At 51.1% G+C, this 57,414-nt stretch carries 57 protein-coding genes, 1 tRNA gene and 2 rRNA genes (2 of these 60 only partly in view); 30 read left to right on the top strand and 30 right to left on the bottom strand.

Features of this window, described 5'->3' with window-relative positions:
* The 6 genes in view from J0M34_09385 to J0M34_09360 are tightly spaced (at most 3 nt apart) and all read left to right on the top strand, a layout consistent with a single transcriptional unit that may run on beyond the window.
* A protein-coding gene (locus J0M34_09385; protein ID MBN8544460.1) for a glycine--tRNA ligase subunit alpha crosses the window boundary here: on the top strand, positions 1-339 show its 3' portion. 537 nt of this gene lie to the left of the window's left edge; 339 of the gene's 876 nt are visible here — the last part of the coding sequence; its start codon lies beyond the left edge, outside the window; the stop codon is at positions 337-339.
* Complete coding sequence (locus J0M34_09380) at positions 339-839, top strand: GNAT family N-acetyltransferase (GenBank protein ID MBN8544459.1); 501 nt, start codon at positions 339-341, stop codon at positions 837-839. Before J0M34_09385 ends, J0M34_09380 begins: the two co-directional genes overlap by 1 nt.
* Positions 836-1,345: a DUF2059 domain-containing protein gene (locus J0M34_09375; GenBank protein MBN8544458.1), complete on the top strand. Its 510-nt coding sequence runs from the start codon at positions 836-838 to the stop codon at positions 1,343-1,345. Before J0M34_09380 ends, J0M34_09375 begins: the two co-directional genes overlap by 4 nt.
* Before the next feature lie 3 nt (positions 1,346-1,348).
* Positions 1,349-1,759: an aspartate 1-decarboxylase gene (locus J0M34_09370; GenBank protein ID MBN8544457.1), complete on the top strand. Its 411-nt coding sequence runs from the start codon at positions 1,349-1,351 to the stop codon at positions 1,757-1,759.
* Entirely contained in the window at positions 1,759-3,717 is a 1,959-nt protein-coding gene (locus J0M34_09365) for a glycine--tRNA ligase subunit beta (protein ID MBN8544456.1), read from the top strand. Before J0M34_09370 ends, J0M34_09365 begins: the two co-directional genes overlap by 1 nt.
* A gap of 2 nt (positions 3,718-3,719) precedes the next feature.
* The gene (locus J0M34_09360) at positions 3,720-6,416 is read left to right on the top strand and encodes a pyruvate, phosphate dikinase (GenBank protein MBN8544455.1); all 2,697 of its coding nucleotides are present in this window, start codon (positions 3,720-3,722) and stop codon (positions 6,414-6,416) included.
* Here J0M34_09360 and J0M34_09355 read toward each other — a convergent pair whose 3' ends face one another.
* From J0M34_09355 to J0M34_09345, 3 genes are read right to left on the bottom strand one after another with little or no spacing between them, the layout of a single operon-like run.
* Positions 6,417-6,794, bottom strand: a complete 378-nt coding sequence (locus J0M34_09355) for a hypothetical protein (protein ID MBN8544454.1) — start codon at positions 6,792-6,794, stop codon at positions 6,417-6,419.
* Positions 6,795-6,796: 2 nt separating this feature from the next.
* A complete protein-coding gene (rnhA, locus tag J0M34_09350; protein MBN8544453.1) occupies positions 6,797-7,228 on the bottom strand; it encodes a ribonuclease HI in 432 nt (143 codons plus the stop codon).
* Entirely contained in the window at positions 7,225-8,202 is a 978-nt protein-coding gene (locus J0M34_09345; protein ID MBN8544452.1) for a homoserine kinase, read from the bottom strand. The genes rnhA and J0M34_09345 overlap by 4 nt, the downstream gene beginning before the upstream one ends.
* A 260-nt stretch (positions 8,203-8,462) precedes the next feature.
* On the opposite strand from J0M34_09345, the gene J0M34_09340 reads away from it, so the two are divergent.
* Positions 8,463-9,083, top strand: a complete 621-nt coding sequence (locus tag J0M34_09340; GenBank protein MBN8544451.1) for a polymer-forming cytoskeletal protein — start codon at positions 8,463-8,465, stop codon at positions 9,081-9,083.
* 49 nt (positions 9,084-9,132) lie between these two features.
* On the opposite strand, the gene nth is transcribed toward J0M34_09340, so the two are convergent.
* The gene (gene nth, locus J0M34_09335) at positions 9,133-9,837 is read right to left on the bottom strand and encodes an endonuclease III (GenBank protein MBN8544450.1); all 705 of its coding nucleotides are present in this window, start codon (positions 9,835-9,837) and stop codon (positions 9,133-9,135) included.
* 68 nt (positions 9,838-9,905) lie between these two features.
* Between nth and J0M34_09330 the strand changes: the two genes are divergently transcribed.
* Positions 9,906-10,421 (top strand): hypothetical protein, encoded by a 516-nt coding sequence (locus J0M34_09330; protein MBN8544449.1) that lies wholly within the window; start codon positions 9,906-9,908, stop codon positions 10,419-10,421.
* A 152-nt stretch (positions 10,422-10,573) separates the two neighbouring features.
* Positions 10,574-10,999, top strand: coding sequence for a peptidoglycan-binding protein (locus tag J0M34_09325; protein ID MBN8544448.1), 426 nt, complete (start codon positions 10,574-10,576; stop codon positions 10,997-10,999).
* On the opposite strand, the gene J0M34_09320 is transcribed toward J0M34_09325, so the two are convergent.
* Positions 10,996-11,970, bottom strand: a complete 975-nt coding sequence (locus J0M34_09320) for a hypothetical protein (GenBank protein ID MBN8544447.1) — start codon at positions 11,968-11,970, stop codon at positions 10,996-10,998. The genes J0M34_09325 and J0M34_09320 overlap by 4 nt on opposite strands.
* A 229-nt stretch (positions 11,971-12,199) precedes the next feature.
* On the opposite strand from J0M34_09320, the gene J0M34_09315 reads away from it, so the two are divergent.
* Positions 12,200-12,676 carry a hypothetical protein gene (locus tag J0M34_09315; protein MBN8544446.1) on the top strand — a complete coding sequence of 159 codons (477 nt, stop codon included), beginning with the start codon at positions 12,200-12,202 and terminating at the stop codon, positions 12,674-12,676.
* Between the two features lie 11 nt (positions 12,677-12,687).
* Here the strand turns inward: J0M34_09315 and J0M34_09310 are convergent, their stop codons facing one another.
* The 3 genes from J0M34_09310 to J0M34_09300 form a co-directional block, all read right to left on the bottom strand.
* On the bottom strand, positions 12,688-13,047 hold the full coding sequence (locus J0M34_09310; protein MBN8544445.1) for a PIN domain-containing protein: 360 nt from the start codon (positions 13,045-13,047) through the stop codon (positions 12,688-12,690).
* Complete coding sequence (locus tag J0M34_09305) at positions 13,044-13,505, bottom strand: hypothetical protein (GenBank protein MBN8544444.1); 462 nt, start codon at positions 13,503-13,505, stop codon at positions 13,044-13,046. Before J0M34_09305 ends, J0M34_09310 begins: the two co-directional genes overlap by 4 nt.
* Positions 13,506-13,898: 393 nt before the next feature.
* Positions 13,899-14,627, bottom strand: coding sequence for an asparaginase (locus J0M34_09300; GenBank protein ID MBN8544443.1), 729 nt, complete (start codon positions 14,625-14,627; stop codon positions 13,899-13,901).
* Between the two features lie 129 nt (positions 14,628-14,756).
* On the opposite strand from J0M34_09300, the gene J0M34_09295 reads away from it, so the two are divergent.
* On the top strand, positions 14,757-16,652 hold the full coding sequence (locus J0M34_09295; protein ID MBN8544442.1) for a lipase family protein: 1,896 nt from the start codon (positions 14,757-14,759) through the stop codon (positions 16,650-16,652).
* A 94-nt stretch (positions 16,653-16,746) separates the two neighbouring features.
* Here the strand turns inward: J0M34_09295 and J0M34_09290 are convergent, their stop codons facing one another.
* The 3 genes from J0M34_09290 to J0M34_09280 form a co-directional block, all read right to left on the bottom strand.
* Positions 16,747-17,034, bottom strand: a complete 288-nt coding sequence (locus J0M34_09290) for a hypothetical protein (GenBank protein ID MBN8544441.1) — start codon at positions 17,032-17,034, stop codon at positions 16,747-16,749.
* Between the two features lie 360 nt (positions 17,035-17,394).
* A 5S ribosomal RNA gene (gene rrf, locus J0M34_09285) occupies positions 17,395-17,510 on the bottom strand.
* 129 nt (positions 17,511-17,639) lie between these two features.
* Positions 17,640-20,717, bottom strand: a 23S ribosomal RNA gene (locus J0M34_09280).
* A gap of 630 nt (positions 20,718-21,347) precedes the next feature.
* Between J0M34_09280 and J0M34_09275 the strand changes: the two genes are divergently transcribed.
* Positions 21,348-21,587, top strand: a complete 240-nt coding sequence (locus tag J0M34_09275; protein MBN8544440.1) for a hypothetical protein — start codon at positions 21,348-21,350, stop codon at positions 21,585-21,587.
* Between the two features lie 4 nt (positions 21,588-21,591).
* Here J0M34_09275 and J0M34_09270 read toward each other — a convergent pair whose 3' ends face one another.
* From J0M34_09270 to J0M34_09260, 3 genes are read right to left on the bottom strand one after another with little or no spacing between them, the layout of a single operon-like run.
* On the bottom strand, positions 21,592-22,179 hold the full coding sequence (locus J0M34_09270) for an exopolysaccharide biosynthesis protein (protein MBN8544439.1): 588 nt from the start codon (positions 22,177-22,179) through the stop codon (positions 21,592-21,594).
* 5 nt (positions 22,180-22,184) lie between these two features.
* Complete coding sequence (locus J0M34_09265; GenBank protein ID MBN8544438.1) at positions 22,185-23,126, bottom strand: TerC family protein; 942 nt, start codon at positions 23,124-23,126, stop codon at positions 22,185-22,187.
* A gap of 59 nt (positions 23,127-23,185) precedes the next feature.
* Complete coding sequence (locus J0M34_09260) at positions 23,186-23,674, bottom strand: hypothetical protein (protein ID MBN8544437.1); 489 nt, start codon at positions 23,672-23,674, stop codon at positions 23,186-23,188.
* Between the two features lie 176 nt (positions 23,675-23,850).
* On the opposite strand from J0M34_09260, the gene clpS reads away from it, so the two are divergent.
* From clpS to J0M34_09240, 4 genes are read left to right on the top strand one after another with little or no spacing between them, the layout of a single operon-like run.
* Positions 23,851-24,192 carry an ATP-dependent Clp protease adapter ClpS gene (gene clpS / locus J0M34_09255; protein ID MBN8544436.1) on the top strand — a complete coding sequence of 114 codons (342 nt, stop codon included), beginning with the start codon at positions 23,851-23,853 and terminating at the stop codon, positions 24,190-24,192.
* A 21-nt stretch (positions 24,193-24,213) separates the two neighbouring features.
* On the top strand, positions 24,214-26,559 hold the full coding sequence (gene clpA / locus J0M34_09250; protein MBN8544435.1) for an ATP-dependent Clp protease ATP-binding subunit ClpA: 2,346 nt from the start codon (positions 24,214-24,216) through the stop codon (positions 26,557-26,559).
* A 33-nt stretch (positions 26,560-26,592) separates the two neighbouring features.
* A complete protein-coding gene (locus J0M34_09245; GenBank protein ID MBN8544434.1) occupies positions 26,593-27,102 on the top strand; it encodes a hypothetical protein in 510 nt (169 codons plus the stop codon).
* Between the two features lie 35 nt (positions 27,103-27,137).
* The gene (locus tag J0M34_09240; GenBank protein MBN8544433.1) at positions 27,138-27,878 is read left to right on the top strand and encodes a trypsin-like peptidase domain-containing protein; all 741 of its coding nucleotides are present in this window, start codon (positions 27,138-27,140) and stop codon (positions 27,876-27,878) included.
* Positions 27,879-27,987: 109 nt separating this feature from the next.
* On the opposite strand, the gene J0M34_09235 is transcribed toward J0M34_09240, so the two are convergent.
* Positions 27,988-28,863, bottom strand: coding sequence for an OmpA family protein (locus J0M34_09235; GenBank protein MBN8544432.1), 876 nt, complete (start codon positions 28,861-28,863; stop codon positions 27,988-27,990).
* Positions 28,864-28,866: 3 nt separating this feature from the next.
* A complete protein-coding gene (motA, locus tag J0M34_09230; protein ID MBN8544431.1) occupies positions 28,867-29,733 on the bottom strand; it encodes a flagellar motor stator protein MotA in 867 nt (288 codons plus the stop codon).
* Between the two features lie 135 nt (positions 29,734-29,868).
* On the opposite strand from motA, the gene J0M34_09225 reads away from it, so the two are divergent.
* The gene (locus tag J0M34_09225) at positions 29,869-30,657 is read left to right on the top strand and encodes a prepilin-type N-terminal cleavage/methylation domain-containing protein (GenBank protein ID MBN8544430.1); all 789 of its coding nucleotides are present in this window, start codon (positions 29,869-29,871) and stop codon (positions 30,655-30,657) included.
* Here J0M34_09225 and J0M34_09220 read toward each other — a convergent pair.
* From J0M34_09220 to J0M34_09200, 5 genes are all read right to left on the bottom strand, one after another.
* Positions 30,654-31,952: an N-succinylarginine dihydrolase gene (locus tag J0M34_09220; GenBank protein ID MBN8544429.1), complete on the bottom strand. Its 1,299-nt coding sequence runs from the start codon at positions 31,950-31,952 to the stop codon at positions 30,654-30,656. The two genes, J0M34_09225 and J0M34_09220, sit on opposite strands and share 4 nt — an antisense overlap.
* Entirely contained in the window at positions 31,952-33,406 is a 1,455-nt protein-coding gene (astD, locus tag J0M34_09215) for a succinylglutamate-semialdehyde dehydrogenase (protein ID MBN8544428.1), read from the bottom strand. Before astD ends, J0M34_09220 begins: the two co-directional genes overlap by 1 nt.
* 7 nt (positions 33,407-33,413) lie before the next feature.
* Entirely contained in the window at positions 33,414-34,433 is a 1,020-nt protein-coding gene (locus J0M34_09210) for an arginine N-succinyltransferase (protein MBN8544427.1), read from the bottom strand.
* Positions 34,434-34,534: 101 nt separating this feature from the next.
* Positions 34,535-35,749 carry a hydrolase gene (locus tag J0M34_09205; GenBank protein ID MBN8544426.1) on the bottom strand — a complete coding sequence of 405 codons (1,215 nt, stop codon included), beginning with the start codon at positions 35,747-35,749 and terminating at the stop codon, positions 34,535-34,537.
* A 2-nt stretch (positions 35,750-35,751) separates the two neighbouring features.
* Positions 35,752-37,023: an aspartate aminotransferase family protein gene (locus J0M34_09200; GenBank protein MBN8544425.1), complete on the bottom strand. Its 1,272-nt coding sequence runs from the start codon at positions 37,021-37,023 to the stop codon at positions 35,752-35,754.
* 96 nt (positions 37,024-37,119) lie between these two features.
* Between J0M34_09200 and J0M34_09195 the strand changes: the two genes are divergently transcribed.
* Positions 37,120-37,404, top strand: coding sequence for an acylphosphatase (locus J0M34_09195; GenBank protein MBN8544424.1), 285 nt, complete (start codon positions 37,120-37,122; stop codon positions 37,402-37,404).
* Between the two features lies 1 nt (position 37,405).
* On the opposite strand, the gene lipB is transcribed toward J0M34_09195, so the two are convergent.
* The gene (gene lipB / locus J0M34_09190; GenBank protein ID MBN8544423.1) at positions 37,406-38,038 is read right to left on the bottom strand and encodes a lipoyl(octanoyl) transferase LipB; all 633 of its coding nucleotides are present in this window, start codon (positions 38,036-38,038) and stop codon (positions 37,406-37,408) included.
* A gap of 152 nt (positions 38,039-38,190) precedes the next feature.
* On the opposite strand from lipB, the gene J0M34_09185 reads away from it, so the two are divergent.
* From J0M34_09185 to msrA, 5 genes are all read left to right on the top strand, one after another.
* The gene (locus tag J0M34_09185; GenBank protein MBN8544422.1) at positions 38,191-39,849 is read left to right on the top strand and encodes a calcium-binding protein; all 1,659 of its coding nucleotides are present in this window, start codon (positions 38,191-38,193) and stop codon (positions 39,847-39,849) included.
* 50 nt (positions 39,850-39,899) lie between these two features.
* Entirely contained in the window at positions 39,900-40,349 is a 450-nt protein-coding gene (locus J0M34_09180; GenBank protein MBN8544421.1) for a hypothetical protein, read from the top strand.
* Between the two features lie 69 nt (positions 40,350-40,418).
* Positions 40,419-40,503: transfer RNA gene (locus J0M34_09175), tRNA-Leu, on the top strand.
* Positions 40,504-40,627: 124 nt separating this feature from the next.
* Positions 40,628-42,031 (top strand): magnesium transporter, encoded by a 1,404-nt coding sequence (gene mgtE, locus J0M34_09170; protein ID MBN8544420.1) that lies wholly within the window; start codon positions 40,628-40,630, stop codon positions 42,029-42,031.
* Positions 42,032-42,108: 77 nt separating this feature from the next.
* Complete coding sequence (msrA, locus tag J0M34_09165; GenBank protein MBN8544419.1) at positions 42,109-42,660, top strand: peptide-methionine (S)-S-oxide reductase MsrA; 552 nt, start codon at positions 42,109-42,111, stop codon at positions 42,658-42,660.
* 3 nt (positions 42,661-42,663) lie between these two features.
* Here the strand turns inward: msrA and J0M34_09160 are convergent, their stop codons facing one another.
* Genes J0M34_09160 through guaB form a run of 4 tightly spaced genes read right to left on the bottom strand, consistent with a single transcriptional unit; the run spans position 42,664 to position 47,180 of the window.
* Positions 42,664-43,167, bottom strand: a complete 504-nt coding sequence (locus tag J0M34_09160) for a polymer-forming cytoskeletal protein (protein MBN8544418.1) — start codon at positions 43,165-43,167, stop codon at positions 42,664-42,666.
* Positions 43,148-44,332 (bottom strand): peptidoglycan DD-metalloendopeptidase family protein, encoded by a 1,185-nt coding sequence (locus J0M34_09155; protein MBN8544417.1) that lies wholly within the window; start codon positions 44,330-44,332, stop codon positions 43,148-43,150. Before J0M34_09155 ends, J0M34_09160 begins: the two co-directional genes overlap by 20 nt.
* Before the next feature lie 56 nt (positions 44,333-44,388).
* Complete coding sequence (locus J0M34_09150; protein MBN8544416.1) at positions 44,389-45,708, bottom strand: RsmB/NOP family class I SAM-dependent RNA methyltransferase; 1,320 nt, start codon at positions 45,706-45,708, stop codon at positions 44,389-44,391.
* Positions 45,709-45,710: 2 nt separating this feature from the next.
* Positions 45,711-47,180 (bottom strand): IMP dehydrogenase, encoded by a 1,470-nt coding sequence (gene guaB, locus J0M34_09145; protein MBN8544415.1) that lies wholly within the window; start codon positions 47,178-47,180, stop codon positions 45,711-45,713.
* 125 nt (positions 47,181-47,305) lie between these two features.
* Here guaB and J0M34_09140 point away from each other — a divergent pair, with 125 nt between their 5' ends.
* The gene (locus J0M34_09140) at positions 47,306-47,581 is read left to right on the top strand and encodes a hypothetical protein (GenBank protein MBN8544414.1); all 276 of its coding nucleotides are present in this window, start codon (positions 47,306-47,308) and stop codon (positions 47,579-47,581) included.
* Here J0M34_09140 and J0M34_09135 read toward each other — a convergent pair.
* From J0M34_09135 to J0M34_09120, 4 genes are all read right to left on the bottom strand, one after another.
* Positions 47,578-48,258, bottom strand: a complete 681-nt coding sequence (locus J0M34_09135; protein ID MBN8544413.1) for an RlmE family RNA methyltransferase — start codon at positions 48,256-48,258, stop codon at positions 47,578-47,580. The two genes, J0M34_09140 and J0M34_09135, sit on opposite strands and share 4 nt — an antisense overlap.
* Positions 48,259-48,340: 82 nt before the next feature.
* Positions 48,341-49,414, bottom strand: a complete 1,074-nt coding sequence (locus tag J0M34_09130; protein ID MBN8544412.1) for a Ppx/GppA family phosphatase — start codon at positions 49,412-49,414, stop codon at positions 48,341-48,343.
* A gap of 125 nt (positions 49,415-49,539) precedes the next feature.
* Positions 49,540-50,271 carry a hypothetical protein gene (locus tag J0M34_09125; protein ID MBN8544411.1) on the bottom strand — a complete coding sequence of 244 codons (732 nt, stop codon included), beginning with the start codon at positions 50,269-50,271 and terminating at the stop codon, positions 49,540-49,542.
* Between the two features lie 94 nt (positions 50,272-50,365).
* Complete coding sequence (locus J0M34_09120) at positions 50,366-51,397, bottom strand: hypothetical protein (GenBank protein ID MBN8544410.1); 1,032 nt, start codon at positions 51,395-51,397, stop codon at positions 50,366-50,368.
* Between the two features lie 295 nt (positions 51,398-51,692).
* Between J0M34_09120 and J0M34_09115 the strand changes: the two genes are divergently transcribed.
* The 6 genes from J0M34_09115 to J0M34_09090 form a co-directional block, all read left to right on the top strand.
* Entirely contained in the window at positions 51,693-52,931 is a 1,239-nt protein-coding gene (locus tag J0M34_09115; protein ID MBN8544409.1) for a pentapeptide repeat-containing protein, read from the top strand.
* Between the two features lie 72 nt (positions 52,932-53,003).
* Positions 53,004-53,642, top strand: coding sequence for a GTP cyclohydrolase I FolE (gene folE / locus J0M34_09110; protein ID MBN8544408.1), 639 nt, complete (start codon positions 53,004-53,006; stop codon positions 53,640-53,642).
* 1 nt (position 53,643) lies between these two features.
* Positions 53,644-54,435, top strand: a complete 792-nt coding sequence (locus J0M34_09105; protein MBN8544407.1) for a hypothetical protein — start codon at positions 53,644-53,646, stop codon at positions 54,433-54,435.
* Complete coding sequence (gene maf / locus J0M34_09100) at positions 54,435-55,037, top strand: septum formation protein Maf (GenBank protein MBN8544406.1); 603 nt, start codon at positions 54,435-54,437, stop codon at positions 55,035-55,037. The genes J0M34_09105 and maf overlap by 1 nt, the downstream gene beginning before the upstream one ends.
* Positions 55,034-55,870 (top strand): 6-carboxytetrahydropterin synthase, encoded by an 837-nt coding sequence (locus J0M34_09095; GenBank protein MBN8544405.1) that lies wholly within the window; start codon positions 55,034-55,036, stop codon positions 55,868-55,870. Before maf ends, J0M34_09095 begins: the two co-directional genes overlap by 4 nt.
* A gap of 85 nt (positions 55,871-55,955) precedes the next feature.
* On the top strand, positions 55,956-57,414 hold the 5' portion of the coding sequence (locus J0M34_09090; GenBank protein MBN8544404.1) for a GAF domain-containing protein. It continues 173 nt past the right edge of the window; the window shows 1,459 of its 1,632 coding nt (coding positions 1-1,459); the start codon lies at positions 55,956-55,958; its stop codon lies beyond the right edge, outside the window.

Genomic DNA, 57,414 nt, shown 5'->3' with positions numbered 1-57,414 from the left:
CAATGGAATGCGCCCAAAGACGGCCAACCAACCTTCACTTACGGTGACGTGTTCAAACAAAACGAAGTCGAGCATTCAGGCTATAACTTGGAGCATGCCGACACCGCGCAATTGCTTCAGCACTTCAAGGACGCAGAAAAAGAATGCCAATCCCTGCTCGAGAAAAAACTGGCACTGCCCGCCTATGACCAATGCATCAAGGCATCGCACCGTTTTAATCTGCTCGACGCGCGCGGAGTGATTGGCGTGACCGAACGCGCCGCCTATATTGCCCGCGTCCGCACCCTTGCCAAAGCCTGCTGCGAAGCATGGGTCGAAACCCAAAAGGAGGCAGCGTAATGTCAGTCTCCGTAGATGTTTTCGACGCCACTGCACCTTACGCAAGTGAAATTGGCGCGTTTGTTGTCTCCATCCAGCACGAGCATGGCGTGCCTATTACGCTTGAGCAACAGCCAGATTTATTCCGCATTCATGAAGTATATATTGCTACAGGCGGTAACTTTTGGGTCGCTTCTGACGGCGATAAGGTCGTTGGAACTATCGCTCTCATTAATGTGGGTGGCGGCATCGGAGTGCTGCGCAAAATGTTTGTTGCGCCAGCCTATCGCGGCACACCTCATCGTCTTGGCCAACAATTATTGGATGGCTTGATGGCATGGGCCAAACAGCAAAACTTTAAGCACATTTATCTTGGCACAGTCGATATTCTGAAAGCTGCCCAGCGCTTTTATGAGAAGAACGGATTTTGCCTTTTTCCTGAATCAGATTTGCCGACAGAAATCGCACACATCAAAATGCCCGACGATAACCTTTATTACGCAAAGGGAATCGCCGCATGAAACCACTACTCATGATAGCCATATGCTTTATCGCAGCTAACAGTTTTGCTGCACCACCACAGCCAAAACCTGGCGTAGTGACGCAGAAGAAGATGCGCGAAGTAGCCTTGGTGCTGGTGGATTACATGAATGCAAATGGTGCATTACAAACGCAAATGAACCGCACGATTGATGATCAAATCAACGCGATACGTGAAATACCATGCGCCGAAAGTTCAACCTCCACCGTGCGAACGATTCTGGAAAGAACCCTCAGCTTTGACGCCATGCGCCCAGCGCTCGCCAATGTTTACGTCAATAATTTCAATCTAGCTGAGTTGGAGTGGATGGTTAATTTCTACCAAACAAGTTTGGGCAAGAAACTGCTCAATGTTCAGCCCGCACTCTATGATACGATGAGCACGATTAGTGCAGGCCGCATCAAAGACGCTGAGCCAGAAATCTCCGCAGCCATTCGCACGGCCACCAATAACGTGCAATGCCAACAACAGTTACAACGCAGGTAAGCCATGTTACTCACGATGATGAAAGGCAAAATCCACCGCGCAGTCTGCACTGGCGCGGACTTGCATTATAACGGCTCCATCACGGTTGACCCTTTGTTGCTTAAAGCTGCTGGCATTCTCGAGCACGAGCAAGTGGACGTGCTGAACATCTCTAATGGCGCACGCCTGACCACCTATGCCATCAAATCGAAAAAAGCAGGTGGTGGTGAAATCACCATCAACGGTGCGGCAGCCCACCTCGTGAAAAAAGGCGACCTCCTCATCATCTGCGCCTTTGCGCAAATGAAACCAAAGGCCGCAGCAAAACATAAGCCAAAAGTGATTCTGGTCGATGCCAGAAACCAAATCGCAAAGACCGCGCGTAAAAGCGTTGGCGGCAAACACGTGCAACCCAAACTCGTAAAGAAGAGATAATGGCCACATTACTGCTAGAGTTATTTTCCGAAGAAATTCCAAGCCGCATGCAGCGCGGCGCGGCGGAGCAGTTGCAGCGCCTTATCATGGGCGGCATCGAGAAAGCGGGTCTTGAGAACACGGGCGCAAAAACATTCGTTTCACCGCGTCACTTGGCGATTCAAGTTTCTGGCCTACCGCAAAAACAGCCTGACGTGTCGGAAGAAAAAAAAGGCCCCAAAGTCGGCGCGCCTGAACAGGCAATGAAAGGCTTCTTGGGTTCCGTTGGCCTCACCGCCGAGCAGTGCGAACAGCGCGACGGTTATTACTTCGCAAAGATCGAACGCAAGGGTCGCCCGACTGAAGAAGTCGTCAAAGAAATCTGCGAAGCGGCATTGAATGAATTCTCGTGGCCAAAATCCATGCGCTGGGGTGCACGCCCTATGCAATGGGTGCGCCCACTGCACCGCATTGTCTGCTTGCTCGACAGCGCCGTGGTGCCCGTTACCTTCGGCCACCTCACCGCCAGTAACATCACCCATGGCCACCGCTTCCTCGCGCCACAAGAAATCGCCCTCAAGCACGCCGACGATTATGTCGAGGCACTACGTAAAGCGCATGTGCTGGTTGACCGCGAAGAGCGCCGCACATTGGTGCAACAACAAGTGAATGATGCTGCAGCAAAAAACAAACTCAGCGTCGTGACTGACGAAGGCCTGCTCGACGAAGTGACAGGTCTGGTGGAATGGCCAACCGCTTACGTTGGCACGTTCGACGAAAAGTTTTTGCCGCTGCCGAAAGAAGTCCTCATCAGTGAAATGAAACACCACCAGCGCTACTTCGCGACCGAGGCGAACGGCACACTCACCAACCAATTCATTCTGGTGAGCAACATGGTGACCACTGACGGTGGCAAAGCCGTTGTGTCGGGCAACTCACGCGTCCTCCGCGCACGCCTAAGCGATGGTGAATTCTACTGGTACCAAGACCAAAAAACACCCCTCACCGATTGGGCGAAGAAACTGTCCGACGTCGTGTTCCACGCCAAAGTCGGCATGATGGACAAGGAAGTCGAAAAAACTCGCGCCCTCGCCGTCGCCATCTCGAAAGAGGTTGGCTACAAAAATACCGACGAAGTAAAACGCGCTGCCGATTTGTGTAAAGCCGACCTAACGAGCGGCATGGTCGGCGAATTCCCAGACCTGCAAGGCATCATGGGGCGTTACTACGCCAAAGCACAAAAAGAGGCGGACGCAGTTTGCGAAGCCATTTACGAACATTACAAACCGCAAGGTGCGGGCGACTCACTGCCTACCACTGAGCTTGGCGCGATTATCTCGGTCGCCGACAAACTGCGCATGATTCAATCGCTCTTTGCTGCGGGTGAAAAACCAACGGGCAGTAAAGACCCCTTCGCCCTGCGCCGTGCCGCATTGGGTATTTTGCGCATCGTGCTCGACAAAAGCTGGAACCTTGATTTCGCATCCTTCACGCCGAGCCAAGAAATTCTCGATTTCTTCCATGACCGCTTGAAGAACGTGCTGAAAGACGAAGGCATCCGCCACGATATTATCGAAGCAAGCTTCAATGAGAACCAAGCAGGCTTCATGCCGACTGCGATTGCAGCAAACGCAAAAGCCTTGCAAGACTTCACTGCAAAACAGCAAGTCACCCTTGCCGCAATCAAACGCGCGATGAACATCCTCGCCGCTGAGGAGAAAAAAGCAAAAACGCAGTACCAATTCGCTGCAGCAAAATCTGCATCATTCGCAAAACCTGCCGAGCAAGAATTACACAAAGCGCTGCAACAAAATGTCGTTTCGCTTGATGCGCTGGCAACACTTGCCGCACCGATCAATAAATTCTTCGACGACGTGATGATCACCGAAGAAGGCCACAAGGATGCACGCTTAAGCCTGCTCGCAGGCGTACGCGAAGCCAGCATGAAAATCGCCGATTTTAGTAAGATTGAGGGTTAGTTATGAAATCATCTGCCGCAAAGAAAACCGTAACTGCAGACAAGCTGGTCTACAGCTTTGGTGATGGATTCGCCGAAGGCAATGTGAGCATGAAAAATGCGCTTGGTGGCAAAGGCGCCAACCTTGCCGACATGTGCTCGCTTGGCCTGCCCGTTCCCCCAGGCTTCACCATCACCACCGAAGTCTGCGTGGCCTATTATGCTGCAGAAAAGAATTTCCCCGCCAACCTCGCCGAGCAAGTAAGCGCGGGCGTTGCGCAAATCGAGGCATCCGTTGGCCGTAGCTTTGGCGACGCAAAAAACCCACTACTCGTTTCGGTGCGCTCGGGTGCCCGCGCCTCCATGCCGGGTATGATGGACACGATTTTGAACCTCGGCCTCAATGACGCAACGGTCGAAGGTCTCGCAGCGAAAACTGGCAATGCACGCTTTGCCTATGACTCCTACCGCCGCTTCATCCAAATGTATTCGGACGTGGTATTGGGCGTAGAGCATCACTTGTTCGAAGATTTGCTCGACCTCATGAAGAACGAGCGCGAAGTACATCAAGACACCGACCTCACCGACGCGGATTTGAAAGAACTCGTCGCGCAATATAAAGAGCGCGTGCAGCAAGAATTGGGCAAGCCTTTCCCGCAGGATGTGAATGAGCAACTCTGGGGCGCCATCCGCGCCGTGTTTGACAGTTGGATGAACCCACGCGCCTGCACCTATCGTAACTTGCACGACATTCCTGCCGAGTGGGGCACGGCGGTCAACGTACAATCCATGGTGTTCGGCAACATGGGGAATGACTGCGCCACTGGCGTGGCCTTCACCCGCAATCCTTCGACGGGTGAGAAAATGTTCTATGGTGAATTCCTCGTCAACGCTCAGGGCGAAGACGTGGTCGCAGGCATCCGCACCCCGCAGCCACTCACCATCAAGGGCAAAGCCGAGGGCGGCGATTTGCCCTCGATGGAAGAAGTCATGCCCGACGTATTCGCCGAGCTGGTGAAAATCTACCAGAAGCTCGAAGCGCATTACCGCGACATGCAGGACATTGAGTTCACCGTCGAAAACCGCAAGCTGTGGATGCTGCAAACCAGAAACGGCAAGCGCACCGCCAAAGCATCGCTGAAAATCGCCGTAGACATGGTCGCGGAAAAACTCATCACGAAGGAAGAGGCGCTGCTGCGCATCGACCCGAGCTCGCTCGACCAATTGCTGCACCCAACGCTTGACCCGAACGCGAAAAAGCAAGTCATCGCCAAAGGTCTGCCAGCGTCACCAGGCGCGGCTTCGGGCAAGGTCGTCTTCACCGCTGAGGACGCCGAGCACCAAGCATCGATTAACGAGAAAGTCATTCTCGTGCGCATCGAAACATCGCCAGAAGATATTCACGGCATGCACGCAGCAAAAGGTATTCTAACGGCACGTGGTGGCATGACATCGCACGCAGCCGTGGTTGCGCGCGGCATGGGCAAATGCTGCGTTTCCGGCGCAGGCGATATCCGCATCAATTACGCCCGCAAGGAATTTGCTGCAGGCGGCCTGACCATTCGTGAGGGCGACATTATCACCCTCAATGGCTCCACAGGTGAAGTGATGTTGGGTGAAATCCCCACCATCGAACCAAACCTGTCGGGCGACTTCGCAACCGTCATCGCATGGGCAGATGCCGTGCGCGAACTGAAAGTGCGCACCAACGCCGAAACCCCGCACGACGCACAAACCGCACGCAATTTCGGCGCCGAAGGCATTGGCCTTTGCCGCACCGAGCACATGTTCTTCGACGCGGAGCGAATCATCGCCGTGCGCGAAATGATTGTCGCGGAAAATAAAAAAGCGCGTGAAGTCGCGCTCGCCAAATTGTTACCGATGCAGAAAAAAGATTTCGTCGAGATCTTCGAAATCATGCAAGGCCTGCCGGTGACCATTCGCCTGCTCGACCCGCCATTGCATGAATTCTTGCCGCACACCGAAGCGGAAATGCAAGAGGTGGCCGACGCCGCACATGTACCGCTCGACGCCGTGAAGTACCGCGCAGCGTCGCTGCATGAATCCAACCCCATGCTCGGCCACCGTGGCGTGCGCTTAGGCGTGACCTACCCTGAAATCTACACCATGCAAGCCCGCGCGATTTTCGAGGCCGCAGCAGAAGTGCAGAAATCGGGTAAAAAAGTACTGCCCGAAATCATGATTCCATTGGTCATGACCAAAAAAGAACTCGTGATGATGAAAGCGATTATCGACGAAGTGGCGGCAGATGTTGCCAGCAAAACGGGCGTGGATATGGCCTATCAAGTGGGCACGATGATCGAATTGCCACGCGCAGCCTTACGCGCAGGCGACATTGCAGAAGCTGCGGAATTCTTCAGCTTCGGTACGAACGACCTCACGCAAACCACCATGGGTATTTCGCGTGACGATGCCGCGTCATTCATTGAAGACTATAAACGTAAGGGCGTGATTGAGCATGACCCATTCGTCACCCTCGACCAAGAAGGCGTGGGCGAATTGATTCAGCTCGCGACCGAGCGCGGCCGCGCAACGCGCAAAGATTTGAAGTTGGGTATTTGCGGTGAACATGGCGGCGACCCTGCCTCCATTCACTTCTGCCAACGCGCTGGCTTGAACTATGTGAGCTGCTCACCGTACCGTGTGCCGATTGCACGCTTGGCCGCAGCACAGGCAGCGATTAAAACGCCACGCCAATAGTTACCAGCTATAGGAACCCTTAGGCTTACGACCCTGCAGCAGCAGTCGGCCATCGGGCCAGACGACAAAAATATCTCCATCGGCTGCTGGGATGCGCGACGTGCGGTTTGCTGCAACCAAATCACCTAACAACTCACCCATTGCGCCTGGCTTGGCTGCTTTAGCACGGGCGATAGTCGCCGCATCGCCAAGCGCCAACATTCCCTCTGCACCTCTAAAGTGCTCAGTCGCATTAGGCGCCAGCACGCGCGATATATCGTTTCCTGCACTTGAGAAAATGACAGTCTGTGGTGCGCCACTCAGATTCGTTACCTTCACTAGCGCATAAGCAGGCTGTGCAACCATCAATGCAGTAAGCAGCAAAATAGATTTTTTCATAATTACTCCTTGGTTATTCCAGCGCGCGCCAATGCATCGGCACGTTCATTTTCAGGGTGGCCATCATGCCCCTTCACCCAATGCCATTTTATATCGTGTCGTGCCAGTTGCTTTTCAAGCTCCTGCCACAAATCGACATTCTTTACAGGCTTATTATCAGCCGTCTTCCAGCCCTTCTTCTTCCAGCCGTGAATCCATTCCGTTGCACCCTGCATGACATATTTGCTGTCCGTGTAGATATCGACCTTACATGGTTCGCTTAGCTTTTTGATCGCAATAATAACCGCCATCATTTCCATGCGATTATTAGTGGTTTCTGGCTCGCCACCATTCAACTCTTTCTCGGTGCCGTTATATACTAACAGCGCGCCCCAACCACCTGGGCCTGGGTTACCGCTACAGGCACCATCCGTATAGATTTTGACATGCTTCACAGTCCGTACTCCGACACATCTTTCACCTGCTGGTGGAAGCGTAATTTGCGCACATATACCATTGGGTCGAGTGGCGTTACCATCGCATCCTGCGTTCGGTGAATCCAGTCATACGAGCGTGTCAGCAAAAAGCGTAACGCCGCACCACGCACCAGCACGGCAAATGCCGCACGCTCTGCGTCATTCAATGGGCGGTGCTTCTGGTAATGCTGCAGCAAAAGTCGTGACTTGGTGGGGCTGAATTCCTTTTGGTTCTCGAAACACCATGCGTTGAGAACAATCGCAACATCATAGGCCAGCATATCTTTGCAACCGAAATAGAAATCGATAATGCCACTCAGCACGTCATCTTCGAAGAACACATTATCAGGAAACAAATCTGCATGAATGATTCCCGTGGGTAAATTCGCTGGCCAATGCGCTTCAAGATAGGCCAACTCATCACGCACCATCGCATCAAGCCCTTGCGTGATATCGTCGAGTTTTACTGACAAGCTTGCCGCAAGGCTCTTCCAACCCGCTAGCGACAACGCGTTCTCGCGCTGCATGTTGAAATCGCCCGCCGCTAAATGTAGCTTAGCCAGTGCTGCGCCCACTTCACTCACATGCGTATTCTTAATGACGGTGCGGCTGCGCCCATTAAGGAACGAAACCAGCGCCGCCTGTTTACCCTGCACTTCACTGATAGTGGCACCGTCTTTGCGCGCAATCGGCTGAGGGCACGGGATTCCCTTCGCCTGCAGATGCTTCATGAGATGGATAAAAAACGGCAGCTCCTCTGACTTCACACGCTTCTCATAAAGCGTAAGAATATACTTATGTTCGACGCCGTCAGTGCCAATCACATCCAGCAGATAGTTACTATTCTCAACACCTTGCGCAATGCCGACCGCAAACGACAGCTTGCCTAAACCATACTGTTGCTCAACCAGTTCGGCGATCGTCTCATTCGTGAGTTGGGTATAAACTGCCATAGATGGGGTGTAGGGAAAAAATGATAGTTAAGCAAGATAATGGAACGTTGCGTAGCGCCAAAGCTGCGCGAGCCGCAACGCGGCGGGGGGAGTCACTGAGGGGGCAAAGCGCCCCCTCGCACTAAAATAAATATGCACAGGCATATTTTTAACTGGAAACGCTCCACCAACACGCTAGAGTAATGTCACTCGGCAGTGCTCAGGCTCTGCTAGGCTTCAAAAAACACCGCGCAAAAGCGCCACAACCTAAGGAGAGCATTATGTTTCGTCGTAAGGAAGACGGTTCTGATTCATTGATTCAAGACGGTGCGGACGATGTAATCGTTACCACGCCAGAAGCTGCAGAGTCAGTGCGCAGCGTCGCTGCAAACGACTCGGTGCGTCCTGTTCAAGCTGCACCTGCAACCCCTGCACAACCTGCTTATCGTCCTGCGGCACCAAGCGCTGCTATGGCTGCGGCACGCCCTGCAGCGCCTGCACCAGCACCAGCCCCTCAGCCTGCTGCTCCAGCGCTGAAGTCGAACACCAAGCGTGTGTTGACGGTTGGCCCAGATATTCAAATGAAAGGCGAAATCACCACCTGTGATCGCGTCGTCATTGAAGGTATGGTCGATGCAACCATGAAAGACGTGCACACCGTTGAGCTCGCGCAAAGCGGCGCACTCAAAGGCACTGCCGAAGTAGAAGATGCAGAGATTAGTGGCACCTTCGAGGGTGACCTCGTTGTGCGTGGCCGCCTCATCATTTACTCGACCGGTCGTGTAAATGGTAACGTGACCTACGGCGAAATCGAAATCGAGCGCGGTGGTCAGCTTTCAGGTTCTATTCGCACTGTGAAGGAAGCTGGCGCGAAAGGTACTGCAACTAAGCGCGTAGCATAAGCCGAGAAATTCTTGGACAAAAAGGTCGCTAGTCTCTAGCGGCCTTTTTTTATTTCTTCTTACGAAGACCGACGCCTCGACGGTCGTTGAGACCGCTAGCCCCAGCGGCGCTTGAGCGAATTATAGAACTGCCGATGAATGCTTCACAATAAGAACTAACCGTGCAAACCATACATTCTGGCTTGCGCGCTTTGCACACATAGCGCCCATGCAGAATCAGCCAGTGATGTGCATGCTGCATCCACTTTTTGGGAATCACTTTCAGGAGCGCCAATTCCGTTTTAAGTGGGTCACTCGCCTTACACAAACCCAGACGGTTCGCCACGCGAAACACATGCGTATCGACCGCGATGGTAGGCTGGCCCAATACACAATTCAGCCATACATTCGCTGTCTTACGACCAACACCGGGCAAAGTCTCCAGCGCCTCTCGGCTATGTGGAATCTCGCCGCCATAAACAGCGATCAAGCGCTCAGAAAGCGCGATAACATTCTTCGCCTTCGCGTTAAACAGGCCAATCGTCTTGATGTATTCCTTAAGCCCCACCTCACCCAGCTTCACCATCTGTTCAGGGGTTTTCACCTTTCTGAACAGTGCCTTAGTTGCCTTATTGACCCCCACATCCGTCGCTTGGGCTGAAAGTACGATCGCCACCAGCAGACAATACGGATTGGGAGCCTCCAGCTCGGTTTTTGGCTCGGGATTCGCGGCAGCAAAAATACTGAAAATACGGTCAATTTGTGCGGGTTTCATAGAAGTGGATTAGTATAAATTCACGCAACTGTCACATTTCTTCTGCGTAGGTTTGATAGAATGGTGACATGGGAAATGTGTCTCAACAGAAGCCAGATGACACTGGCAATTTCATAAAAGGTGCTATCAAGGGCATGGTAACCAGCGCCCTGTTCATGGGACTTTTTTATGGAATGCTTGGCGTTGCAGGCATTATCATTGGCGAAGCAATCATTAACTTTGCTGCCCCAACAACCCTGCTTACCATCGGCGGCGCGTTTATTGCCAGCACGCTCTTTAACGGCATTATCTCCGTCTTGAATGGTCGCGAACAATCCAAGAATACTGACCAAGCCTCACAAGGCCGTGGCCGGGAACAAGAAACCATCACGCCCGTCATGTTGCCTACCATGGCTCCCACCGTGGCTGCAGACCGCGCGCAAGAAACTGAGTCAGCACCCGAACGCGAATGGGCACAAAACGTCGGCACACGAAGCAATAACATTGAGCAGATTCTTCAAAATGGCAGCATGAGCGATAAAGACCGTGCCGCCGCTATTCTGGCCGAACGCGAAGCCCGCATCGGCCAATCCCAAACCTTATAACACATTGTTTTGTCTAGCGATATGTCTTTCGTAACACCAAAACTGCGTGTCGGGCAATGATAGTAGCAGCAGGATGCTGACTGCTCATTAACGAATCCTTCATTATCCACAGCTATATTGGCCACAAGTACAACAAAAAAGTGGATAACCCCATGCGCTCCAAGCACTCACGTTCGGCGATACTCGCCCAGTCTGCCGCATTACTCGCGGTCATGCTGATCAGCACCCAAGCACTAGCCTTCCCGGTCGATACGATTGGCGGGCCAGGCAGCGATGCTCAAACCGTTGGCCATTGCGGCATCATTCCGCTCGAGCCCATGGTCTACACTAATGAATCACGCAACGTTGCGATCCTCCAACGCAAGCTGACACGGCTTGGTTATTTCCGTGGCGCAATCGATGGTAAAAACAGCCCATGGTTCAAAACGGCAGTTGCCAAGTTCCAGTTTGATTATGGCTTGAAAATTGATGGCGTCATCGGGCAAGAAACCGCTCAGGCAATTGTCTATCTTGGTCACCCCATTCGCAATGTCCGCGCATGTAAACGCGAACTCGCCGCTTCGACATACGTCTACTAACCTAGCTGCATCGCTTGCTCAGGTGACTCTACCGAGCGCTCCACACCAACACGCGTTGTTGGGACAGCGTCAGGCGCAGGTTGCTTTGCTTTTCGTTTCACATCTTTGTCGTGGGACTTCTTATCTTTTTCCTGCGCAAAGAATTTACTCGTCGTGTAAAGCAATGCCACCGCAGCCGTAGTTGCCACAATATCCCATGAAGCAATTTTACCCAAACGGAAGGCGCGCGTCTCAAGCGCTTCAAGCTTCGTGTTGGCCGACTTCAGCGCTTTTAATCCTTCTTCAGAAACGTCCCCCAGCTTTTCAAGCGTGTTGCGCTGAATGAGTAATTGCTTTGCGTCATCCATATTAGTGTAGGCACTTTTCTTGAACCAGCCCGCCGCCTTTTCGCCAAACTCTTCACTGAAACTACGGAAAGTTTGGGGCACGATATGGCTCAGCGTTGTAAAGGTAGTGAACACCAATGCAAACGCGCTCAGCCTGCCTTTGATAAGCGACACAATATCCGTCTTTGGCGCCTCAGCAATCGCTGCGCGATCCGTTTCATCACCAAGCGCTTTATTGGCGCCATCCACTAATGGAACCTTGCCTCGCTCTGCTAACCAAATTGGCAACAGCATGAAATTGCCGCCTTGGAATGTCGCGAATGTAACGGTGTTTTGTTCTGACCACCATTTCACGCGCTCTTTCATAGGAGTCTTCGGCGCCTTGCGTATCGGCGATAACACCCAATCAGCAGCCTTGAGTGTCGGCTCCATAATGGATTCAAAGCCTTTGTTAACCCCGCTTCGTATACTGGTAACGAGGCTACCTTTACCGTGCATCATCCAATAGGCTATCGGCACGGTAATCACGAACGTGCCAACCCAATTCATCAGTCCATAGACTGTGAAATCGAATGCCTTCTCGCCTTTCGAAACATCACGTTTCTGCTCGCTGGCTTCAAGGTTATGCGCCGTCTGTTGCGTCATTCAAATAGACTCTCTTCCACCTTATATTCTACGGATTTTCAGGGTGTTTTTGTGTGACGGTTTTGTGAAGATATCTTGCCTTTTCAAGACCGTATGACGGGTCGAATCATCCTAAAAACACCACTGCTAAGAGAAATAGCAGGGGCTGTGCATCTGTGCGCGTATCAGCATTGCGTGTTGGTGGAAGCTATGCTAACCCCAATCTAATTATCACCTTTAGGAGCGTTCCATGCGTATTACTTTGGCTGTTTTGCTTGCTTCAACCATGCTTTCTAGCGCTGCACTGGCACAGTCTGCATCGCCTTTTGGCGCAGCTTCCGCCCCTCTCACGGCAGAAGAAACGGCAGCCATCAAAGCAGAAGCCGCAGAACGCCGCGCCGCTATCAAAGCTGCCGCAGAACGCGCCCGCGCTAAACGCGAAGCCGCAGAAGCTGAGGCTGCAGCCGCAGCAGCGCCTGCGCCTACACCAGAACCTGCACTCACCACCGAGCAAGCAGCACCTGTTGATACAGGCGCCATCCAAGAAACGGGCGGCACAGCCGCGCCAATCGCTGAAATGCCTGCAGGAGAAGCACCTGTAGCAGCGCCTGCGGTTGAACCAGCCGTTGAGCCAGCAGTGGCTCCTATCGCAGCACCAGAAGGTATGGTTCCTCCATCGGAAGACATGCCACCACTGCCAACTGAAAAACCTGCTGATAAGAAGTAGGCGCTTAACCCCTAATACGGCTTTCGGATGCCCGCATCCTGCGGCGGGAAGCTCGTCATATTGCGCGTGATGAACAACGCGTCATGCGCTTTGGCGCTGGCCCAAATCATCGCAGGAATGAGCGCCAGATCACGCTGCTGTTGGCGCAACTGCGCCGCAATTTGCGCCACGCGGCTGCAAGCGGCCACCACCTCAAATCCATCCAACCACGCGCTTAGCACACGAGCCTCCTCAGGCTTTGCCGCCGCCAATATTTCGCTGGCACTTACGGCACTAATCAGGCGGGTTTGGTATTGCTCAATCTCGCGCTTTGCCTCGGGTACGCCGCGCAGATAATCGATCAGTATATGAGTATCGAAAAGCGCTTTCACGGCTTCACTCCTGCAAAGAATGCCGCCAATGGATCTACCGCCGTTTGGGTAGCCTCACGCGGCGCTGCAACTGCTGGGGGCGGAGGTGGCGGTGGGGGCGGAACAACTATCTCCGCAACGGCAGGCGTCGCATCCTGCTCAACTATTGCGGGTGGCGGTTCGGTAACAAAACGGTCTTCCGTTACGGGTGCTTCTACCTGCTTTTGTTTAGGTGCATTTACCGTCTTGGCGGAGGGTTTCGACACCCCTCTTAAATCCGCCTCGATGACCATCCCATCTTTTTGCTGATAGGACCACAAACCGAAGGCCTCTTTAGCCACTTCACCCTTGCGGGCGTCCTCGGCCAGCATACGGTCAATTGCTCTACGAATTAATGCAGCACGTGAGGTATCCTCTAATTTGGAAATCTCATCCAAAACTTTAACTTGCTCATCCGTGATATCAATGATGGTTCTCATGGATTTTTGTTATCATTATTATGCATCATTGCAATATATATAAACATAAAATAATAATTATAGATATCAACCAATCAACAACCATATAGATTAATGTATATAAAACAATAGAATAAATACGGTCAGCAAAATGATATACTATTAATATATCATATGATCCCCGCCAAAAAAAATGATATAGAAAGAATATATCAAAATTCTTGGTTTTGGAAATTTAGACATCGCCCGACCAATCCAGCTTGTGGATAAGCGGTGAGTAAAATTGAAAATTCTATGCCAATAATTTAAGCAAAAATTACATCTTATTTTTTGCATGTTATGTATCCCCAATACTCACAACTCAGCGAGCAAATCGAATCACCAAGAAGGGGCATTTGTGGATAGAAAAACAGGCTAAAAATTGAAGCTGATTTCCTGTGCCGTAGCGGGTGCAGAACGCACCACAAAACCAGAACGCTGGACCGTGCCAACCTGTGTGCCTGGAGCGTCCGTAATAACATACTTACTGAGCATCGAAGCATGCCATGGGCCATCCCCCAACTCAACCGATTCGGGTCGAACCCGAATATAGACACCCGCCTTAAGGTCAGGGTTTTGAACATCGCTTATCGCCTGCTTTAAATTCACCCAGCCATCGCAAGCGCGGGCATAATCAATCTGGCCGTCCACATCGCGTGGGATGACGTTGGTAAGCACAGGTTCTGCCTGTGCATCCAACCCACGCCACTGGCCTTGCGCATCACGCAATGGGTACATTGATCCAGTAATCACTACGCGTGCATCCGTATCTTTAAGCGCATCTTGCAAATACAGTCCAGAGTTAGGCATGGTATCGGTCCCGTGGACAACCACAACCTTATTGTAGCCCTCATTCTCAACACGCTTAACAATCCCATCAAGATCCGCCTTCGTGATTTTTTTACTGTCCTTCATGCAATAGGTCCAAACCTCACACGCATCGGCAATTCCTAGCTTCTTTAGCGCATCTGGAATGCAGGATTTTTCAGGGCCATCAGGCACTGGCACGGTATGCGGCGTCCCGTGTTCGGGATTATAGAACGCATCAATCGTTCCGCCCATAACGACGACAAGGGTTTTGGAGCTATTCGCTGCGAGATTCATAGCGCTCACACTAGCAACTCAATGTGATGGTTTGATGACAATCCGCCGCAAAAAAAACCCTTGAAGCATCATAGAATTGTCACATTCCCCTGCTATCAGTGCGAAGTTACCAAAGGATTTTCTACATACATGTCCCCTGAAGCCTCAGAGCCCAATTTAGCAGAAAACGACGCGCTCGTGCGGGTTGAAGCCGATGCTATTGGCGTCAGCAAGCAGGTATTTCAGCGCGCGAAATTATTGAGCGGCATGTGCCGACTTTCCTCGCGGGGTGGCAAAAGCATCAATACGCACGTACCCCAATTTGCTGAGCGCTTCGGTAATGACACCGAACAATGCTATCAAAACGATTTGGCGCGCATCAAAACCGAGCTAGAGGCGCTCAATACGCGCCAGCAAAAACATGGGCGGGCCCGTTATGAAACCAAGCTATTTCGCACCAAAAAACAACAAGCCGCCATTTTCTACAACGACGATGAAATCATCGTCAGCTTCCACGGCTCCGATATTACAGAGCCCCTGCACTTCTACCGCAACCTGATACAATCGCGCATTTCCTACCACTCCCAAGCGTTCTTCCGTGAGGATGCGCGCACGAAATCTGCAGATTACGAACAAAAAATCGCTGATTTAGCCTCGCACTACGCAGCCGATGCGGGTGAAGAACGTGACCAGCTCATCAAGTCGCTCAAGGGCGCCAAAGTGCATGGTGGTTGGTGGGATACGCTCATGACGCTCGATTACATGCATGGCCCTAATCAATACGAGGGTAAAAAATTCTGGCCCGCCATCGAACAATCCATGGAGGACCTGGAAAGCGAGATACGCGCTCGCACGGGCAAATCGCCCAAAATTTGCTTCACAGGGCATTCCTCAGGTGGCTGTCTAGCACTTATCGCTGCTGCGCATTGGATGGAAAATACCAACCATTCACGTATCCATGAAATCTACACATTCGGCCAGCCACGCGTGGGCAATGTCGACTTCCGCAACGCGCTCTACAAAATGATGGGCAATGGCAGCGTGCCTATCTACCGCTTCGAAATGGTGGGCGACCCCATCCCTTCCATGCCGCCACTATGGTCGCGCCTGATCCATATCGGCAACTGGATATGCATCGCCCCTAACGGCAACCTTGCTGCACTCAAGCATGAAGATGGCCGCGTCATCACCGCCGCCGAGGCAGGCAGGCAAATCGGACGCGCCATGACGTCTGTGCCCTATCTGGAGTCACCCAAAGGCGATGTGCAATTTGACCGCAAGGCCCTGCGCGCCATGAGCAGAGCATGGGAAGGAAAAGTCAATGAGAGTCCCGAAGAAATCCAGAAACTTCTGGATCAAATGGAACAGCATTTCCTAGACCCCGATACGAAGGAAACGCACGTTACCGCCCCCCAGCACCAACAGCGCGAGATTTGGCGCAATAGCGGTGGGCTTCATGCATTTGCCGATCGCGCCATGAGCGGCTTAAAGGTTCTGTTTAACTTCGGAGCCCATCTCAGCAAAGTCAGCAGTTACCGACACTCACTCACCGCCATGCAGGAAGGTCTGCGCCGCCAAATTCGCATGGAGACATTGCGCCAAGAACAAGGCAGCTGTTACGACCCCCAAACCCTAGAGCGCAGAATCTTTCAGCTCGTCAACAACCTGCGCGATGCGTGGGACGAGGGAAAAATCACCGAACAGAACGTCCCAAACGCAGAGCACCTCATCGATCAAATTGCCTTCGACCACGCGGATTTTGCAAGCGCCCTACTCTCTGACAATGCGGGTTTTGGCAAACCCCTGATGGAAGCAGGCGGCCACCTCGCGATTGAGCGTGGGCGTAGACATGGCTCGCTCATTCAGTTGGAAAAGGCCCTCAAATCAGCGCCAGAGCTAGAACACCTACGTAACGAGGTGAAGCTCGCGCTGTATCAGATGGAGTATTTCTTAGCCACCCACGCGCCCATTGCGCTCGACAAAAGCCGCATACGCTACACCAGCCCCGAAGAGAATGGTCATGGCAATGGTGGCCGTAGCCACTAATCCAAAATAAGGGCATTTTAGCGCTGACCTGCTCGTTTGATAGGGCAGTGCAAGCAAATAGGTATCTACACGCCTCTACGGGCAAGATTTAGGATTAGCCGGCAGGTCCGCCGCGCTCTATGGTCGCAGCCTTCAAGGCATCGTATATTGCCTTAACGGCAGGTGAATCGCCATTGGGCGAAGCGCTATTCACATCTGAGCTTCTGAGCGTAAATGCGCCATTGACCATGGGGCTTGGGGAACATTGTTGTTCCTGGCAGAACGCGTGCAATACGGCCGTATTGGAGCCTGAAATGGTGTATTGCACATCTACAAAGCCGTCTTTATCTACTGGCGCTTTCTTCACTTCGAAAGTGTTCCCTGCAAATCGCATGGTAGCCATGAACTTCTCCACCTTAGATAAAATCAATAAGAAGATAATAACATATAGACCTAAGACTTGGTCATGACAGTTTAATGAAGTGTTCAATCGGTTTTAAGCTTTTTTAGCCCCGTAGGCCTTCTGGATAGGGCCCAAGCAGTGAATAGGCACCTACAGCCCTCTACGGGCAAAATTTTAGGGGTCTATGCCCCCTAACTTACATTCTCGGCATAGTTCGGCCAGATGCTAGGAGCACATGCCGCATGTTCATGACTGCGCGTAGCGGCGCTACGTAATGGCATGAAAATGTGGATGCGACGACGCAGATGGTCGGAATGGGTTGAGAAAAAAGGCTGAAAAAGAAACAGGGCCGTTTTGAAGGTCTGGCGACGACTTACTCTCCCACGTCTTAAGACGAAGTACCATCAGCGCTGAAAGGTTTCACGGTCGTGTTCGGGATGGGAACGTGTGGTACCACTTTCGCTATAATCACCAGACCGTCAAAACGGCCCTGTTTCTGAAAAGAATAGGTATCTACTGATTCATTTAGTTCAACTCTAAAATCATCAGTGTAAAGCAAGTCTGCTTTGCACTGCATGTGAGGGATCGTCAAATCCCTGCGCAAAATTGTTAAATCAATGGAGCAATTAGTAACACTTAGCTGCACTCCTTACGGAGCTTCCACATGTGTCCTATCAACGTGATGGTCTATCACGGCTCTCATAGGGAAATCTTGTTTCGAGGTAGGTTTCACGCTTAGATGCTTTCAGCGTTTATCCCGTCCATACATAGCTACCCAGCTGCGCTCTTGGCAGAACGACTGGTACACCAGAGGTATGTCCAACCCGGTCCTCTCGTACTAAGGTCAGATCCTCTCAAATTTCCTACACCCATGGCAGATAGGGACCGAACTGTCTCACGACGTTCTAAACCCAGCTCACGTACCACTTTAAATGGCGAACAGCCATACCCTTGGGACCTTCTCCAGCCCCAGGATGTGATGAGCCGACATCGAGGTGCCAAACCTTGCCGTCGATATGGACTCTTGGGCAAGATCAGCCTGTTATCCCCGGCGTACCTTTTATCCGTTGAGCGATGGCCCTTCCACTTGGAACCACCGGATCACTAGGACCTACTTTCGTATCTGTTTCAGCTGTCACTGTCACAGTCAGGCAAGCTTATGCCCTTACACTCTAGAGGACGATTTCCGACCGTCCTGAGCTTACCATCGCGCGCCTCCGTTACTCTTTGGGAGGCGACCGCCCCAGTCAAACTGCCCATCATACATAGTCCCAGACCGCGATGAGCGGTCTTGGTTAGATATCAAGCTACGTCAGGGTGGTATTTCAAGGGTGACTCCACTCGAGCTGGCGCCCAAGCTTCAAAGTCTCCCACCTATCCTACACAGACGATGCCTAATACCGATGTAAAATTGCAGTAAAGGTGCACGGGGTCTTTCCGTCTAACCACGGGTACTCCGCATCTTCACGGAGAATTCAATTTCGCTGAGTTGATGCTGGAGACAGTGGGGAGATCGTTACGCCATTCATGCGGGTCGGAACTTACCCGACAAGGAATTTCGCTACCTTAGGACCGTTATAGTTACGGCCGCCGTTTACTGGGGCTTCATTTCAGAGCTTGCACTCCTCGACTTAACCTTCCAGCACCGGGCAGGCGTCAGACCCTATACGTCGGCTTGAGAGCCTTCGCAGAGCCCTGTGTTTTAAATAAACAGTCGCCACCCCCTGGCTTGTGCCGCCCATTCATACTTGCGTACAGATGGGCCACGCTTATCCCGAAGTTACGCGTGCAATTTGCCTAGTTCCTTCAGCATCATTCTCTCAAGCACCTTGGTATACTCTACCTTCCCACCTGTGTCGGTTTCGGGTACGGTTTTATGTTGGAGCTATTTCCTGGCACCGCTTCATCGCCCCTCCAATCCAATAAGGAGGAACAATTTACGCAATGCGTCACTACCAACTAGCCCACGAATATTAACGTGGTTCCCATCGACTACGCGTTTCCGCCTCGCCTTAGGGGCCGGCTAACCCTGCTCTGATTAACATAATGCAGGAACCCTTGGGATTTCGGTGACAGAGTCTCTCACTCTGTTTGTCGCTACTCATGTCAGCATTCGCACTTCTGATACCTCCACCATCCCTGACAGGCTGGCTTCGCAGGCTTACAGAACGCTCCGCTACCACGTGCAATAAATTGCACATTCTAAGCTTCGGTACGAGATTTAATCCCCGGTACATTTTCGCCGCAAGATAGCTTAATTAGACCAGTGAGCTGTTACGCTTTCTTTAAAGGATGGCTGCTTCTAAGCCAACCTCCTGGTTGTTATGGCCGTCTCACATGCTTCCCAACTTAATCTCGATTTGGGGACCTTAGCTGTAGATCTGGGTTGTTTCCCTCTCGACTACGGCAGTTAGCTGTCGCAGTCTGTCTCCTGGATAGTACTCATCGGTATTCGGAGTTTGGTTAGGTTTGGTAAGTCTTTGGGACCCCCTAGCCCATCCAGTGCTCTACCCCCGATGGTATTCGTCCAAGGCACTACCTAAATAGTTTTCGCGGAGAACCAGCTATAACGAAGTTTGATTGGCCTTTCACCCCTAACCACAGTTCATCCGCCACCTTTTCAACGGTGGTCGGTTCGGTCCTCCAGCTGGTGTTACCCAACCTTCAACCTGACCATGGCTAGATCACCTCGTTTCGGGTCTAATACATGCAACTTGTCGCCCTATTCAGACTCGCTTTCGCTACGCCTACACCTATCGGCTTAAGCTTGCTGCATACATTAAGTCGCTGACCCATTATACAAGAGGTACGCCGTCACCCCACCACCAAATAGTTGGCTGTGGCTCTGTGGTTTTTCACGTTACGCACATACTCATTGAACACTCAATCAGCATTGCATCACGTTGTTCTATAGTAACTCGCTAAACCATCCGCTGTGGATAACTTCGTCATTTAGGGACAAAGCATCCTGTCCCTCATTTGCACTTTTCACGAAAGATTCGCTTAAGTCGAATAAGGGGTCTGCGCACTTCACTAAAAATGCACATTTGGGGGTTGGTATAGCAAGCACATATAACCACATTCAAAAGCCCACCACTTGGTAGTGGGGCTCCGACTGCTTGTAAGCATTCAGTTTCAGGGACTATTTCACTCCCCTCGTCGGGGTGCTTTTCACCTTTCCATCACTGTACTTGTTCACTATCGGTCGATAAGGAGTACTTAGGCTTGGATCGTGGTCGACCCATGTTCAGACAGGATTTCTCGTGTCCCGCCTTACTCAAGGAAGAATGTTAGATTACTCGTACGGGGCTATCACCCGCTATGGCCCAACTTTCCAGAAGGTTCCGATTGTTTCACATTCAACACTGGCCTGGTCCGCGTTCGCTCGTCACTACTAACGGAGTCTCAATTGATGTCCTTTCCTCCGGCTACTGAGATATTTCAATTCGCCGGGTTTGCTTAAATATCCTATGTATTCAGATATTTATACCTCGTTTTATACCCGCTTCACGGCACAGCAGTTACCTGCTGGGCTTGAAATGGATATAGAGGTGGGTTGCCCCATTCAGAAATCTCCGGATCAAAGTTCCTTCACAACTCCCCGAAGCTTATCGCAGTGTAGCACGTCTTTCATCGCCTCTTATCGCCAAGGCATTCACTAAATGCTCTTGTCATATTTAACTGATTCTAAAATTTAATTTTAGATCTTTATTAGCGCTTGAGATTATCTGATGCACCTCACACACAGAACAAAACAGGCTTTCATCGTAATAGCCTTGCTCGGTTAGTGAGCTAAGAAGCTGCGGATCTTACCCGCGTATACTTCGCACTCGGCCGAGAGTGGCATAAATGAAGCTATTAGGTCTGAGGTTTCGGTGAACTAATAATCAGCATCAACGTCTTTATGGTCGTCACTCGAAATGACTAGTCGCTTCGTGCAAGCTCTCGGTTAGACAATGAGGCATGCATGGCTCGAAGCAACACACATAAAGCGCGTTGTAGATACCTATTCACTTTTTCATTCAGCAGTCGCTGCGATTCTCTCATTGGCTTGAAAGGCGCAGCGCGAACTTCCGAGACTTGCGTCCAGAAGGGAGTGGCGTTCTAGACATTGGACCCACTCCTGTCAACAGTCATTTTATCTTTTTTTCACTTTCTTCATAGAACCGTCATATGGGCCTGTGGATAACTGATGCGCAGAAGCCATGATTATAAGGTTTTCTGCGACTTTGGCGGGCACTGCACTAGAAACCCTATTCCTCGAAGACTATATGGCTATAGACTACCGATGAACCAACCACAGGAGACGTACGATGAAACTACATTACGCATTACTCGCTAGCACGCTTTTACTCAGCGCATGCGGTGATACGAGAGAAGACCGTGCGGCAACGGGCGCACTCGCTGGCGCGGCGGCGGGCGCCGTTGTTGGGGCTACTGTGCACTCACCTGTCACCGGCGCAGCGATTGGCGCAGGCGTAGGCGGCACGATCGGCGCATTGACCGACAAGGCCGATATTGATCTGGGTAAGCCAATCTGGCGTAACTGGTAGCGCGCTATAGCCAGCCCAGCACCAGCGCAATCAACGTATCAATAATCAACGTCAGCAAATAGAGCGCGATAGCGCTGAGTATCAGACCGAGCGTCACGGCAAGCCCGTCTTTTTCGACAATGCCCAACGCGATGATGGCGATACAAACCGCGGGTAGAAAATTGAGAAACGGCATGGGCAACGCCAGAATAATCGCCATGATCATCAGCACGCAGCCAATGAAACGCTCGTGGCGCTCAAAAAAACTATAGCGACGTTCTTTGATGAGCATCTCGCACCAGCGAAGTGCTGGAACTAGTAGGCGAAGGATTCTGGTGAATCCAGCGACGGGGATATGCTTCGCACGCAAGGGCGCTGGTAAGACCACACTTTGCTTACCCAATGCCATTTCCATCGCGATGATGAAAATGGGCAAACCCGTCACCGCTGAAACGCCTGGCACACTAAAAATGGGAATACAGTTAGGCAGCACGAAGAGTAGGATGACCAGCCCCATGCCACGATCGGCCAGACGGTCAAACAGCGTACCAATGGCAATCGCTTCGCCGCGCTGCTCCTGCGCAATCTGCTCTAACAGCGCCGAAGTGCGCATGGCAATTAAGCACTCTTGCGCGTTTTATAGAGCGAGTACAAGACACCTGCGGCGAGCAATCCAACCGTTACTCCCAAAGAGATAGATGGCGGGAATTTGTTGAACCCCATGAGATCGGCGATAAACACCTTCGAGCCAATAAATACCAATACCAGCGACAGCGCGTATTTGAGATAATGGAAGCGATGAATCACCGCATCCAGCGCAAAGTAAAGCGCGCGTAGACCCAAAATCGCAAAGATATTGCTAGTATAGACAATATACGGATCGGTGGTGATCGCAAAAATAGCCGGCACCGAATCAACGGCAAATACCAAATCGGTCAGCTCTACCATTATCAACGCTACCATGAGCGGCGTCATATAGCGTGCGTATTTGCCGGTATTCTCATCATACTTACTCACGAAGAACTTCTGCCCTTCAATCTCCTTGGTCACGCGGAAATGGCGTGAAATCCACTTAAGCAGCTTACTCTCGCCCATCTCGTGCTTCTCAGAAGCAAAGAGCATCTTAATACCCGTGAAGATAAGAAACGCGGCGAAAATATACAGCACCCACTCAACTTCTTTGACGAGCGTCGCACCCACGCCAATCATGATAGCACGCAAGACAATCACCCCTAAAATACCCCAGAACAGCACGCGATGCTGGTATTTACGCGGAATTGCCAGATGGGTAAAAATCAACGAAATGACGAAGATATTATCCATCGAAAGTGTTTTTTCGATGAGGAAGCCCGTGAAATATTCCTTGCCCGAATCAGCACCTAGCTGATGCCACACGAATAAACCAAAAAGCAATCCGATACAGATATACATGGCGCTGCTTACAAGGCTATCACGTACACCGATTTCCTTTTGTTTACGGTGGAATACGCCTAAATCAAGAACTAGCAAAAATAATACTATGCCCAAAAACGCGGCCCACATCCATAACGGCTTATCCATGCGAAACTTCCTTTTCTATGTTGGAAGTTTCTTAGCAGTCAGCCATAGAAAGTCACGCGCTATTCTCTGTGTTGGCTGGTAATGGAGCGCGCTGCCTGCTCAAGCGCTTCGGCGCGCAAACGCGGAGTACGCTCTATTAAATGACCACGCGGCCCAACAAATGATTTTGAGGCTACTTCATTCAATTCTTTGAGTATTGTCACCCAGCCCTCTACTTCGCTCACAAAGTCATTGGCATTGGCATGGATGAGCGGTTGCGGATTATGGCACGCAATAGCGTCGCTTAGAGACTGCCTAATGTCTTTAGCGAGTGGGGCTGCACGGTACCCTATGGCAAGAGAAGCTTGCGCGTACATAACGCTAAGTTCTTCCAAACACTCCATGACTTCAGGGTTATCGTGCCGCCAATAAGCGCTTGGGTGTTTGCACCGCAATGCTTTATCAAGCTCCGAAAAACCAAAGCTATTCTGGCTCAAACGCAGGACTTCATCCAGCCGCTTGCGCAACCCATCCATCAGTTCTTTTGGCACTACATCTTGCGAAGTCATTAGATTTTACCCATCTATTGGATTAGAATTAACACCCCGATATGACAATTTCATGTCGATTTTGAATATAAATAACCACTACAGAAATTTACGTTTTAGTAACACCCCATTAACGGAAGCTTAGGAATTCTATGAGAAACTGGGATTGTACGGAAAAGATGTTTCATCCGATTCGTATGGGTGCCGAAGGTGGGAATGCCAACGGTAACGCCGAAGCAGATGGTGAATTGCTACTCGCCCCTGCCAAGGTGAAACCAAAACGCCCTCCCATGTACAAGGTGATCCTGCTGAATGATGACTATACACCGATGGAATTCGTGGTGACGGTAATTGAGCATATCTTCCGCCGCTCCCACACCGAAGCAGTCGAGTTAATGCTTCAGGTCCATCACAAAGGCGCTGCCGTGGTTGGTATCTACACCCGCGACGTCGCCGAGACCAAGGTGGAACAAGTCGTCGAGTATGCACGGATCAACGAGTACCCCCTTCAATGCACTCTGGAGCAACAGGAAGACTAAACAAAAGAAAGTACAACACGTATGTTGTCGAAGAACTTAGAAACCACTCTGCACAAAGCCCTCGCACTGGCTAAGCACCACCGCCATGAATATGCAACGCTTGAGCACTTGCTGCTCGCGCTCACCGAAGACGCAGACGCTATGCCCGTATTACGCGGCGTGGGCGTAAACCTTGATGGTCTGCGCTCGGCTTTGCTTGAATTCGTTGAACAAGACTTAGCGTCGCTGGTCGTTGACCATGTCGATGAAGCACGCCCAACCGCTGGTTTCCAGCGCGTAGTGCACCGTGCTGCCATCCATGTACAATCGGCTGGCAAACATGAAGTGAATGGTGCGAACGTACTCGTTGCCATGTTCTCGGAACGCGAATCACACGCCGTGTTCTTCCTGCAGGAACAGGAAGTGAACCGCCTTGATGTGGTGAACTACATTTCGCATGGCATCGTGAAATATGGTGACCTGCGCCAGATTGCGACGAATCAATCATCGCAGAACGAGCATCAAGAAGAAGAGATGGATGACGGCTCGATTCGTTACAGCCAAAAACAAGCCAAGGAAGAAGAGTCGAAAGACCCCCTCACCTTGTACTGCCAGAACCTCAATAAAAAGGCGCAGTCGGGTAAAACCGATATTCTCATCGGTCGCGAAAAAGAGATTGAGCGCACCGTGCAGATTCTCTGCCGCCGCACCAAGAACAACCCGCTACTCGTGGGTGAAGCAGGCGTGGGTAAGACCGCAATTGCCGAAGGCCTCGCCCTGCGCATTACGCGTGGCGAAGTACCTGCCGTGCTTAAAAACGCCGTTATCTTCTCGCTCGATATGGGTTCGCTGCTCGCGGGTACACGTTACCGCGGCGACTTCGAAGAGCGCATGAAAGCCGTGATTAAATCGATTGAGAAGCTACCCGGTGCGATCCTGTTCATCGATGAGATTCATACCATCATCGGCGCAGGTTCGACCTCGGGTGGCGCGCTTGATGCGTGCAACCTGCTCAAGCCCGCCCTTGCGCGCGGCAGCTTGAAATGCGTGGGTTCAACCACCTTCAAAGAATACAACCAGACCATCGAGAAAGACCGTGCCCTCGCGCGTCGCTTCCAGAAAATCGATGTGATGGAACCTACCGTTGAAGACAGCATCAAAATCCTTCGCGGCCTGAAACCCTATTACGAAGAGCACCATAATGTGCGCTTCCTGCCTGCAGCAATCGAAGCAGCGGTGGAGCTTTCACAACGTTACATTCATGACCGTAAATTGCCCGATAAGGCCATCGACGTGATCGACGAAGCAGGTGCCGCACAAATGTTGCTGCCTGCGAACAAACGCAAGAAAACCATCACCGTAAAAGAGATCGAAGACGTGATTTCGAAAATGGCGCGTATGCCATCCAAGACCGTCACGATGGACGATGCCGAGGCACTCAAGAATCTCGAGAAGAATCTAAAACTGACCGTATTCGGCCAAGACCGTGCAATCGACGAAGTGTCGGCTGCCGTGAAAATGGCACGTGCGGGTCTGCGTGAAGAAACCAAACCAATGGGTGCGTACTTATTTACCGGCCCAACGGGTGTGGGCAAAACCGAAGTGGCCAACCAGCTTGCTAAAACGCTGGGCATGGAGCTCGTGCGCTTTGATATGTCCGAGTATATGGAGAAACATTCGGTGAGCGCGCTCATCGGTGCCCCTCCAGGTTATGTGGGTTACGAACAAGGCGGCCAGTTGACCGACGCGGTCGATAAAACCCCCTACTCCGTGGTGCTGCTCGACGAGATCGAGAAAGCCCACCCCGATGTATTCAATATCCTGCTGCAAGTGATGGATTATGGTCGCCTGACCGACCAGAACGGCAAGGTCGTGAACTTCCGCAACACCATCATCATCATGACTAGTAACGCTGGCGCATCGGACGCGGCGCGTAATGCGATTGGCTTTGGTGCCAGCACACGTGGTGACGAAGAAGTGAAGAGCACGGTAAGCCGTCTATTCACTCCCGAATTCCGCAACCGCTTGGATGCGATTATCGGCTTCGACCACCTGAATAAAGACGTGGTGAAGCACGTAGTGAGCAAGTTTATTTACAGTCTGGAATCACAACTTTCAGAACGCAACATCACCATCTCGCTTACGGAAGCTGCGACCGACTGGTTGGCGGAAAAAGGCTACGATAAGTCCATGGGCGCGCGCCCACTGGGTCGCTTGATTGCCGATAAAATCAAGAAGCCACTGGCCAACGAAGTGCTCTTCGGCAAGCTGTCTAAAGGTGGTTCGGTGAAAATCGGCATCAAGGACGATGAAGTTACCTTCACGTTCGGTGCAGCAAAGAAAGCTGCAAAGAAAGCTGAAGAGGACGATGGCGAGCTGGTAAGCTAGATGGCTTGGACTGGTAGAACACCTCGCACTTCCATGACGCCTATTGATGTGCAACTGAACGATGTTGCCGGTAGAATCAACTCGGTAAGATTTGATAATTTATCACATACTGGTGAAATGATAGCGTTTCAAAGCAGCCATCAATTGCACACGGTAATGCCCCCAGACATGTTGCGCAAATATAGCCCCGAAAAAGCATCTTCTCTCTTCAAGGGCATCAGAGATTATAGCGAAATTCCCTGTCTGTCTCTCGTCATTGCGGATAGTGAAGGACTGCCAAATGACCCAAGCAAAGTAACGCCTTACATTAGAGAGAATATTGAGGCGCCACTTGGAGGATTATTAGATCTCATGGGCGTAGATATTAATAGCGCCGCCATTCTTTGTACGCATGTGGCGGATGATTTAGCTGCTGAGAATATGCAGGGTAGATACATTCTGCATATTATGGTGCGCCCAGAAGACCATAATCATTTAATGGCTATCGCTGGACGCTTGGAGCAAGAAATGCTTCAAGTTAAGAGAGAGTCACGACAGATTTAATTTGGCTTTCTTACATTCGCTGTCATTATACCTGCATGGCATTCCAACATAATGTTTGTAAACGCATCATAGTCGTTGCTATTGCTGCAGCATTTACTTCATTTTCTTCTGCAACAATCGCGCAGCAAAGATGGGTTTCCTATAATTCGGGCACCGGCTTCTTTGTCAGCAAAGATGGGCATATTGTCACCAACCGACACGTCGTTGAGAACTGCCTGTCGATTGATGTCACAGGTGCTGTAAATAGCCCAGCAACCTTGGTGGCGCAGGATACAGAAAAAGACATAGCGATTCTAAAAATCCCACGCCCCTCACCTATGGTGGCGCCCCTGCGTTGGAACCTCGAAAGCCTTCGTATAGGCGATAAAGTTTCGATTCTAGGTTATCCGAAGCAAGCGCAAGGAGAGTTGCGCTATAATACCTCCCACATCGTTGCTTTCAGTGGCCTAGAAGGTTATCGCCAATGGGTGCAAATTGCGCCCGTTGCCGAGCAAGGCAATAGCGGTGGCGCGCTTTTAGATAATACTGGAAATGTCATTGGAATTGTCACTGGCAAGCTCTTGGTCGACACAGATGGCCGTTATGATTTGCCCGCAGGACGCCATAACACCGCAGATGTCGCGATACCGCTCTCACAGCTCAAAAACTTTCTTGATCGCAACACCGTACGTTACTACGAATCCGCTAGCGGTTTGGTGCAATATGCCGATACGCGGGTAAGTGACATGGCACGTAACTTCACCGTCAATGTGCGCTGCATCACGAGTATTAAATAGCGATAGTTTTTAATCCCGTTATTCGAGATTCAGTAGAATCGAGTCAGCCATGAGCCCGCAAAGCGGCGCGCAGGACTAGTCAGCATGACGATGTCCGAAGCATTAAAACCTACTGCGCTTCGTTGGGGAAGAAATTCCCAGGCAGCGCCAAGTGCGACCCCTTGAGCATCAAAATCGCAATACGTCGATTCTTTGGATTGCGCGGATCTTCTTCATCGAGCGGCTCACGATCAGCCATACCAAGCACTTGCTTCGCACGCTCAAATTCCATGCCTTGGCTTAGCAGATAACGGCGCGCCGAATTCGCACGATCTGCCGAAAGTTCCCAGTTGGTGTAATTGGGATTTTTATTATCAAGCGGCGATGCATCCGTATGCCCCGTAATGGTCATGTAGTTCGGCATTTTCTTGATGATGGGCAGCATGCGCGCCAAAATCGCTTGCCCTTCAGGGGTAATGTCTGAAGTGCCAGGCACAAACATTGGGTGCTTATCGGAATCAACAATATCAATACGCAGACCATCAGGTGTCATCACCGTGAAGACATTCTCTGCATATTGCGCGGTATCTTGCATCGCTTTCTCGACACTCGATTGCGCCTGTTCAAATAACGCTGCCTCTGCTTGCGCATCATCAACGGCAGGCTTCGGCTCATCAGGCACCACGCCTGTTGGAGTTGCACCCGTTACCAGATTAGGCGGCGCAGAATCATTGCTGCGGATACCATCTACCACACTAACCGTAGAGCCGCCCTTAAAGCCAATCCCCATTTGATCTTTCACACCCATCGTTGGTGTGAAGTATTCAGAGATGCCATCCAACGTTGCTTTGGAACTGGACGACAGCAACCACAACAACAGGAAGAATGCCATCATCGCGGTCACGAAATCGGCATAGGCCACTTTCCATGCGCCACCATGGTGCCCATGGCCACCCTTCTTAATCTTCTTGATGATAATCGGGCGCTTCTCTTCGTCTTTTGCCATGGCCTACGCCACTGAGATAGTAGAGAGATGTTCTTCAATTGCCTTGAAGGTAGGCTGGTATTTGGTTGGGATATTGGTGCGGCCAATCTCAACAGAAATTTGCGGTGCGTTGCCGTGTAAATGGCTTACCAATACCGCCTTAATCACCATGTAGAAATAATGCTCCGTATCGCTAATGGCGCCCATTTTCGATGCAAACGGACCCACAAAACAATACGCAACGAATACACCGAGGAAGGTTCCCACCAGCGCGCCACCAATCATCGCACCAAGGATTTCTACGGGCGCATTGATGCTGCCCATGGTTTTGATAACACCAAGTACCGCCGCCACAATACCGAGTGCAGGAATACCGTCCGCCATCGTTTGCACGGCTGCTGCAGGTGCATGCACTTCATGGTGATGCTTCTCCAGCAACTTCTCCATCATATCTTCTACTTGGTGCGGGTCTTCAAAGTTCATGGTCATCATGCGCAGCGTGTCGCAGATAAAATCGAGCGCGAAATGGTCGTGCATAATTTTGGGGTATTGATTAAAAATAGCGGATTGCTCAGGGTTCTCGATATGCTGCTCAAGCGCAATCATACCCTTGGAACGCACGGTTTTGAGGATCGCAAATAACAGCGAAAGTAGATCTTTATAATCTTGGTCGGTCCATTTTGGCTTACCGAAAACTTTCTTCACACCCTTGAGCGATGCCTTCACCACTTCTGTTTTATTCGCGATGATAAAAGCGCCGATAGCGGAACCCAAAATAGTGGCCGCCTCATGCGGCAAGGCGTGCATCACGATTTCCATATTGCCGCCCACGGCAATATAGGTACCAAACACGCAGACAAGGATGATGACGATACCGATAATTGGAAGCATGGACGCGTATACTCACTTCAGTGAATCGTGCGGAGTGTATCGCGTTTACACCCCATCGCCAAATCAAACTTCTGCTTTTGCTTTATATTGTCGCCACCTGTTGCATTGGGAGCACGTAGCAATTATAGTCAAATCATGCGTGGTTTTTCTCTTGTCGAACTCTCTATTGTCCTTGTGATTCTTGGCCTTCTGACAGGCGGTATCTTGGCTGGCCAATCGCTCATCCGCGCCTCTGAACTGCGCGCGGTAAGCACCGAATATCAACGCTATGTCGCCGCCACTCAAACCTTCCGTGATAAGTACTTCGCAATCCCAGGCGACTTCAACAGCGCCACGAGATTCTGGCAACGCATGACCAACACCGCCGATTGCATCACTAATTCCAGTGCTGCTGTTAATAGCGCTGGAAGCTGCGATGGTGATGGCGATGCAACGTTTGATGGTAGCGCTGCCAACCAATCCACCGAAGCATTCCAATATTGGCGTCAGCTTGCATTGGCAGGCTTAGTAGAGGGAACGTACTCTGGTCTTTCTGGTGGCGCGGCATCGGGTCATGTTGTTGCGACAAACGCACCAAAATCCAAGTTTGGCCAGTCTTATTGGAGTGTCGGCACCTATTCTAGCCTATCTGGCCATGCCTCTATATTTGATAGAACGGGGACAGGGCAATTATTCCAATTTGGCGGTCTGCATGCTAGTGCAGGCAATCGTGTGACCGTTTTTAAACCCGAAGAAGCTTGGAATATCGACAGCAAAATGGATGACGGGCGGCCTGCTGTCGGTAAGTTTCGTGTCCGCACCAATGAAGACACTTACGTGATTTCAGATTGCACCACTGCAGCAACTACAGCTGATTTGAATGCCAATTATGCACTAAGCCGTACAGATGTAACCTGCACCGCATTATTAATGGACCCATTCTAAACGTATAAATCGGGCATCTCGATGATGCGTGAAAGCGCCGTCAACGCATCTTCCACTTCGGTGATGAGTTTTGGGTCACGCAGATCATCAAACGAGAGTCTATCGCGATAAAATTGCTGCACCCATTGCCGCAGCATTTTATAGCGCTCTTCGGTCAGAATAATTCCCTGATGCATTGCTTGTGATTCCTCTTCCGTCATCACCACACGAAGACGCAGACACGCAGGACCACCGCCGTTTCGCATCGATTCGCGCACATCGATATAATGCACATTCGAAATCAATTTATTACCACTTTCAAGTGCAGCAAAAACGGCATGTGCTCGCGCATGTTCTTCGCACTCTTTAGGTGCAACAATAACCATCTCGCCCGATGGTAATTCAAGCAGCTGCGAATTGAAAAAATACGTCGCAACACACTCTGGTACGGTAAGCATATCATCGGTGATTTCAACATACTGAAAATCGGGGAGGCGAATCTGTTGTTTAAGTGGTGTTACAAAGGCCTTTTCATGTGCAATCATTAGGCGCGTCGTATTCATTGCGATCACATCGTTGTGGAACACCCCCTGATCAATCACATGCGGGTGTTGCTGAATATGCAGCGCGTGCTTCACGGTTTGCTGGCGCGCAATCGCCTCAAACGCCTGCCTATTCTGGCGCGCAGGAAATTTCTCGGGTCTAATGGAAGAATCTTCTGATATTCCATACACATAGACATGAAGCCCTTCGCTGCCATGCGCACCCGCCACCCTCATATGATTGGCGGCCCCCTCATCGCTGAAGCGAGTGGCATCAGGTAGTGGCTCATGTACGGTGAAAAAACGCTCATTTCCAAAAATTTTGCGAAGCGTTTTGTAGGTAAATGAAGATTCAATTTTGCGATGAAAATTAGAAATTAAATTCGCAGGTGTAAAGTGCAGTTTTCCGTCCGCACAATCGCTAGAAGGCGCTATAGTAGCGGCATTCGCCGCCCACATAAATGCCGACGAGTAGACAGAAGCAAGTAGATCAGGCGCCTGCTTGGCGGCAGTTTCCAGCATGTGGATATCATTGCCAGAAAAACCTAAACTGCGAAGAACTGAGAGTACAGGCCGCGGCTGGGGAGGAAAAAAAGCCTGATTTATGCCAAGAGACGTTACAAACCACATCTTCTCCAGCCCCTGAAGCGCAGCCAGTCTAGGGTTTGAAGGATTATTCGCGTTTTTAGTTGAAGCAACATTGCCATAAGACAACCCGGAGTAATTATGCGTGGGTCCGACCAAACCATCAAACTGCCACTCATATGCAGACATTATAATATCATCCCTGGTGGCAACACATTCGGCAATGCTAATTTATCGAGCTCAACAGATGCTACTGGGTAGGCACAGTAGTCGGCTGAATAGTATCCTGCTGGGCGATGATTCCCAGACAAACCTATCCCTCCGAATGGCCCCGCGCCACTCGCACCAGTCGTTTGTCGGTTGAAATTGACCAAACCAGCTCTGATTTGTGGAGCTATACGGTCAAATACGCTAATATCATCACTAAAAATCGAGGCACTGAGGCCATATTTAGTATTATTAGCCAATTTTATAGCCTCTTCTATATTCGAAACTCGAATTATCTGCAAAATAGGCCCAAAATATTCCTCATCTGGCAGATCTTTGACATTAGTAACATCAATTACAGAAGGGGATAGAAAAGGCATATTTTCTTTCAACTTTTTGCCTCTAAGCAATAGTTTACCGCCTAATTTCTCAAGTGTATCCTGTGCAGATATAATTCTTTCTGCCTCCTTGTTGGATATCAATGGCCCCATAAATGGCTCTGGCGTATCCGTATAGGCGCCAATTTTAAGCTGTTTCGCAGACTGGACTAATAGCTCTACAAAATCCTCTGCTTTTTCCCATTCTATAACTATAAGCCTTCTTGCACATGTACACCTCTGACCAGCGCCTATATAAGAAGATAATAATGTTTCATGGACCGCCGCCTTGAGATCTTCAACCTGATATATAATAAGAGGGTTATTTCCCCCCATCTCCAAAGCAAGTACAACTTCTGGGCGACCAGCGAACTGCTCATGCAACTTTTTGCCAGTTGCGGAGGATCCCGTGAATAACAACCCGTCAATATTCTCTTTTGCTAATGCGATTCCTGTCTCCTTTTCACCCTGAACGAGATTCAGGACACCTTTTGGCAGCCCCGCCTCCTCCCAACGCTTCACACACCACTCTGCCACCATGGGTGTAAGCTCGGAAGGCTTATAAACTATTGTATTTCCAGCTAAAAGTGCTGGCTGAATATGCCCGTTAGGCAAGTGTGCTGGAAAATTATATGGCCCATAGACCGCCATTACCCCATGCGGGCGATGGCGGACAACTGCCCTACCCACTTGAGATTGATTGGTTTTTTCGCCTGTCCGCGCCTGATATGCTTCGCTGGCGTACGTCAATTTGGCAAGCACGGCAGCGACCTCACTTTTACTATCCCAGAGCACTTTTCCCGTCTCCTGAGAGATTAGCACCGCCAACTCATCTTTCCTGCCTTCAATCAATGACTTAAACTTATCCACAATCGCGTAGCGTTCTTCGTACGATTTCGCGCTCCACGCAGGAAATGCTGCCTTTGCGGCCGAAACAGCCTGCGCAACTTCCTTCTCGCCAGCCGCATGCCCATTCCACAAGGTTTCACCCGTCGCAGGATTCATAGAAATGAAGCGGTGACTGCCCGAGTCAACCCATAAGCCATTGATATACTGCATAGTAACCTCAAATAGTAATGTAGCGTACCATGTCACCGACATTCACATTGGCACGCGAAGCAACTCTCGGAGTAATATGGAGCGTTCCATCCCCCGCTTCAACAGCTCGACCGATCGATGCGCGAAATGTTTCGAACTTGTCATTGGTCAGCATGTATTTTTGCGTACCTTCAGGCAGCTCTTTTACTTCTGACACACGCTCGACGCGTGATTCACGCACAGTTTTGATCTGATCACGCTCGACTATCAAAGTCGGTCCGCCATCGAAAATATCCACGTATCCTGTGTGTTTGAAGCCTTGTTTCTCAAGCATCACCTTCGCAGGTTCACTCGCTGCATTCACACGACCAATCACATGCTGCGCCTCTTTCGGCAGCAGGCTCATATAAATGGGATACTTCGGTACAAGGTCATTGATGAACTGATTGCCTTGCGTTGCGTTAATATAGTCAGCCTCAGTAAACGGCAGATTAAAGAAATGCTGCGGCAAAGCGTTATAAAACGGCGCTTGCCCTTCGCTATCATGCACGCCGCGCATCTCGGCAATGACTTGCTCGGAGAAATATTGCTTATGCGCCGCGATGAACATAAAGCGCGCCAATGACAGCATTTTCCCGATGCGATCACGGCGATATTCAGGCTGCAAAAACAGCGCGCCCACTTCAGTGGAACCCGTCAAATCATTGGTCACTTGCAGAATCGTATGCTTAGAAAAAATATCAAGCTGCGTGGATACTTGCGTAATGGTGGTCAGCTTATAGCTATAAAATGGCTGCGTGAGACCGATATGGGATTTGATACCGCACGTGCCCGCAATATGCCCATTCTTATCGGGGTCTTCGAGCACGAAGAAGAAACTCTCCTGCCCCTTCTTCTTAGAGTTATTCGCAAAGCTAGCCACTGATGTTTCTATTTTTTCGCGAAGCACTTCTGCATCAGGCGGAAGGCTCGTCATACCGAATCCAGCTTGCTTGGCGAGAGCCAATACAGCGTCGTGGTCATTCATGGTGGCGGGGCGAAGAAACATAGAACTTCTTTCTAAAGGATTACAAACATATGCACCAGCCCAAGCTGGCATCTACTAGCGCTATGGAGCACTTCTTACTGCCTAATTGCTGGCACAACACACTAAAGCGTCAACGCACCACTTGCCAGCTTCATCATTAGAAGCGCCGACAGCTTTGCACGCTCCGCCAAGCTGTCTAAGTGCACGATTTCTTGGGCTGAGTGAATATGCTCACCCCGCACACCAAGCGTATCGACATTGGCTAAACCATGCTTCCATAAATTATTACCATCGCAACACCCGCCCGAAGGCTTGATGCCAATGGTCATGCCAAGATCACGCCCACATTGCTGCACTAAATCGAAGATCTTCTGATTTTCAGGACTCATCGGCTTGGGGCTACGTGTGAAGAAGCCATGCGGCACAACCCGCACCTCAAACTGCTCTTCAATATCCAGACAGATTTCCTTCACCGCCTCACTCACCCATGCCTCATCTTCGCTGGATTTCGTGCGCACATTGTAATGCAGGATTGCCAAATCAGGCACGACATTCAATGCGCCACCACCATCCATGCGCGCTGGGTTACATGTCACGCCATCGCGTGCTCCATTCAGCCCGAAAATCGCCTGCGTCAACGCGGCGGCAGCGACAATGGCATTGCGCCCGTCTTCAGGATTACGCCCCGCATGCGCAGCACGACCGCGCACAACGATACTAAAATTACCACTTCCCTTGCGCTCTCCAGCGAGCGAGCCATCAGCCATGCAAGGCTCATAGATCAGCCCTACATGCTTGCCGTGAGCGGCTGATTTCAGCAGCCCGTCCGAGCCAATCGAGCCGATTTCCTCATCAGGATTGAGCAGCACCTGCCAGCCAATACGCTCGGCATCTGGATGTTTTTCGAGGGCCTCAAGCGCCTTGAGCATCACCACCAACCCACCCTTTAAGTCTGCAACGCCAGGACCATTCAACACATTCTCTGATAAAAATCGTGGTGTCTGGAACGGGTGCTCAGGGCCATAAACCGTGTCCATATGCCCAACCAATAATATCTGAATCGGCGCATCTGGCCGCTTACGAATACTTAGACATTCCGCAAGCTCAACTTGCGCCTCATTCCCCTGCGCATCGATGCGCATCATCGGCCCGCACGGCAGCACTTCCTGCTCGCCGCCTAGCCACAAAAAATTATCGGCAAGGGCCGCGCGCATCGCCCGCAGGCCGCTCACATTATAGCTACCCGAATTTATCTTCGACCAGCTCTCGGTAAGAAATACCATGTGCTGTTGCTGTGAATCGATCCAATCAAGCTGGGTTTGGATCTGACTATCCATCTCTAGGAAGCCTTGCTTACGAGACTGCTTTTATAATCCAGAAGTCCGTTCCGCATCCGCAACATTCCTTCTTTTACTTCTTCCGTCGTGATGTTCAGTGGCGGTACAAAACGCAGTACATTGGGGCCAGCAACCAGCACTAATGCACCCGCTTTACGCACGGCATCAGCAATCGGATTGCTATTGCCTGCATAGGGCGCCTTCAGCTCAGCACCTATCATCAATCCACGGCCACGCACATCGCTGAACATGTCTAATTCGGCGTTGAGCGACGCCAAAGCCTCGCGAATCATGGCAGATTTTTCTTTAACGTTATCAGCAATTTCCTTTGTGGATAATTTGGTAATCGCCGCCAGCGATACCGCCGACATCACGGGGTTGCCACCATAGGTCGAGCCATGCGCGCCGAACTGGAACGTCTCCGCCGCTTTTTCGCCCACCAGCATCGCGCCTATGGGCATACCACAGCCCAGCGCCTTCGCCCAAGTCACGATATCAGGTATTACGCCGTCTTCGTCACAAGCGAGGAAGCGCCCTGTGCGGAAAATCCCCGCCTGAATCTCATCCATTACCAGCAGCGCACCCACTTTATCGCACAGCGCGCGCAGATGCTTCAAGAAGCCTGGCTTCGCAGGAATAATGCCGCCTTCACCTTGCACGGGCTCCACAAAAATGGCGCAGGTTTTTTCGGTAACCAGCTTCTCAATCGCCGCTTCGTCGTTGAATGGATCGCAATAGACAAAGCCTGGCGGAAGCGGCTCGAATCCTTGCTGATATTTGGGCTGAGCCGTTGCAGTAACGGCCGCCAACGTGCGGCCATGGAAAGACCCCGTGAAGCTGATAATCTCGCGGTGATCAGGCGCACGCCCCTTATCGGCAGCGTATTTGCGCACCAATTTAATAGCCGCTTCATTTGCCTCCGCGCCCGAATTACACAGATAAACACGCTTGCCCCAGCCTGAAAGCTGCACCAATTTTTCTGCCAAACGAATGGGTGGCTCCGTAAAGAACACGTTACTTGTGTGCCAAAGTTTGCGCGATTGTTCGTCGAGCGCTTTGAGTAAGTCAGGGTCCTGATGGCCTAGCGAACACACAGCAATCCCAGCACCAAAATCAATATACTCGTTACCATCCAAATCCCAGATGCGCGAACCCTTGCCACGATCGAGAATCATCTCGCGCGGCTTATAGTTAGCGGTGTAATAGGTCTGGCCTTTTTTAACGAGCTCAGCAGAGAGCGCGCCAAGATTATGCGTATTGGGGGGAAGGGTCATAAGTTACTGCAACGTTGATTGTTGGTATTGGTGTTTCACTACAAACTATTCTAGCGCGCCGCTAGAATTTTTTACACTATGTGTTATAGCACCCTGATGAAAAACACGCATTGTGTGCATCTTATCATTTCCGGTCGTGTTCACGGCGTCGGCTTTCGTGCATTCACGGTCGGGGTTGCTAAGCGCCTCGGTGTCGATGGCTGGGTACGCAATCGCCGCGACGGGACGGTCGAGATAGTCGTTTCGGGCTCGCAACAAACTGTGGATGAAATGCTAGGCGAGTTACACAAAGGACCACTCGCCGCGCGTGTGGACGCAGTGACCATAAATGCCTACCATGAAAAGATACAGCAGGGTTTCAATAGGTTAGAAACCGCTTAATTTAGATGCTCGCTCTAAATATGTCCTCGAAGGAGCGCTGAAGCGCTGCATCGACCTCTTCCATCGACACATCGACGCCTAACGCCTTCATAGACGTCACGCCAAAGGTCGAAATTCCACACGGCACAATACCAGAATAATGTGATAAATCAGGCGCTACATTGATCGCCACCCCATGGCTGGTGACCCATTTCTGGACCCTGACACCTAGTGCCGCGATCTTCGCCTCTGACGCACCATTTTTCACCCAGACACCGATTCTATCGTCTCTAGTAAATCCATTTATATCAAAATGCTTTAGGCAGTCTATAATGAGTTTTTCTAAATCTTTTACATAGGCCCTAAGATCAGGATTTCGTTTATTGAGATCCATGACCATGTAGGCAATACGCTGCCCAGGGCCATGATACGTGTATTGGCCACCCCTTCCCGTCTCGTAAACGGGGAACGCTCCCTTGGCCCCTTGGAGCAAATCTTTGGACTTTGCACTCGTGCCCGCCGTGTAAAGGGGTGGGTGTTCGAGCAGCCAAACCAGCTCCTCCTTATCGCCACGTTGCACCTGCTGAACGCGGCGCTCCATTTCCTGCATGGCGTCGGGGTAGGCAACAGCCTGATGTGAGATTTTCCATTCCATCCCCTTATGCTTAGCAACTCAAAACGCTGGCGCAATCCCCATGACCCCTCAAAACGCAAATTGTTAATAAATGGTTAATTTTTGTTGCGGAAAGGCACGCATCACCGTATAGTGCCGCCGCATTACACCTCACCCTAAAAGGATTCCCTGCCATGACAATCATTACCCAAGTCGGCACCGAAATTAACGACACCCTGTTCGGCGATAATAACCCGCTTAACCAAGATATCATTTACGCACTAGGTGGCAATGACTCGATCGCGGGTAATGCAGGTGATGACCTTATTGCTGCAGATGCAGGCAACGATACCGCTTTTGGCGGGCTTGGTAATGACACGATTTATGGCTGGACGGGCAATGACTCTCTCGCGGGTGACGAGGGCAACGACCGTATTTCCGGCGACGAAGGCGACGACACCATTTACGGCTGGACAGGCAATGACACGCTTTATGGTTGGACAGGCGCCGATTTGATCGCAGGTGATGCTGGTAACGACTTCATTACGGGCGATGCTGGCAATGATACGATTTATGGCGGCACCGAGAATGACAGCATTTATGGCGGCACCGAGAACGATTCCATCACAGGTGACCAAGGTAATGACTATATTGAAGGTGGTGAAGGTACAGACCATCTCGATGGTGGTGAAGGCGCAGACATCTTGATTGGCTGGCACCAAAACGATTCGCTCATTGGCGGCGCTGGCAATGACAGCCTCTATGCAGGCCTTGGCGACGATACCGTCGGCGGCAATGACGGTAACGATATTCTCTCAGGCGAAACAGGCAACGACCAACTCTTTGGTGATACGGGCCTTGATTCTATCTACGGCGATGAAGGCGACGATACCGCCAGTGGTGGCGACGGTGAAGACCTCATCTTCGGCTGGACTGGCAATGACCTGCTCGTTGGCGATAATGGCAATGATACTATCGGTGGCGACGTTGGTAATGACACTGTTCGCGGTGGTGAAGGTGACGACTTCCTAGCAGGCGGCGACGGTGACGACCTCGTCACTGGTGATAACGGCGTTGACCGTATTTACGGCGGCGCAGGTAACGACAACATTCGTGGCGGCGAGGGCAATGATACCATCGCAGGTGAAGCTGGTAACGACAGCATCCTTGGTGAAAATGGCAACGACTTCATCCTCGGTAACGCTGGCAACGACGAAATCAATGGTGGCGAAGGTGATGACTATATCGACGCTGACATTGGGCTCGACACGATTAGCGGCGGAAACGGCAATGACACCATCCAAGGTGGAAGCGGCGATGACTCCATCTCTGGCGGTGCAGGTTTCGATAGTATCGTTGGCGGCACGGGTAGCGATGTCATTCTTGGTGAAGATGGCAACGACACTATTTGGGGCGGCACGGGCAACAACACCATCCAAGGTGGTGCAGGTAACGACCTCATTAACACCTACATTGATGGTTTTGCGAACCGCACGCTAGAATCTACCAATAGCCTTATTAGCGGCGGCGGCGATGCCGACACCTTCCAGTTCAGCTACGTGTTCAACGCAACAGGCAACGGCTCTACCAACGCGAGCGATGCACATGTCATCACTGACTTCAACCTAGCGCAAGACAGGCTGGGTATCGGTCTCTATTTCGATACCAACGCAGGTCTGGCGGGCTTCGAGCAAATCTTGTTCAACAGCGCTGCCATCAGCTCGACATCTGCCACCCTCTATAATGGCATTAACTCGACCCTGATTACCTTGGCAACGCAGGGCGGCTATACCAGCACCATTACGCTGGTGGGTGTCACGCTTGAACAATTTGCGACGATTCAGTTCGCTTAAGCGATTTTATTTACCGCTTAGTAACGAAGTAACGCTATAGTTGGCGGCATATGAACACGTCTGCATCACAGGAAGGCTCCAAAGAGTTTATACGTGCATTACTGCGCGCATCTAAGCCCGTTTTGGCTACTAACCAAGCTGCAGGCACCTACCGACCCAGTGGCGCACCGAAAGGGCGTAGTCCGTTTGTTGTAACCCGTGAGCATGGGGACGGAATTATCCTGACCACAAGCGGCGTGAGCGCTCCAAAATATATGGGCGTGATCGACATTCTAACTGAAGCACTGGGCGCACCCACCAGCGTACAGCACGTAGACGAGATAGGAAAAGCAGTAACTGAAACTAGGGACGTTGCTATCTCAAGCGTCAAGTTTGGTGATGGCTCTCAGCTTTATTGGACTGCTGTCAGTGGTTTTAAGCTCATCCTGCCTAGTCAGGCAGCGTTTGACGCGCTCGCCACGCGATTTACCGAATCTGAAACCTATCATGGGCGCTATTAAATTTCTTCGCTTTAACTGTTGCGCCCACTCGCGTCATTTGCTATGCCCCGCCCTCTACACTACCAGTGTGCGATCATGGCGGAATTGGTAGACGCACTACCTTGAGGTGGTAGCGGGGTGACCCGTGGAAGTTCGAGTCTTCTTGATCGCACCATTCTTTAAGCGCCTTTCGGGGCGTTTTAAGAATGGTATTGGTGCGGCATCACTGCCTGACCATAGGCTATAAACTTCAAGGACAAACCTATCGTCGTACGCACTGCGTTAGATTGAGGCTCAACATGGCGGATAAAGAACAGCAATCCGATAGCGCCGCCAGCGAGCAGTTTGTTCTCGACCCTGAGTTAGGGTTTACCCTTGCCCCCGAATTCGTTGCCGAAGTCATCCTTGCGATTGATCGCGAAGATACCAGTCTCGCTCACGAACTCGTTGCTCCCCTACTTGCGCAAGATCAGGCCGAGCTCTTTGAGCAGCTCTCGCCAGAACAGCGCCGTTGGCTGACCGAGACATTAGCGGCAGAGTTCGATTCAGAAGTATTGGCCGAGCTATCGCCTGAAGTCGTAGAAGACGTCATGGAAACCCTCGGTGCTACCAAATCGGCAGAAGTGATCGCCGAGATGGAAACCGACGACGCCGTACATATTCTTGAGGATCTAACCCCCGAAGAGCAGCAGGAAATTCTCGAGGTCATGCCCGAGGATGTGCGTGAAGAGCTTGAGGAAAGCCTAAACTACCCTGAAGAATCGGCTGGTCGTATGATGCGCAAGGCGCTCGTCGCTGTGCCAAAAGATTGGACCGTAGGCGAAACAATCGACTATCTGCGAGCGCATGATGGTCTACCTAATAATTTTTATGTGATTTACGTAGTCGATGCAGCCTTCAAACCGATTGGCAGGCTGATGCTGGGCACCATGCTGCACCACAAGCGCGATGTAGGGATCGATAGCATCATGACGGACGTTTACGCCGTAGAAGGCACGACCGACCAGGAAGAAATCGCCCACATGTTCCGTAAATATGCGCTGGTCGAAGCACCCGTGGTGAATGCCGATGGCACGCTGATCGGCACCATCACCGTCGATGACGTCGTCGACGTGATTCAAGAAGAAGGCGACGAAGATTACCTCGCCGCAGGGGGTGTGAGCACGCAGGATTTCCAATCCCGTTTGATGGATACGGTGAAAGCGCGTTTTGGCTGGCTGTTTGTGAACCTGTTGACCGCTTTGCTTGCCTCGATGGTCATCGGCCAATTCGAAGACTCGATCGAGAAAATCGTCGCGCTCGCTGTCGTCATGCCGATTGTTGCATCCATGGGCGGCAATACAGGTACGCAGGCGGTCACGGTTGCCGTTCGCGCCATCGCTACCAAGTCCCTGACCGACGCCAATCAGTGGAGCCATATCCGCAAAGAAATGTTCATTGGTCTGCTCAATGGCGTTGCCTTAGGGCTGATTATGGCGCTCGGCGCCTACCTCTGGTTCCATGACGTGATGTTCGCTGCCGTATTGCTGCTTGCCGCCATCGGCACCATGATGATGGCAGGGCTCTTTGGTGCGCTCATCCCCATCACACTGAATCATCGCGGCATTGACCCAGCGATTTCTTCCAGCATCTTCCTCACGACAGTGACGGACTGCGTTGGTTTTTTAAGCTTCTTGGGGCTAGCAACACTCATTTTATTGTAACCATTGTACTGCCGCCTACGAATCCCTAAGTAACACTCAGAAGGCACAACATGCGTTATGTATTTACGGTATTGATTATGTCACTGCTCAGCACCACTACGTCGGCGGCCACCAAAACCGAAACTGCGATTTTTGCGGCGGGGTGTTTTTGGTGTATCGAGCCCCCATTTGATAATGCAGAAGGTGTAGTGAAAACCACCGTGGGCTACACGGGTGGTCATATTGAAAACCCAACCTATGATGATGTCACGAGCAAGAAATCTGGTCATTATGAAGCGATTGAAGTGGTCTATGACCCCGCAGTGATTTCGTACGCGCAGATTCTGGATATCTTCTGGCAGAATATCGATCCCACCGATGCAGGCGGCCAGTTCTATGACCGTGGGCAAAGTTATCAAACCGCGATTTTTATAGCGGATGCCGCGCAAGAAAAAATCGCGCACGCATCGCTAGAGAAAACAGCAAAAGCGATCGGCAAACCGATTGCGACCAAAATTCTTCCTGCCGCACCATTCTACCCTGCAGAAGATTACCATCAGGAATATTATAAGAAAAACAAGCTGCACTATAACGCCTACAAAACAGGTAGCGGGCGTGAAGAGAAAATCAAGAAACTGTGGGAAAAGTAGTCCCTAGCTGATCAGGCGCAGATTCTCAAGAACCTTGAGCTCTTCAGCAGTCACTGGCTCGTCGTTATCATTCACAAACACGGTGCTATCGAGCGATTTTGAAAGCTCGGTATCCATCGTTACTTTATCCGTGCGCTTGAATTTACCGTCAACGAATGCACCATCTTCAATCGAGAGTGATTCATGCATGATCGTGCCCTGCACGCGTGCCGATGAATACAGAATCACCGACTTGGCTTTTACCAGACCTTCAATTTCACCATAGACATGGACTAACTCCGCCACCACGTCACCCTTCACGCGACCATTAGGGCGCACGGTTGCAACCTTGCAGCGTACGTTGCCATCGATCTTGCCATCAATGTCGAGCAGACCATCTGAACTGATGATATTGCCCAGCACGTACATGTCCGATGAAATCACCGAAGGTGGCACCGACGTTTTGCGTGGTGTATTCGCGCTTGGCGTCGAGGGAGCTTTAGGGGTGTTAGTTGACCGACCGAACATTTTCGCCTGCTTTCAAAAAGTTTTTAGGATTGAGTGGCTTGTTATTATATCGCACTTCGTAATGTACGTGCTGGCCTGTCGAGCGGCCCGTTGAACCTTGGATACCAATCACTTGGCCCTTTTTCACGAACTGACCTTTTTGCACGAGAATCTTGCTCAAATGTCCATAGCGGCTTGAGAAACCAAAGCCATGCTCGACATCAATCATTTGACCATACGCACCGCGCCAGCCGGTAAACCCAATCCGACCATCGGTTGTGGCAATCACTTTCGTGCCGTAAGGCGCTGCTAAATCCATACCGCTATGAAAGGCCAAATGGCCACGGAATGGATCAACCCGCGTACCAAAGCCACTGGTTAAACGATACGTAGTAGTGATAGGTTTTGCCAATGGCATCGACTCAATAATGTCATTCAGCACCATCAGGCGCTTGAGATCAAAATAGAGTTCAGTGTCTTTTTCTTTGAGCATCGAAATCTTGGGTGGCTGGTAAGGGCCGCCGCGACCATTCTCAATACGGCCATATTTCTCTTTACGGGCTTCCTCGCGTTTGCGCTGCGCCTCAGCCTGATTGACCAGTTTTTGCTTATCCATGCCCACCATGGCGATGATATTTTCGATATCTTTGATTTTGCCACCCGTGGTCGAACGAATATCCGCCAGCATTTGCTCATGCGTTTGCTGCATTTCTTTCATGCGCTCTTCGAGGAACTCAATACGCTGGAACACCGCGTTATAATCAACGTTCGAGGCTTCGTTTTTAATTTCATCCGCAGGGTTGACTTCATCCGAATATTGCTCGGCAACCATTTGCGCATAATCACCCAACTTGCCCTTCTCGCCTTCTTTAGCGAGCTTGGTCAGATCGCGCTTCAACAGGGCGAACTCGGCACCTACGCGCTCATTCTCTAGCTGCGTGAAGGCGATCTTTTTGTCTTTCTCTTTTAGTACTTGCTGGGCCGCCATGTAGCTACCCGTCGAATAGGAGCCCCACGTCACAAAGCCTAATACCAAAACCAAGGTAACGAATTGGAACGAAACGCTAAATGGTAAATGCTGGGTCTTGTGATCGGAAATAATAATGATGCTGCGCTTGCAGAACATGCGGCCAAACGCGGCACGGAACCATCTTCCCACTACTGTCTTTGCGCCATGACTTGCCATTACGTAATCCCTTTGTTTTCCAATAGAATGGGCTTATTGGTCGCTTCCAATAAAGCCTATGCTTGGTTGGTCAGTACGGCTGCGAAAAAGCCGTCCGTCCCGTCTTTGTGCGGGCTTAGCTGCAAAACGGAAGACCCGTCTGCCAGCGTGGTCGAGAGCTTATTCCATATTTTGGGAAGTGGGGCAACCCGAAATGTCGGATGCTCCCCAAGAAATTGGTTTATCTGGTTAATATTCTCATCCTGAAAGACCGAGCAGGTGACATACACCAGCTTTCCTGCGGGTTTAACGAGGCGTGCCGCGCTTTTGAGAATATTGGCCTGTACGCGCTTTACCTCGTTCAAATCATCGGCGGTAAAACGCCATTTGAGGTCGGGGTTACGCCGCCATGTGCCCGAGCCAGAGCACGGGGCATCGACCATCACCCAATCGGCTGAGGCTTTATGGCGTTTGATGAACTGGTCAGTCTCATCACTAATCGTATGCGTCTGCACATTGCTGACACCCGCACGCGCTAAGCGCTTAGGCATTTGTTTGAGGCGCGTTTCCGAAGTGTCCCACGCAAGGATACGCCCTTTGTTTTTCATGGTCGCGGCAATCGCCAAGGTTTTACCACCCGCACCTGCACAAAAATCAATCACCTTATCGCCAGGCTGCGCTTCTACCAACTGCGCGACAATCTGGCTGCCTTCGTCTTGCATCTCGAACCAGCCGTCTTGGAATACTTGTGTATTAAAGGCCGCAATACGCTTGGTAAGACGCACACCAATCGGCGAGTGCGGCGTGGGGGTGGCGAGATGCCCAGCCTTGTCGAGCTCGTGAATCAACGCATTCACGCTCGGGCATTTCAGGCTATTCATGCGCAAATCAACGGGCGCTTGCGCGTTGAGCGCTTCCATCGCTTCGGGCAAATCCTCACCAAAGCTCTCTTTGAGACGGCCAATCATCCAATCAGGAAAATTATACCGTGCAGGTACTGGCATCTTATCATCATCCAGTGTCGCGTTTTCTAGGCGATCCAGCATGCCTAACTCTGCATCGGTCAGCGCGCTGGGTGCGTATTTCTCTTCACTAAATAATTCAGCCACTTCATCGGCGGATAAACCTTGCCCAATATAGAGCGCGGCAATCACCACACGGCGCGGGTTAGCTGCCCTGCCCGTCTTCTCGACATGCCATTCAAGCGCGCCACCATTACGCAATACGAAATAGACCAGCTCGGCAATCGACCCACGGTCTTTCGAGCCGATGTAGCGCCGCGCTTTGAAATAATCATTCATCAGCGCATCCATCGGCGCGTGACGCTTGGTTTCCCATACGTTCTGAAGGTTTTCGAGCAGCTCGATCGCCGCTTGAATGCGCGCAGATGGTTTCATGCCTAGCTTTCTACGCGATAATTCGGCGACTCGCGGGTGATTTGAATATCATGCGCGTGGGATTCTTTGAGACCTGCCCCTGTCATGCGCACAAACTGCGCGTTCTTCTGCATGTCCAAAATCGTTCCGTTACCAGTATAACCCATAGCCGCCTTGAGGCCACCAACGAGCTGGTGAATCACGCCTGACACAGCACCCTTAAACGGCACACGGCCTTCGACACCCTCTGGCACCAGCTTGAGTTGGTCTGCCACTTCCTGCTGGAAATAACGATCCGCCGAGCCGCGCGCCATGGCGCCAACACTACCCATACCGCGATAGGTTTTATAAGAACGGCCTTGGAATAGTACCACTTCACCGGGACTTTCTTCCGTGCCAGCAAAGAGCGAACCAATCATAGCGCAGGATGCACCCGCGGCAATGGCTTTCGCCAAATCGCCCGAGAATTTGATACCTCCGTCAGCAATGAGCGGAATATCTTTTTTACGCGTGACTTTCACCACATCTAAAATCGCGCTGAGTTGGGGAACACCAACACCTGCAACAATACGCGTCGTGCAGATAGAGCCAGGCCCAATGCCCACTTTCACTGCATGTGCACCCGCTTTAATGAGCGCTTCTGCTGCCTCGCCTGTTGCGATATTGCCTGCAATTACTGCAACGCCCCAGCCGCTAATTTCCCTCACCGCATCAATCACGCCTTTGGAATGACCATGTGCTGTGTCTACCACCACCACGTCCACTTCCGCATCGACCAGCGCACGCGCCCGCGCCAATCCGTCTACGCCAGTACCAACGGCTGCCGCTACGCGCAAACGACCGCGTCCATCTTTGGCAGCAAGCGGGTGGCTTTGCGCTTTTTCAATATCCTTCACCGTAATAAGGCCGATGCAGCGATGCTTATCGTCAACGACCAACAGCTTTTCAATGCGGTGCTGGTGCAATAGCTTCTTCGCATCCTCGCGCGAGATTCCCTCTTTCACGGTGATGAGTTTTTCCGTCATCAACTCTGCGACTTTTTGGGACGGGTCAGAGGCAAAACGCACATCACGGTTCGTGAGAATACCCACCAACGTTCCATCCGATTTCGTAACCGGAATACCAGAAATACGATGCGCATCCATCAATTGATATGCGGCTGCCAGTGTGGCTTCAGGCCCGATGGTGACAGGGTTAATCACCATGCCTGATTCGAATTTCTTCACCGTACGGACTTGATTGGCCTGTTCCTCGATAGTCATATTTTTATGAATGCAGCCAATGCCACCATGCTGCGCCATGGCAATCGCCAAGGATGATTCCGTTACCGTATCCATCGCTGAGGACATAAGCGGTATGCCAAGCTCAATATCGCGCGTGAGGCGTGTGCGCGTATCAGCCTGGTGGGGCAATAGTTCCGAGGCGGCGGGCTTCAGCAGCACGTCGTCAAAGGTTAGGGCTAGAGGAAAAGCGGGGGTTTCATTGGCAACCATAACAACTTCCATGGGTTCGGGTTGCAGCGCTTCATCACATGACGGGCAGCGATTGTCAAGAAATTGTCATACATCGCCTCTCATATCTAGGTTAATCTGCGCGCTTCATTTTGAGAGACAGTACGATGACGGACGATGAGAGAGACAGAATTAGGCAGGAAATCGAAGACCTAGAGGGCGAAAAGGGTGTAGAGGTGAGAGACGATTCTGTGGCCCTACAGATTGCTTCACTGCTTCGATATGGACGAGAACATGATTGGAATGACGACCCAGCACTAGCTGAAGTGAGCCGCTTAGCACATGGGCCATTTCGTGACCCTTCTATGGATGAGTGGTTAGCCAAAGAACTTGAGCGGCGCGCCCAAACGGCCACTGCAAAGGCAAAAGCAGAGCGCGCTTAAGCTTTACGAAATCCCGTTGCAACTACGTAGCTCTCCGCCGAGTCACTACGCGATGCAGCAGGCTTGGCGTGCTTCACTACGGCGAAGTCTTTTTTCATTTGTTTCAGCAGGTCGCCTTCCGCACCACCTTTGAGCACTTTACACACAAACGCACCGCCAGGGGCTAAAATCTCGGTAGCGAAATGATACGCCAATTCACAGAGGTTGATGATGCGAATATGGTCAGTCGTGCTATGACCTGTAGTGTTCGCGGCCATATCGCTCATCACTAGATGCGCGCGCCCATTCAGGCGTTCTTTGATAATATCTGGCGCATCTTCCTGCAAAAAATCGAGCACGAATAAATCCGCCCCTGCAACGGGCTCTACTTCCAGCAGGTCAACACCCACTACTTTACCTTTTGGGCCGACTTTTTTGACAGCCACTTGCGCCCAGCCACCTGGTGCGCAGCCTAAATCCACGACCTTGTCGCCTGGACTGAGTAGCTTAAATTTCTCGTCCATCTCGATGAGTTTATACGCTGCGCGCGAACGATACCCTTCACGCTTCGCTTGCTGCACATAGGGGTCATTGAGCTGGCGATGCAGCCATAATGTTGAAGACGTCTTACGACCCTTCGCAGTCTTCACGCGCTGATTCACATTGCGCGAACTGCCTGATGATTTTTTCTTCGACATGTATTCCCTTACATAATAACCGACGCCTCGACCTCCATTGAGGAGGAAAGGCCCAGCGCCGCCTGAGCGAACAAAAGACTACTCATGCATGCGTCTCGCGCATAAGCGATACGATAATGCCCTCGCGCACACCTCTATCTGCAATCGTGATTTTATCGATAGGGAACGTGCGGGCAATCGCCTCGAAAATCGCACAGCCACTTAAAATAAAATCGGTACGTGCCGCGCCAATACATGGGTGCGCTGCACGTTCTGCATGCGACATGCGCATCAGGCTCTGCGTCGCCCCGCGAATATCGGAAACCGACAATTTAATACCATCGATTTTGCTGCGGTCATAGTGCGGCAGATCAAGGTGAATAGCAGCGAGCGTCGTTACCGTTCCACTGGTTGAAAGCATCTGCACATTCTCTTTCCACATACGCGACGCGATTTGATTTTCGCGCTCAATCGGCACAAGCAACTCTGAAATTTTGGCAACGATTTCTTCGAAATACATTTCGGTATAGGCAGGGCCACCAAACTGCTCGGACATGTTCATCACCCCATAAGGAAGGCTCAGCCAGTCTTGAATCAGGTGGCGCTTATGGGCGCTCATGGGTTGTTCAGGGTCGATCTTCACCCACATGAACTCGGTCGAACCACCGCCAATATCAAAGGCCAGCGCATAGCGCGTATCTTTATGCAGCAGCGACGAGCAGCCAAGGAAAGCCAGTCGCGCCTCTTCTTCGTTCGAGATGATATCGACCTTCAGGCCAAGCTCTTTCTCGACACGGCCCAAAAACTCTTCAGCGTTCTTGGCACGGCGACAAGCTTCGGTCGCCACAAAGCGTGACTTGGCGACAGGGTATTTTTGTAGCTTCACTTTACAGGTCGCGAGCGCCTTGATGGTACGCTTCATGGCCTCTTCCGACAAAATACCCGATTCACTCACCCCTTCACCGAGGCGCACGATACGCGAATAGCTGTCCACCACCTTGAGGGTTTTATGCTGCGTATGCTGCTGGAAATAAGGCTTTGCAACCAGCAGGCGGCAATTATTCGTGCCCAAATCAAGCGCGGCATACACCTCACCCACATTGCTCTCGCGCTTGGCGCGTTCATTAGCATGCGAGGCGGTAGCATATTGCTTGGACTGTAGCGGCTTGTCGTTCATGGGAGGTGGTTATAGAGCAGTTCCCGCAAACTCACAACACCCGCTTGCAGGGCGGCTCTAGCCAATAAAAAACCCCCGCCAACCTTATCAGTGGGCGGGGTTTGGTTAGTGGGTAATGTTAACCCTTACGCTGCAATAGCAGTTTCGATAATGCGCGGGGTTTTTGGAATGTTTGCTGTAATTTCAAAAAAATCCGCAGCAGTCGGTTCTGGTGGTTGGTAGGAGCTAGGGTTTAAACTAGCAGTAGTGCCGCCAACAGACGATGCTTCTGGTGCACGTGGCGTAAGGTCGGATTGTCGCAACTGTAGACCAGGCTGTCTCTCAAGAGTTTGAATGTCTTCCCTGAGAATGGCATTACGTGCTGGAATCTCGGTATTAATAAACCTTTCAGTTTCATCCCAAGTAAGACCGCTGTCTAATTGAATGCTATCAATAAATCCGATGACCCCACGATCTCGGTTACCGACCAAAGCCGCACCCCGATTACGCAGTGCAATGAGCCCCTGTGTTCTGGTTGCTGAACGACGTATTTCAGCCTCTTGCTCAGGGGTCAGAACATATCTCTCATTAGCGCGCGCAACTAAGCTAACCACTTCACGCTGTATCGTGTCAAACTCTGCTTGAGTGTAGATGGATGACACCCTTTGACCATTATGTACAACCGTATTGCCACGTGGTGGGACAATACTATTCAACTCCGCAAGCCTTTCTTGATATCTAGTTGGGCTGGGCTGCGTGTATTGTATTGCCGTAAACCCATCCGTTGGAGCGGCATCAAATGATGCTCCCTGTCCAATCAAGCTAGATTTAAGGGCGTCGACAACAGCAAGCGCTGCGGTATTAAGTGTGGGTACCATGGTCTTCTTCTCCTGTGGTTAGCGAATAACCAAGGATTAGACCTAGAACATGACAGTTTGATGACGGTTTGGTGAAAAAATAGTTAAGGTGCAATTAAGTGCTGATTACCGAAGATAAATTACTATTAGGGTTAGCGGCAACGGCTCTTAAAGAATCAAGCGAATTTGGTAAATTTGCTTGATTGCTATCATCAGGATTAAAGTACGCAACCTGTTGCACTGGCTCATCTAATCCCAGTAGCGCTGCCTCATCGTTTACGACTGCATTTGCAGTAACACTAGGTGCGCTAGGCGCTGTAGTTTCAGTTATTTCATCTCTCAGGGTATCTACGCGGCGAAGCGTGTCGGCAACTGCAGCATCTGCTATCGCAGATTGTTGAGGCGTTGGCGTACCTACCACGCCTTGCCTGAGGAGGCTTTGACTTCGACGTGCATCAGCGATCATTTGATCCAAAGTATCACGATCCTCGTCAGTTGCTGTGCCATTATCAATACGACTTTGAATATCAGCTACTACCCTACGCTCTGCGGTATCTTTACCGAACAAGTCATCATACATCCTGTTAAGCTCTTGGCGCGCCTGCTCAATACGTTGCTGACGCTCTAAAACCTCACGCGCTTGGGCAGCGCCCACTGCCGAAGTTAACAGAGTTGATGCTTGGCTTACAGCACTTGCCAAATCGCCACGCGTAGTCGCATTACGAATGCTGCGTATTGCTACATCTGCTTGCGCGCGGGCGTCATCATCCGAGAGATCAAGACCTGCAAGCAGGTTATCAATCGCCTCGTCAATTTCTTTTGAAGTCACCGCATCCACCAGTGCTTCAATGTTATCTTGAAGTTCAGTCTGAGCACTTGGAATGAATCCATCAAGCTGGAATACGTCCTCTAGCGCCGAGCGCAACTCGCCTGCCGTTGGCCTATCATCCGCTATTCTTATGAAACCAGAAAGCGCGTCAGCATAATCGGCAAGTGCTGTAGCGTTGGTCGCATCGAAAGAAGAGGCGGGCGCAGATTGATCCAAGCCCAATACCTTGCGAAGATCAGCGATCTCTTCGGCAGATATGAACCGATCTAAATCGGCGCGCGCGGCTAGGCCGCGTTCTCCTGTGCTAATGCTTACCAAGTCTTTTATTCCCTGTTATGCTCTTAAGGTCGTTGCCCTAAGACGTTTTTGTCTGCCCAACTTACCCACATAGGCTTAATGAATGGTTAACGTAAAACAGGTTTTTTTAGACCTAAAACCCCTCCATAATTAGTTAAAATTTTAGGGGATTATCAGCTTATCCACAGGGCGCAGCGCTGGCTCTCAACTTGAGGATTATAAGAAAATTCTAAAGAGTCGTTCAGCCCGCTCATAAATATTTTCGCCTCATCAAATGTTAATAAAATTTTAAGCAAATGTGAGGTACACTAACCCTATGGCACTGCTTCGAACACTTAGTAAATTACGCGATTCTCTCTCGCTGCATGGCGACGACCGCGAAACAGTGCAGTTGGAAAGCGCGCGCAGCACCCTATTTTCTTTACGTGAGACCGCACTGGCAGAAGCACGCCGCATCGCCGTCGCACGCGATGGCGAGCCACCTTCGATTGACCTCAAAGATTATTACCGTGCCGCAGGCCTTGTGATGCAGGAAGCCAATGCCGCACTTCCTGAAGGCGCAACACCTTACAACATCCAGCAGTTCGGTGACTTAGGTGGGCATACGATCAAGGACTTTGTATTCCGTCAGAAAGACGTCGAGTACCTCACGAGTGACGACGACCCGCTTGGCCTGAACCTTCAGGAGCGCGGTCTGGAATTGGATTTATCAGGCGCGCACTTGCAGGATGTTTGCTTCATTCCAGCCACCACCTTCAATAGCCTGTGCAACGAAGAAGTTGCCAATGTCACCATGAACGGCGTGATTTTCCGAGGCATGGGACAGGAAGACGAATTGGTGCTACCACGCGGCACCTACCGCGATATCAGCTTCGCCGAGACGCAAGGCGGCACATTGCACTTACAGCAATTCGCCATCGTCGAGCAATGCAACGTGCGCGGCGCCACTATGCACATCACCATGGAAGCAGGCGCGCAACTGAACGAACTCAAATCAGACGCTGCGACCAGCATCATCACCTTCTGCGCTGAAGCGGGCGCGATTATCAGTAACAGCAGTATCAGTGAAGCAACGATTGGCCTCAACAGCCAGCTTCAAGGCACTATCTGGCGCAATGTAACGCTTGATAATGTTAACATTGCTGGCGTCGATTTCACGGGCGCACAATTTAATATGGTGACCATTAATGGTCAGGCTATCAGTGGCGGCGAAGGATTCGTGCACCTTGCCAATATGGGGGTTGCTGCAGAATGCATGCCTAGCATTAACGGCCAGACATTTGCGGATTACCAACGCTTAGCAGAAACGCAGCGCATGCCTCGCCGCGAGGATTTTTCTGCCAACGACCCGCGTCGCGAGGTACTCGAAATCGCAGCCAACATCTTTGGCAATTATGGCAATACCAGCCAAACTGCGACACAGATCCAGCGCGACTATGTTCCCGAAACGGCAGAGGCCCGTGAGTTGCGGGACGCTCGTAACGCAGAAGCTGCCTCGCAAATAGCCACTTTGAACCGCATATTATCGCAGCAAACTAACGGTGAAAACGCATAGTTTCCCTATGCCCTTTCCCTTGTATTTCATGGCATATCGCGTATATAGCCTTCAGAAACCCAAGGAATATATATGACATTACCTAAAAACAAATTACCCGCAGACGCTAGCCAACCTGCCAATGAGAATGCGCCGTTTCCGCGCCCATCCGAGACCGAGGCAAAAGAAGCCGTTAAAACCCTGATTCGTTGGGCGGGCGATGATCCAATGCGTGAAGGCCTACGCGATACACCACAACGCGTGGTGGACGCATACCGTGAATTTTTCGCAGGCTATGATCAAGACCCTGAAGATGTCTTGGCAAAGACCTTCGAGGAAGTGCAGGACTACGAAGAAATCGTGCTGCTCAAGAACATGCAGTTTGAATCACATTGCGAACACCACATGGTGCCTATTATCGGCGTCGCGCATATTGCTTATATCCCGAATAAGAAAGTCGTGGGCATCAGCAAAATTGCTCGCCTGCTCGATGTGTTCGCCAAGCGTTTACAAACGCAAGAACTCATGACCAACCAGATTGCCGAAACCATTGAGCGCGTGCTGAAGCCACGCGGCGTTGCCGTCATCATCGATGCTGCGCACGAATGTATGACTACGCGCGGCGTGCACAAAGCGGGCACCACCACCGTTACCTCTGCCATGCTTGGCGTATTCAAAACCGATACGAACCGCCGCAGTGAACTCATGGCAATGATTGCGCAAGGGAACTGACATGCTCAATGATAAGATTGTCAATCTTGAGCAAATGAAACTGTTTCGAGAGATTAAATCTTACATTGCGCGCGCTACCTTCACCAATACTAACGATGCACCAAATACCGTGGTTCCAACGCAATTAGTTGCATCGGAAGCAGAAGCGCTTTTGGGCTTGATAGCACGCTATAACGCGACACTCGACGATAGCAGCACGCACTTGCCAGCATTTAGTTATGAGCTCGTGGATGGCACCGACAGAGTAACACTGAGCTTCAGCCAGCCCGTAAATGCCAAGACGTTCGGCATGGATAGAGCATTAGAGGCAAATAATCTGGAGTTGTTGGCTCTTGAAGCTGAGGCACGTGCAATCGTTGCTGAGGATGCTAAGAATGCTGACCTATTGAGTATTATTCTAACCGCTAAATTCGATGGGTTGGTAAATGAGAATCCCAATCTCACCAAGCTAGGTGATGGGGAAATACGCATTAGTTTGCCAATACCTAATCACAAGATTTATGAAGGGGATGCATATCAGCATCGTGTTGCACAGCTTAACGAAAGAATTGAAGATTTAGGCTACTGGATTGGGAAATTTAATGAAGTGGTTCCTGCAGAACAACGGCTGCCCTTCCCAACGGTTGATAGATCACCCACGATGGCCGTGCTGACCTTAAGCTCGCTAATGGAACCAGAACGAAATTTCCAGAACCTATACAAACTAGGCTGCCCAAGACTTGATCTACAATTATTGGAGGCGGAGGTGCTGGAGTTTAAAAAATCACCGCCACCACCGCCACCACCATTCTAATGAGCATCACCTGTCATACGCCTCTTATTCTTGCTTCTGGCTCGGCCATCCGCCAACAGATGCTGAAAGAGGTCGGCTTGCGTTTTAGCGTCTTGCCTTCGGGTGTCGATGAGGAAGCCCTAAAACCTACCCTCGCCCACTTGCACGTTGCCCAGAAGGCGATAGAGCTCGCCAAAGCAAAGGCCCTCTGGGTGAGTGAGAAAAACCCCGATGCGCTGACTATTGGCGCCGACCAGATTTGCAGCCTCAATGGCACAATCTTCGATAAGCCTGGTAGCCACGAAAAGGCCGAATTACAGCTTGCCGCACTGGCGGGCCACTCCCACACCCAGACAAACGGTCTTATCATCGCCAAGGGCAGCAAAATCCTTTGGGAGCATACGGCGCAGGCGACCCTAACCGTACGCCCACTTACCCCTGCTGAAATCAAAGCCTACATTGCCGCCGACGCCCCATTAAGCAGTTGCGGCGCATATAAACTCGAATCCCTTGGTCGCCATCTTTTCAGCAACATTGAAGGTGACCACGATGTGGTAAAGGGCCTTGCGCTCGTTCCATTATTGACAGAGCTGCAACGTATAGGTGCTATAAGCCTCGTATGAAATTATTTGTTGAGCATTTAACGACGATCGACTCCGCCTATCTGCATCCTGAGCATGGCATGCTCGGCGAAAGCTGGATGGTGGATGTAATCCTCGATGGCCTGCTGGATGACCAGTCCATGGTGATGGATTTTTCTGACGTCAAAAAAGCACTCAAGAATGCGATTGATGATTCGATTGATCACACGCTGATCGTACCACAATATTCGCACCAACTCGTTCTGGATAATCACAAGGATCACCTCGCGCTGCGTTGGAATTTTGGTCAAAGCGAATGGCTTGAACATCGCTCACCCCACGAGGCAGTCACGCTGCTGAAAAGCGAAGCAGTCACCCATGAAGCGATGATTAGCTTCCTCAAAGACACGCTTGCACCGCTTGTCCCTAAAGGGGTGGAGGGAATTGAAATCACCCTGCGTCACGAAACCACTCAGGACCCAACCTATCACTATGTGCACGGCCTCAAAAAACACGGCGGTAATTGCCAGCGCATTGCCCATGGGCACCGCTCACGCATCCAGATACTGCGCAACGATGTGCGTGCGCACGATCTTGAGAAAGCTTGGGCGAAGGATTGGTTCTGCGCCTATATCGGCACACAAGACGACATTGCGCAGACTGAAAACGGCATGACCGAGTTTGCCTATCGCGCCCAGCAGGGCAGCTTCACACTTGCCTACCCTACTGCGCGCTGCCGTATCATTGATAGTGATTCCACTGTTGAATGTATCGCCAGCTACATTGCGCAAACCCTTAAAAAACAAGACCCATCCGCACGCTTTACGGTGCGCGCCTATGAAGGCGTACAAAAGGGTGCCATTGCTCAAGCGTAACAGTATGGCGCGAATCGTCGGCTAGGGGCCACGATTTACATAATTCACTATTCACCATTGACCATTCGCATGCTAGGGTCGCCCCATGAATCGTAGGCATATCGAAGCAAATGCGGTGGAACTCGTCCAACGCCTGACGCGAATCGGCGCGGCCCTATCCAGCGAGCGCGATCGCGACACTCTGCTTGAACACATCCTATTAGCCGCCAAAGAAATCACCAATTCGGACGGTGGAACCCTCTACATCCTCTCCCCTGAACAGGACGTGCTCGAATATGTTATTGTGCGCACGGATTCGCTGGGCATCAGTTTCGGTGGTACCACGGGCAAGAAGCCACCATTCCATGTCATCCGCCTATATGACCCCGTGACGGGCGAGCCGCACATGCGCACGCAAGTGGTCAAAGCCGTTGTCACGAAAGAATCCCTCAACGTGCACGACGTGTATGCGTCGAAAGACTTCGACTTCGCGGGCACCAAACAGTTCGACACGAAATATGGTTTCCGTACCAAGTCGGTACTAACCATTCCGATGATTAACCACCGCAACGAGGCCATTGGCTGCTTACAGCTCATCAACGCCAAAGACCCCGACACTGGCGCTACCGTCATCTTCAGCGATGAGGTCTGCGAACTGGTGGATGCACTCGCCTCGCAAGCAGCCGTTATTATCGACAAAGAGACACTGATTCAGGACCAGAAAACGCTTCTGGAAAGCTTCATCAAAATGATGGCATCGGCGATCGACGCCAAATCGCCCTATACGGGTTCGCATTGCGTGCGCGTTCCCGTGCTGACAGAAATGATTGCCGAGGCCGCATGTAACACAAGTGAAGGTAAGTTCGCTGACTTCAAAATGTCAGACGAAGAAAAATACGAACTGCACATTGCGGGTTGGTTGCACGATGCGGGCAAGATGGTGACGCCCGTCCACATCATGGACAAAGCCACCAAACTGGAGACGATATTCGACCGTATCCATATTGTGCGCGCACGCTTCGAGGTCTTGAAACGCGATGCGAAAATCAAGCTGCTTGAAGGCACCATCACCAAACCTCAGTACGACGACGAGATGCGTTTGCTTGAAGACGAATTGAACTTCATTGAAACATCCAATATCGGCGGCGAATTCTTAGAGGACGAGAAAATCGAACGCCAAAAGAAAATCGGTGAACGCATCGTCAATATTGGCGGACAAGAACACCCGCTACTCACCGAGAATGAATTGTATAACCTCTCCATTCGTCGCGGCACCATTACGGCCGAAGAACGCCAAATCATGAATGACCACATGGTTCACACCGTGAACATGCTCGAAAGCATGCCATGGCCTAAACACCTCAAGCGCGTGCCTGAATACGCATGCGGACACCACGAGAAGATGGATGGTACTGGCTACCCAAAAGGTTTGCTTGCAGGCACCATGTCCCTACCCGCACGTATGATGGCCATCGCCGACGTGTTCGAGGCATTAACCGCCTCCGACCGCCCATACAAAAAACCAAAGACCTTAAGCGAGTCGATGAAAATCATCGGCATGTTCA

Source organism: Alphaproteobacteria bacterium (assembly GCA_017302575.1).
Taxonomy (GTDB): domain Bacteria; phylum Pseudomonadota; class Alphaproteobacteria; order Rickettsiales; family UBA3002; genus JAFLDD01.
Note: the sequence above shows the minus strand (reverse complement) of the source record. Positions and strands in the feature narration are given on the sequence as shown.

Bases quoted from the DNA above. Each gene is read 5' to 3' on its own strand.
- J0M34_09305 (MBN8544444.1), bottom strand. From the start codon at position 13,505: ATGAGAACCATCATTGATATCACGGATGAGCAAGTTAAAGTTTTGGAT.
- J0M34_09355 (MBN8544454.1), bottom strand. From the start codon at position 6,794: ATGAAAAAATCTATTTTGCTGCTTACTGCATTGATGGTTGCACAGCCT.
- J0M34_09220 (MBN8544429.1), bottom strand. From the start codon at position 31,952: ATGTCTGCATATGAGTGGCAGTTTGATGGTTTGGTCGGACCCACGCAT.
- nth (MBN8544450.1), bottom strand. From the start codon at position 9,837: ATGAAACCCGCACAAATTGACCGTATTTTCAGTATTTTTGCTGCCGCG.
- J0M34_09375 (MBN8544458.1), top strand. From the start codon at position 836: ATGAAACCACTACTCATGATAGCCATATGCTTTATCGCAGCTAACAGT.
- J0M34_09185 (MBN8544422.1), top strand. From the start codon at position 38,191: ATGACAATCATTACCCAAGTCGGCACCGAAATTAACGACACCCTGTTC.
- J0M34_09155 (MBN8544417.1), bottom strand. From the start codon at position 44,332: ATGGCAAGTCATGGCGCAAAGACAGTAGTGGGAAGATGGTTCCGTGCC.
- J0M34_09235 (MBN8544432.1), bottom strand. From the start codon at position 28,863: ATGGCAAAAGACGAAGAGAAGCGCCCGATTATCATCAAGAAGATTAAG.
- J0M34_09140 (MBN8544414.1), top strand. From the start codon at position 47,306: ATGACGGACGATGAGAGAGACAGAATTAGGCAGGAAATCGAAGACCTA.
- J0M34_09160 (MBN8544418.1), bottom strand. From the start codon at position 43,167: ATGTTCGGTCGGTCAACTAACACCCCTAAAGCTCCCTCGACGCCAAGC.
- J0M34_09210 (MBN8544427.1), bottom strand. From the start codon at position 34,433: ATGTTTCTTCGCCCCGCCACCATGAATGACCACGACGCTGTATTGGCT.
- J0M34_09275 (MBN8544440.1), top strand. From the start codon at position 21,348: ATGAAACTACATTACGCATTACTCGCTAGCACGCTTTTACTCAGCGCA.
- J0M34_09205 (MBN8544426.1), bottom strand. From the start codon at position 35,749: ATGGATAGTCAGATCCAAACCCAGCTTGATTGGATCGATTCACAGCAA.
- J0M34_09340 (MBN8544451.1), top strand. From the start codon at position 8,463: ATGTTTCGTCGTAAGGAAGACGGTTCTGATTCATTGATTCAAGACGGT.
- J0M34_09290 (MBN8544441.1), bottom strand. From the start codon at position 17,034: ATGGCTACCATGCGATTTGCAGGGAACACTTTCGAAGTGAAGAAAGCG.
- J0M34_09125 (MBN8544411.1), bottom strand. From the start codon at position 50,271: ATGGTACCCACACTTAATACCGCAGCGCTTGCTGTTGTCGACGCCCTT.
- J0M34_09135 (MBN8544413.1), bottom strand. From the start codon at position 48,258: ATGTCGAAGAAAAAATCATCAGGCAGTTCGCGCAATGTGAATCAGCGC.
- J0M34_09265 (MBN8544438.1), bottom strand. From the start codon at position 23,126: ATGGATAAGCCGTTATGGATGTGGGCCGCGTTTTTGGGCATAGTATTA.
- J0M34_09365 (MBN8544456.1), top strand. From the start codon at position 1,759: ATGGCCACATTACTGCTAGAGTTATTTTCCGAAGAAATTCCAAGCCGC.
- J0M34_09295 (MBN8544442.1), top strand. From the start codon at position 14,757: ATGTCCCCTGAAGCCTCAGAGCCCAATTTAGCAGAAAACGACGCGCTC.
- J0M34_09260 (MBN8544437.1), bottom strand. From the start codon at position 23,674: ATGACTTCGCAAGATGTAGTGCCAAAAGAACTGATGGATGGGTTGCGC.
- J0M34_09380 (MBN8544459.1), top strand. From the start codon at position 339: ATGTCAGTCTCCGTAGATGTTTTCGACGCCACTGCACCTTACGCAAGT.
- J0M34_09225 (MBN8544430.1), top strand. From the start codon at position 29,869: ATGCGTGGTTTTTCTCTTGTCGAACTCTCTATTGTCCTTGTGATTCTT.
- J0M34_09095 (MBN8544405.1), top strand. From the start codon at position 55,034: ATGAAATTATTTGTTGAGCATTTAACGACGATCGACTCCGCCTATCTG.
- J0M34_09130 (MBN8544412.1), bottom strand. From the start codon at position 49,414: ATGAACGACAAGCCGCTACAGTCCAAGCAATATGCTACCGCCTCGCAT.
- J0M34_09115 (MBN8544409.1), top strand. From the start codon at position 51,693: ATGGCACTGCTTCGAACACTTAGTAAATTACGCGATTCTCTCTCGCTG.
- mgtE (MBN8544420.1), top strand. From the start codon at position 40,628: ATGGCGGATAAAGAACAGCAATCCGATAGCGCCGCCAGCGAGCAGTTT.
- J0M34_09180 (MBN8544421.1), top strand. From the start codon at position 39,900: ATGAACACGTCTGCATCACAGGAAGGCTCCAAAGAGTTTATACGTGCA.
- astD (MBN8544428.1), bottom strand. From the start codon at position 33,406: ATGCAGTATATCAATGGCTTATGGGTTGACTCGGGCAGTCACCGCTTC.
- clpS (MBN8544436.1), top strand. From the start codon at position 23,851: ATGGGTGCCGAAGGTGGGAATGCCAACGGTAACGCCGAAGCAGATGGT.
- J0M34_09325 (MBN8544448.1), top strand. From the start codon at position 10,574: ATGCGCTCCAAGCACTCACGTTCGGCGATACTCGCCCAGTCTGCCGCA.
- J0M34_09270 (MBN8544439.1), bottom strand. From the start codon at position 22,179: ATGCGCACTTCGGCGCTGTTAGAGCAGATTGCGCAGGAGCAGCGCGGC.
- motA (MBN8544431.1), bottom strand. From the start codon at position 29,733: ATGCTTCCAATTATCGGTATCGTCATCATCCTTGTCTGCGTGTTTGGT.
- lipB (MBN8544423.1), bottom strand. From the start codon at position 38,038: ATGGAATGGAAAATCTCACATCAGGCTGTTGCCTACCCCGACGCCATG.
- folE (MBN8544408.1), top strand. From the start codon at position 53,004: ATGACATTACCTAAAAACAAATTACCCGCAGACGCTAGCCAACCTGCC.
- clpA (MBN8544435.1), top strand. From the start codon at position 24,214: ATGTTGTCGAAGAACTTAGAAACCACTCTGCACAAAGCCCTCGCACTG.
- J0M34_09300 (MBN8544443.1), bottom strand. From the start codon at position 14,627: ATGAATCTCGCAGCGAATAGCTCCAAAACCCTTGTCGTCGTTATGGGC.
- J0M34_09245 (MBN8544434.1), top strand. From the start codon at position 26,593: ATGACGCCTATTGATGTGCAACTGAACGATGTTGCCGGTAGAATCAAC.
- J0M34_09195 (MBN8544424.1), top strand. From the start codon at position 37,120: ATGAAAAACACGCATTGTGTGCATCTTATCATTTCCGGTCGTGTTCAC.
- maf (MBN8544406.1), top strand. From the start codon at position 54,435: ATGAGCATCACCTGTCATACGCCTCTTATTCTTGCTTCTGGCTCGGCC.
- J0M34_09315 (MBN8544446.1), top strand. From the start codon at position 12,200: ATGCGTATTACTTTGGCTGTTTTGCTTGCTTCAACCATGCTTTCTAGC.
- J0M34_09320 (MBN8544447.1), bottom strand. From the start codon at position 11,970: ATGACGCAACAGACGGCGCATAACCTTGAAGCCAGCGAGCAGAAACGT.
- J0M34_09150 (MBN8544416.1), bottom strand. From the start codon at position 45,708: ATGAAACCATCTGCGCGCATTCAAGCGGCGATCGAGCTGCTCGAAAAC.
- J0M34_09240 (MBN8544433.1), top strand. From the start codon at position 27,138: ATGGCATTCCAACATAATGTTTGTAAACGCATCATAGTCGTTGCTATT.
- J0M34_09105 (MBN8544407.1), top strand. From the start codon at position 53,644: ATGCTCAATGATAAGATTGTCAATCTTGAGCAAATGAAACTGTTTCGA.
- J0M34_09360 (MBN8544455.1), top strand. From the start codon at position 3,720: ATGAAATCATCTGCCGCAAAGAAAACCGTAACTGCAGACAAGCTGGTC.
- J0M34_09345 (MBN8544452.1), bottom strand. From the start codon at position 8,202: ATGGCAGTTTATACCCAACTCACGAATGAGACGATCGCCGAACTGGTT.
- J0M34_09370 (MBN8544457.1), top strand. From the start codon at position 1,349: ATGTTACTCACGATGATGAAAGGCAAAATCCACCGCGCAGTCTGCACT.
- J0M34_09330 (MBN8544449.1), top strand. From the start codon at position 9,906: ATGGGAAATGTGTCTCAACAGAAGCCAGATGACACTGGCAATTTCATA.
- J0M34_09200 (MBN8544425.1), bottom strand. From the start codon at position 37,023: ATGACCCTTCCCCCCAATACGCATAATCTTGGCGCGCTCTCTGCTGAG.
- guaB (MBN8544415.1), bottom strand. From the start codon at position 47,180: ATGGTTGCCAATGAAACCCCCGCTTTTCCTCTAGCCCTAACCTTTGAC.
- msrA (MBN8544419.1), top strand. From the start codon at position 42,109: ATGTCACTGCTCAGCACCACTACGTCGGCGGCCACCAAAACCGAAACT.